The organism is Agromyces sp. Y558 (assembly GCF_059445415.1).
Genome location: NZ_JCAIUH010000001.1, coordinates 342988 through 398632, shown reverse-complemented (window position 1 = coordinate 398632; position 55645 = coordinate 342988). Strand labels below are relative to the sequence as shown.

Annotated in this window: 54 protein-coding genes and 1 pseudogene (2 of these 55 running past the window's edge); 28 read left to right on the top strand and 27 right to left on the bottom strand. The window is 69.7% G+C overall.

Going from position 1 to position 55645, the window contains the following annotated elements; all coding sequences use genetic code 11:
* Together AC1C2T_RS01785 and AC1C2T_RS01780 are read left to right on the top strand one after the other, a co-directional pair.
* Window positions 1-753: the 3' portion of a catalase gene (locus AC1C2T_RS01785; protein WP_495361917.1), read on the top strand. 732 nt of this gene lie to the left of the window's left edge; only the last 753 of its 1485 coding nucleotides appear in the window; its start codon lies beyond the left edge, outside the window; it ends in the stop codon at window positions 751-753.
* An 89-nt stretch (window positions 754-842) separates the two neighbouring features.
* Window positions 843-1109, top strand: a complete 267-nt coding sequence (locus tag AC1C2T_RS01780; protein WP_495361918.1) for a hypothetical protein — start codon at window positions 843-845, stop codon at window positions 1107-1109.
* Between the two features lie 269 nt (window positions 1110-1378).
* On the opposite strand, the gene purQ is transcribed toward AC1C2T_RS01780, so the two are convergent.
* The 3 genes from purQ to AC1C2T_RS01765 all read right to left on the bottom strand — a co-directional run bounded on the left by purQ (window position 1379) and on the right by AC1C2T_RS01765 (window position 2944).
* Complete coding sequence (purQ, locus tag AC1C2T_RS01775) at window positions 1379-2077, bottom strand: phosphoribosylformylglycinamidine synthase subunit PurQ (RefSeq protein WP_495384031.1); 699 nt, start codon at window positions 2075-2077, stop codon at window positions 1379-1381.
* 17 nt (window positions 2078-2094) lie between these two features.
* Window positions 2095-2427, bottom strand: coding sequence for a phosphoribosylformylglycinamidine synthase subunit PurS (purS, locus tag AC1C2T_RS01770; RefSeq protein ID WP_495384030.1), 333 nt, complete (start codon window positions 2425-2427; stop codon window positions 2095-2097).
* A 178-nt stretch (window positions 2428-2605) separates the two neighbouring features.
* A complete protein-coding gene (locus tag AC1C2T_RS01765) occupies window positions 2606-2944 on the bottom strand; it encodes a hypothetical protein (protein WP_495384029.1) in 339 nt (112 codons plus the stop codon).
* A gap of 202 nt (window positions 2945-3146) precedes the next feature.
* Between AC1C2T_RS01765 and AC1C2T_RS01760 the strand changes: the two genes are divergently transcribed.
* The gene (locus AC1C2T_RS01760; RefSeq protein WP_495384028.1) at window positions 3147-3758 is read left to right on the top strand and encodes a PadR family transcriptional regulator; all 612 of its coding nucleotides are present in this window, start codon (window positions 3147-3149) and stop codon (window positions 3756-3758) included.
* Window positions 3755-5341 (top strand): DHA2 family efflux MFS transporter permease subunit, encoded by a 1587-nt coding sequence (locus AC1C2T_RS01755; protein WP_495384027.1) that lies wholly within the window; start codon window positions 3755-3757, stop codon window positions 5339-5341. Before AC1C2T_RS01760 ends, AC1C2T_RS01755 begins: the two co-directional genes overlap by 4 nt.
* Window positions 5342-5451: 110 nt before the next feature.
* Here the strand turns inward: AC1C2T_RS01755 and AC1C2T_RS01750 are convergent, their stop codons facing one another.
* From AC1C2T_RS01750 to AC1C2T_RS01730, 5 genes are all read right to left on the bottom strand, one after another.
* Window positions 5452-6675 carry a kynureninase gene (locus AC1C2T_RS01750; RefSeq protein ID WP_495361990.1) on the bottom strand — a complete coding sequence of 408 codons (1224 nt, stop codon included), beginning with the start codon at window positions 6673-6675 and terminating at the stop codon, window positions 5452-5454.
* A gap of 32 nt (window positions 6676-6707) precedes the next feature.
* A complete protein-coding gene (locus AC1C2T_RS01745) occupies window positions 6708-7799 on the bottom strand; it encodes an amidohydrolase family protein (RefSeq protein ID WP_495361924.1) in 1092 nt (363 codons plus the stop codon).
* 35 nt (window positions 7800-7834) lie between these two features.
* Window positions 7835-8713: a tryptophan 2,3-dioxygenase gene (gene kynA, locus AC1C2T_RS01740; RefSeq protein WP_495361925.1), complete on the bottom strand. Its 879-nt coding sequence runs from the start codon at window positions 8711-8713 to the stop codon at window positions 7835-7837.
* 78 nt (window positions 8714-8791) lie between these two features.
* Window positions 8792-9634 (bottom strand): VOC family protein, encoded by an 843-nt coding sequence (locus AC1C2T_RS01735; RefSeq protein WP_495361991.1) that lies wholly within the window; start codon window positions 9632-9634, stop codon window positions 8792-8794.
* 222 nt (window positions 9635-9856) lie between these two features.
* Window positions 9857-11242, bottom strand: a complete 1386-nt coding sequence (locus AC1C2T_RS01730) for an MFS transporter (RefSeq protein WP_495384026.1) — start codon at window positions 11240-11242, stop codon at window positions 9857-9859.
* Window positions 11243-11341: 99 nt separating this feature from the next.
* Between AC1C2T_RS01730 and AC1C2T_RS01725 the strand changes: the two genes are divergently transcribed.
* On the top strand, window positions 11342-12025 hold the full coding sequence (locus AC1C2T_RS01725; RefSeq protein WP_495384025.1) for a TetR/AcrR family transcriptional regulator: 684 nt from the start codon (window positions 11342-11344) through the stop codon (window positions 12023-12025).
* Window positions 12026-12092: 67 nt separating this feature from the next.
* On the opposite strand, the gene AC1C2T_RS01720 is transcribed toward AC1C2T_RS01725, so the two are convergent.
* The 3 genes from AC1C2T_RS01720 to purD all read right to left on the bottom strand — a co-directional run bounded on the left by AC1C2T_RS01720 (window position 12093) and on the right by purD (window position 15015).
* Window positions 12093-12557: a YybH family protein gene (locus AC1C2T_RS01720; RefSeq protein WP_495384024.1), complete on the bottom strand. Its 465-nt coding sequence runs from the start codon at window positions 12555-12557 to the stop codon at window positions 12093-12095.
* 127 nt (window positions 12558-12684) lie between these two features.
* On the bottom strand, window positions 12685-13635 hold the full coding sequence (locus AC1C2T_RS01715; protein WP_495384023.1) for a phosphoribosylaminoimidazolesuccinocarboxamide synthase: 951 nt from the start codon (window positions 13633-13635) through the stop codon (window positions 12685-12687).
* 36 nt (window positions 13636-13671) lie between these two features.
* Complete coding sequence (purD, locus tag AC1C2T_RS01710) at window positions 13672-15015, bottom strand: phosphoribosylamine--glycine ligase (RefSeq protein ID WP_495384022.1); 1344 nt, start codon at window positions 15013-15015, stop codon at window positions 13672-13674.
* Window positions 15016-15139: 124 nt separating this feature from the next.
* Here purD and AC1C2T_RS01705 point away from each other — a divergent pair, with 124 nt between their 5' ends.
* Together AC1C2T_RS01705 and AC1C2T_RS01700 are read left to right on the top strand one after the other, a co-directional pair.
* Window positions 15140-15541 (top strand): sterol carrier family protein, encoded by a 402-nt coding sequence (locus tag AC1C2T_RS01705; protein WP_495361931.1) that lies wholly within the window; start codon window positions 15140-15142, stop codon window positions 15539-15541.
* Between the two features lie 148 nt (window positions 15542-15689).
* Window positions 15690-16067 (top strand): hypothetical protein, encoded by a 378-nt coding sequence (locus AC1C2T_RS01700; protein ID WP_495361932.1) that lies wholly within the window; start codon window positions 15690-15692, stop codon window positions 16065-16067.
* Between the two features lie 32 nt (window positions 16068-16099).
* Here AC1C2T_RS01700 and purF read toward each other — a convergent pair whose 3' ends face one another.
* From purF to AC1C2T_RS01685, 3 genes are all read right to left on the bottom strand, one after another.
* Entirely contained in the window at window positions 16100-17557 is a 1458-nt protein-coding gene (purF, locus tag AC1C2T_RS01695; protein ID WP_495384021.1) for an amidophosphoribosyltransferase, read from the bottom strand.
* Between the two features lie 99 nt (window positions 17558-17656).
* On the bottom strand, window positions 17657-18088 hold the full coding sequence (locus AC1C2T_RS01690; RefSeq protein WP_495384020.1) for a PaaI family thioesterase: 432 nt from the start codon (window positions 18086-18088) through the stop codon (window positions 17657-17659).
* A gap of 197 nt (window positions 18089-18285) precedes the next feature.
* Window positions 18286-18897, bottom strand: coding sequence for a zinc-binding alcohol dehydrogenase (locus AC1C2T_RS01685; protein ID WP_495361935.1), 612 nt, complete (start codon window positions 18895-18897; stop codon window positions 18286-18288).
* Window positions 18898-18966: 69 nt separating this feature from the next.
* Here AC1C2T_RS01685 and purM point away from each other — a divergent pair, with 69 nt between their 5' ends.
* On the top strand, window positions 18967-20112 hold the full coding sequence (gene purM, locus AC1C2T_RS01680) for a phosphoribosylformylglycinamidine cyclo-ligase (protein ID WP_495384019.1): 1146 nt from the start codon (window positions 18967-18969) through the stop codon (window positions 20110-20112).
* 18 nt (window positions 20113-20130) lie between these two features.
* The gene (locus AC1C2T_RS01675; RefSeq protein WP_495384018.1) at window positions 20131-20889 is read left to right on the top strand and encodes an LLM class oxidoreductase; all 759 of its coding nucleotides are present in this window, start codon (window positions 20131-20133) and stop codon (window positions 20887-20889) included.
* Here AC1C2T_RS01675 and AC1C2T_RS01670 read toward each other — a convergent pair.
* Together AC1C2T_RS01670 and AC1C2T_RS01665 are read right to left on the bottom strand one after the other, a co-directional pair.
* Window positions 20778-21455: a P-loop nucleotide/nucleoside kinase family protein gene (locus AC1C2T_RS01670; protein WP_495384017.1), complete on the bottom strand. Its 678-nt coding sequence runs from the start codon at window positions 21453-21455 to the stop codon at window positions 20778-20780. The two genes, AC1C2T_RS01675 and AC1C2T_RS01670, sit on opposite strands and share 112 nt — an antisense overlap.
* A 76-nt stretch (window positions 21456-21531) precedes the next feature.
* On the bottom strand, window positions 21532-21735 hold the full coding sequence (locus tag AC1C2T_RS01665; RefSeq protein ID WP_495352418.1) for a DUF3073 domain-containing protein: 204 nt from the start codon (window positions 21733-21735) through the stop codon (window positions 21532-21534).
* A gap of 200 nt (window positions 21736-21935) precedes the next feature.
* Here AC1C2T_RS01665 and AC1C2T_RS01660 point away from each other — a divergent pair, with 200 nt between their 5' ends.
* Window positions 21936-23117 (top strand): FAD-dependent oxidoreductase, encoded by a 1182-nt coding sequence (locus AC1C2T_RS01660; protein ID WP_495384016.1) that lies wholly within the window; start codon window positions 21936-21938, stop codon window positions 23115-23117.
* 245 nt (window positions 23118-23362) lie between these two features.
* Here AC1C2T_RS01660 and AC1C2T_RS01655 read toward each other — a convergent pair.
* A pseudogene (locus AC1C2T_RS01655) lies at window positions 23363-23653 on the bottom strand (hypothetical protein); the annotation flags it as partial.
* A gap of 287 nt (window positions 23654-23940) precedes the next feature.
* Between AC1C2T_RS01655 and AC1C2T_RS01650 the strand changes: the two are divergent.
* Both AC1C2T_RS01650 and AC1C2T_RS01645 read left to right on the top strand, forming a co-directional pair.
* Window positions 23941-24558: a hypothetical protein gene (locus AC1C2T_RS01650; protein ID WP_495384015.1), complete on the top strand. Its 618-nt coding sequence runs from the start codon at window positions 23941-23943 to the stop codon at window positions 24556-24558.
* A gap of 103 nt (window positions 24559-24661) precedes the next feature.
* Window positions 24662-25408 (top strand): copper resistance CopC family protein, encoded by a 747-nt coding sequence (locus AC1C2T_RS01645; protein ID WP_495384014.1) that lies wholly within the window; start codon window positions 24662-24664, stop codon window positions 25406-25408.
* A 51-nt stretch (window positions 25409-25459) separates the two neighbouring features.
* Here AC1C2T_RS01645 and AC1C2T_RS01640 read toward each other — a convergent pair whose 3' ends face one another.
* The 3 genes from AC1C2T_RS01640 to AC1C2T_RS01630 form a co-directional block, all read right to left on the bottom strand.
* On the bottom strand, window positions 25460-25975 hold the full coding sequence (locus AC1C2T_RS01640; protein WP_495384013.1) for a GNAT family N-acetyltransferase: 516 nt from the start codon (window positions 25973-25975) through the stop codon (window positions 25460-25462).
* 125 nt (window positions 25976-26100) lie between these two features.
* On the bottom strand, window positions 26101-26754 hold the full coding sequence (locus tag AC1C2T_RS01635) for a PadR family transcriptional regulator (RefSeq protein WP_495384012.1): 654 nt from the start codon (window positions 26752-26754) through the stop codon (window positions 26101-26103).
* Entirely contained in the window at window positions 26751-27665 is a 915-nt protein-coding gene (locus AC1C2T_RS01630) for a DUF4097 family beta strand repeat-containing protein (protein WP_495361945.1), read from the bottom strand. The genes AC1C2T_RS01635 and AC1C2T_RS01630 overlap by 4 nt, the downstream gene beginning before the upstream one ends.
* A 364-nt stretch (window positions 27666-28029) precedes the next feature.
* On the opposite strand from AC1C2T_RS01630, the gene AC1C2T_RS01625 reads away from it, so the two are divergent.
* A complete protein-coding gene (locus tag AC1C2T_RS01625; protein ID WP_495384011.1) occupies window positions 28030-28788 on the top strand; it encodes a MerR family transcriptional regulator in 759 nt (252 codons plus the stop codon).
* Window positions 28789-29067: 279 nt separating this feature from the next.
* Here AC1C2T_RS01625 and yczE read toward each other — a convergent pair whose 3' ends face one another.
* Window positions 29068-29919: a membrane protein YczE gene (gene yczE, locus AC1C2T_RS01620; RefSeq protein WP_495384010.1), complete on the bottom strand. Its 852-nt coding sequence runs from the start codon at window positions 29917-29919 to the stop codon at window positions 29068-29070.
* 62 nt (window positions 29920-29981) lie between these two features.
* Here yczE and yczR point away from each other — a divergent pair, with 62 nt between their 5' ends.
* Together yczR and AC1C2T_RS01610 are read left to right on the top strand one after the other, a co-directional pair.
* On the top strand, window positions 29982-31424 hold the full coding sequence (gene yczR, locus AC1C2T_RS01615; RefSeq protein ID WP_495384009.1) for a MocR-like transcription factor YczR: 1443 nt from the start codon (window positions 29982-29984) through the stop codon (window positions 31422-31424).
* 105 nt (window positions 31425-31529) lie between these two features.
* The gene (locus tag AC1C2T_RS01610) at window positions 31530-35045 is read left to right on the top strand and encodes an efflux RND transporter permease subunit (protein WP_495384008.1); all 3516 of its coding nucleotides are present in this window, start codon (window positions 31530-31532) and stop codon (window positions 35043-35045) included.
* Window positions 35046-35152: 107 nt separating this feature from the next.
* Here AC1C2T_RS01610 and AC1C2T_RS01605 read toward each other — a convergent pair whose 3' ends face one another.
* Entirely contained in the window at window positions 35153-36487 is a 1335-nt protein-coding gene (locus AC1C2T_RS01605; protein ID WP_495384007.1) for an RNA polymerase sigma factor, read from the bottom strand.
* Window positions 36484-36918, bottom strand: a complete 435-nt coding sequence (locus tag AC1C2T_RS01600) for a YciI family protein (RefSeq protein ID WP_495384006.1) — start codon at window positions 36916-36918, stop codon at window positions 36484-36486. The genes AC1C2T_RS01605 and AC1C2T_RS01600 overlap by 4 nt, the downstream gene beginning before the upstream one ends.
* Before the next feature lie 178 nt (window positions 36919-37096).
* Between AC1C2T_RS01600 and AC1C2T_RS01595 the strand changes: the two genes are divergently transcribed.
* The 4 genes from AC1C2T_RS01595 (at window position 37097) to AC1C2T_RS01580 (ending at window position 41030) form a co-directional block, all read left to right on the top strand.
* Window positions 37097-37510, top strand: a complete 414-nt coding sequence (locus AC1C2T_RS01595; RefSeq protein WP_495384005.1) for a heavy-metal-associated domain-containing protein — start codon at window positions 37097-37099, stop codon at window positions 37508-37510.
* A 176-nt stretch (window positions 37511-37686) separates the two neighbouring features.
* Window positions 37687-39570, top strand: a complete 1884-nt coding sequence (locus AC1C2T_RS01590) for a glycoside hydrolase family 15 protein (protein WP_495384004.1) — start codon at window positions 37687-37689, stop codon at window positions 39568-39570.
* 129 nt (window positions 39571-39699) lie between these two features.
* Window positions 39700-40443, top strand: coding sequence for a hypothetical protein (locus tag AC1C2T_RS01585; protein WP_495384003.1), 744 nt, complete (start codon window positions 39700-39702; stop codon window positions 40441-40443).
* Window positions 40440-41030 carry a DUF6226 family protein gene (locus AC1C2T_RS01580; protein ID WP_495384002.1) on the top strand — a complete coding sequence of 197 codons (591 nt, stop codon included), beginning with the start codon at window positions 40440-40442 and terminating at the stop codon, window positions 41028-41030. Before AC1C2T_RS01585 ends, AC1C2T_RS01580 begins: the two co-directional genes overlap by 4 nt.
* A gap of 67 nt (window positions 41031-41097) precedes the next feature.
* On the opposite strand, the gene AC1C2T_RS01575 is transcribed toward AC1C2T_RS01580, so the two are convergent.
* On the bottom strand, window positions 41098-43161 hold the full coding sequence (locus AC1C2T_RS01575; protein WP_495384001.1) for a heavy metal translocating P-type ATPase: 2064 nt from the start codon (window positions 43159-43161) through the stop codon (window positions 41098-41100).
* On the opposite strand from AC1C2T_RS01575, the gene AC1C2T_RS01570 reads away from it, so the two are divergent.
* The 8 genes from AC1C2T_RS01570 to AC1C2T_RS01535 all read left to right on the top strand — a co-directional run bounded on the left by AC1C2T_RS01570 (window position 43141) and on the right by AC1C2T_RS01535 (window position 50975).
* Entirely contained in the window at window positions 43141-43503 is a 363-nt protein-coding gene (locus AC1C2T_RS01570) for a hypothetical protein (RefSeq protein WP_495384000.1), read from the top strand. The two genes, AC1C2T_RS01575 and AC1C2T_RS01570, sit on opposite strands and share 21 nt — an antisense overlap.
* A gap of 118 nt (window positions 43504-43621) precedes the next feature.
* Window positions 43622-46477: a cation-translocating P-type ATPase gene (locus AC1C2T_RS01565; RefSeq protein ID WP_495383999.1), complete on the top strand. Its 2856-nt coding sequence runs from the start codon at window positions 43622-43624 to the stop codon at window positions 46475-46477.
* Between the two features lie 83 nt (window positions 46478-46560).
* Complete coding sequence (locus AC1C2T_RS01560; RefSeq protein ID WP_495383998.1) at window positions 46561-47562, top strand: NAD-dependent epimerase/dehydratase family protein; 1002 nt, start codon at window positions 46561-46563, stop codon at window positions 47560-47562.
* Between the two features lie 75 nt (window positions 47563-47637).
* Window positions 47638-48570: an arginase family protein gene (locus tag AC1C2T_RS01555; protein WP_495383997.1), complete on the top strand. Its 933-nt coding sequence runs from the start codon at window positions 47638-47640 to the stop codon at window positions 48568-48570.
* 81 nt (window positions 48571-48651) lie between these two features.
* Entirely contained in the window at window positions 48652-49182 is a 531-nt protein-coding gene (locus tag AC1C2T_RS01550; RefSeq protein WP_495363122.1) for a SixA phosphatase family protein, read from the top strand.
* Window positions 49183-49324: 142 nt separating this feature from the next.
* Complete coding sequence (locus AC1C2T_RS01545; RefSeq protein ID WP_495383996.1) at window positions 49325-49915, top strand: sulfite oxidase-like oxidoreductase; 591 nt, start codon at window positions 49325-49327, stop codon at window positions 49913-49915.
* Window positions 49912-50718, top strand: coding sequence for an FAD-binding oxidoreductase (locus AC1C2T_RS01540; protein WP_495383995.1), 807 nt, complete (start codon window positions 49912-49914; stop codon window positions 50716-50718). The genes AC1C2T_RS01545 and AC1C2T_RS01540 overlap by 4 nt, the downstream gene beginning before the upstream one ends.
* Complete coding sequence (locus AC1C2T_RS01535; protein ID WP_495363125.1) at window positions 50718-50975, top strand: DUF6510 family protein; 258 nt, start codon at window positions 50718-50720, stop codon at window positions 50973-50975. Before AC1C2T_RS01540 ends, AC1C2T_RS01535 begins: the two co-directional genes overlap by 1 nt.
* A 31-nt stretch (window positions 50976-51006) precedes the next feature.
* Here AC1C2T_RS01535 and hutI read toward each other — a convergent pair whose 3' ends face one another.
* The 3 genes from hutI to AC1C2T_RS01520 all read right to left on the bottom strand — a co-directional run bounded on the left by hutI (window position 51007) and on the right by AC1C2T_RS01520 (window position 55289).
* Window positions 51007-52305 carry an imidazolonepropionase gene (gene hutI, locus AC1C2T_RS01530; RefSeq protein WP_495383994.1) on the bottom strand — a complete coding sequence of 433 codons (1299 nt, stop codon included), beginning with the start codon at window positions 52303-52305 and terminating at the stop codon, window positions 51007-51009.
* A gap of 77 nt (window positions 52306-52382) precedes the next feature.
* Window positions 52383-54197, bottom strand: coding sequence for a urocanate hydratase (hutU, locus tag AC1C2T_RS01525; protein ID WP_495383993.1), 1815 nt, complete (start codon window positions 54195-54197; stop codon window positions 52383-52385).
* A 78-nt stretch (window positions 54198-54275) separates the two neighbouring features.
* Complete coding sequence (locus AC1C2T_RS01520) at window positions 54276-55289, bottom strand: M23 family metallopeptidase (RefSeq protein ID WP_495383992.1); 1014 nt, start codon at window positions 55287-55289, stop codon at window positions 54276-54278.
* Between AC1C2T_RS01520 and AC1C2T_RS01515 the strand changes: the two genes are divergently transcribed.
* A protein-coding gene (locus AC1C2T_RS01515; RefSeq protein ID WP_495383991.1) for a hypothetical protein crosses the window boundary here: on the top strand, window positions 55282-55645 show its 5' portion. Its footprint extends 50 nt past the window's final position; the window shows 364 of its 414 coding nt (coding positions 1-364); the start codon lies at window positions 55282-55284; its stop codon lies off the right edge, out of view. The two genes, AC1C2T_RS01520 and AC1C2T_RS01515, sit on opposite strands and share 8 nt — an antisense overlap.

The following is a 55645-nucleotide window of genomic DNA, read 5'->3' as shown; positions in this document are numbered from 1 at the left end:
TACTACCGGCGCGACCTGCACGACGCGATCGACGCGGGGAATCACCCGAAGTGGGACCTGCACGTGCAGATCATGCCCCACGACGACGCGAAGACCTACCGGTTCAACCCGTTCGACCTCACGAAGGTGTGGCCGCACGCCGACTACCCGCTCGTGAAGGTCGGCACGCTCACGCTCGACCGCAACCCGGCGAACTTCTTCGCCGAGATCGAGCAAGCCGCGTTCTCGCCGGCGAACACGGTGCCCGGCATCGCCATCAGCCCCGACAAGATGCTCATGGCGCGCGTGTTCAGCTACCCCGATGCGCAGCGCTACCGCGTGGGCACGAACTACAACCAGATTCCGGTGAACGCCCCGCACGCTGCATCCGTCGCCAACTACTCGCAAGACGGCGCCCAGCGTCACGGGTTCAACGCGCCGACCACCCCGGTCTACGCGCCGAACTCGTTCGGCGGCCCCGTGGCCGATGCCGAGCGCGCGGCCGAGGGCGGCTGGGAGTCCGACGGCGAGCTCGTGCGTTCGGCGTACACGCTGCGCTCCGACGACAGCGACTTCGGCCAGGCCGGCACCCTCTACCGCGAGGTCTACTCGGCCGAGGCGAAGGCTCGTCTGCTCGTGACCCTCACGGGTCAGGGCGAGTCGATCACGATCGACGAGATCCGCGAGCGGTTCTTCCAGTACTGGACGAACGTCGACGCCCAGCTCGGGGCAGCGCTCCGCGCGAGCGTCGGCAGCGAGGATGCCGCGGCGTAGCCGAGGCGATCGAAACGCGCGATGCCGGGGTTGCAGCCCCGGCATCGCCGATCCATCACGCACAACCCCTCCGACAGAAGGAACGCAACATGAACAACGGATCCCTCCCAGCCTACGTCGAGCCCTCGGCGCTCGCGCTCGACCCTCAGCAGATCGCGATGGGTTCGGCCGGGCAGCGCGCGGCGATGACGATGACGGATGCTCCGGCACCCGCGCTCGACCCTCAGCAGGTCGCGATGGGCTCGGCCTCACAGCGTGCCCAGATCGTGCACGTGCTCGGCGGCTCGTACGTCTCGGGCGCGCGCACTGTCGTGGCACCCGGCCGCTACACCGACACCGAGTTGTCGCGGCGCTGAGACGGGCGCGGCCAAGCGGCCGGAAGGTGCGGCCGTCGGCGGCGGGGCCGTCCATGCCCGTCGGTGGCGTGAGCCCACGAGTAGCATCGGCCGCATGGCCGAGCTGCCCGGGACGCGGGCGACCTCTCGGGCTTCGAGGCGAACCCCGAGTACCGCTGACCTCGCAGGCTCAGCCCGACCCGAGAACAGGACGACGCGCCGCATCGGAAACGAGAACAGCAACGAGCGACCCGTCCGGGTCGCTCGTTGCTGTTTCCGGAAATGTGTTGCTACGCCTCGACGAGGGCACGCTTGATGACGCTCGTGAAGAAGCCGAGCCCGTCGACGCCCGAGCGCATCGCAACCGCGGTGTCAGGGCCGAAGCCCGGCTCGACCGCGTGCTCGGGGTGCGGCATGAGGCCGACCACGTTGCCGCGTTCGTTCGAGATGCCCGCGATGTCGCGAAGTGAGCCGTTGGGGTTCACCCCGACGTAGCGGAACACCACGCGGCCTTCGCCCTCGAGCCGGTCGAGGGTCTCATCCGAGGCGATGAACCCGCCCTCGCCGTTCTTCAGCGGGATCGTGATCTCTTGGCCGGCCGAGAACTCGCTCGTCCATTCGGTCGACGCGTTCTCGACGCGCAGCACCTGGTCGCGGCAGATGAACGAGCCATGGTCGTTGCGGATGAGCCCGCCCTCGAGCAGGCCTGCCTCCGTGAGCATCTGGAATCCGTTGCAGATGCCGAGCACCGGAAGGCCGCGGTTCGCCGCGTCGACGACCTCGGTCATGATCGGGCTGAGCGAGGCGATCGCGCCGCAGCGCAGGTAGTCGCCGTAGCTGAAGCCGCCAGGAAGAATGAGTGCGTCGACGCCCTCGAGATCGTGCGAGCCGTGCCAGAGCGCGACGGGCTCACCGCCAGCGATGCGCACGGCGCGCTGGGCGTCGCGGTCGTCGAGCGAGCCGGGGAAGGTGATGACACCGATGCGCATGCGTTGTCTCCCGCGCCTCAGTGCGTCTCGCCGGCGGGGGCGAGGAAGCCGTCTTCGGCGGAGGCCGCGGCATCCGCTGCCTCTTCGGCGAGTTCGGCGTTGGTGACCTCGTAGTGGATGCCAACGACGTCTTCGATCACCTGGTTCGAGAAGATGTCTTCGGCGATCTGGCGGATGTTCGCCTTGAGCGCGTCGTCGACGGGTCCGTCGACGGTCACCTCGAATCGCTTGCCGATGCGCACCGCGCTGATGCCGGCGTGGCCGGTGCGGGCGAGAGCGCCGGCGACGGCCTTCCCCTGGGGGTCGAGCAGTTCGGCTTTGGGCATCACGTCGACGACGATGGTGGGCACCGCGGTTCTCCGTCCGGTGTCGAAAGTGTGGATGCGTCGATTCTACCGGGGAGCCGAGGCGTCGAGACATCCGTCGCCGTTCGCGCGCCCTGGGCGCCGGACGCGCACGCCGCGGCCCGGTCGCGCTGTCGGCGACCGGGCCGTCGTGCCGTGCCGCGGCGGATGGCCGATTCGTGCGTCAACGGCGAGTGATGGCCTTGATCACGAGGCCGATGCCGACGATCGCCGCCGCGCCCACGGCGATGACGAGTGCCGGATTCTCCCGGTACCGCGCCTTCACGTAGGCGACGCTGTCGTCGGCGACCTCCTTTGCGCTCGTCATGGCGGCGTTCGCCTGCTCGGCAATGGCGTCGGCCGCGTCGGTGGCGGTGTCGGTGACGTGTTCGGCGGTGTCGCGCATCGTCTCAGTCACCTGCTCGGTCGCGTCGTGCGCCGCGTCGGTCGCGTCGGTAACTCGGTTCGCTGCGTCCTTCGCGGCTGCCTCGGCGTCGTCGATGGTGCGGTCGGTGTCCGTCATCAGTGGCTCCCTTCGTCGGGTGATCGAGTCATCGTACGCTCGCTACCCCGGAGCGACTCGGATCGGCGGATGGGCTTGCCACGGGTTCGCCGGGCTGCTATCGCCAGTGCTCGTGCTCGTGCGGGAGTTTGCCATCCAATCGTTCCGTGCGTATTATTCCGAACGGAATAATTGAACTCGACCGATCGGTACAGGGGAGCGGATGTCACGACTCAACCCGCTCGCCGTCTCCACGCTCGCGCTGCTCGCCGAGCGCGAGATGCATCCGTACGAGATGTACCAGTTGATGCTGCAACGACGTGAGGACCGCGTCGTCAAGGTCAACGCCGGCTCGCTCTACCGGGCGGTCGAGCGGCTCGCCGCCGATGGCCTCATCGCCGAGTGCGGCGTCGAGCGCTCCGGCAACCGGCCAGAGCGCACCGTCTACGCGATCACGGACTCCGGTCGGCAGGCATTGCGCGCAACGCTCGCGGAGATGCTCAGCGAGTACGTCAACGAGTACCCGGAGTTCCCGGTCGCCATCGGCGAGGCGCACAACCTCCCCGTCGCCGAGGCGGCCCGGCTGCTCGGCGAACGACTCGAGGCGATCGCCGCGACCATCGGCTTCATCGACACCGGGCTCGAACACATCGCCGCCAAGGGCATCGCCCGGCATTACGTGCTCAACGTGCATTACACCCGGGCGATGCTCGAGGCCGAGTCGCGCTGGATCGCCCAGACCATCGGCGAACTCGACTCCGGTTCGCTCACCTGGCCAGACACGGACTCCGACGTGAACCCAGAACCGAACACAGACCTTCGAAGGACACAGTGAACCAGATCGCCAAGCCGTGGCCCGCCCTGTGGGCGCTCGTCATCGGCTTCTTCATGATCCTCGTCGACTCGACGATCGTCTCCATCGCGAACCCCGCGATCCTCACCGACCTCGACACCGATCTCACTGCGGTGATCTGGGTGACGAGCGCGTACCTGCTCGCCTACGCGGTGCCGCTGCTCATCACCGGGCGTCTCGGCGACCGGTTCGGGCCGAAGCGCGTCTATCTCGTGGGTCTCGTCGTCTTCACTCTCGCCTCGCTCTGGTGCGGCTTCTCGGGTGACATCACGATGCTCATCGCCGCCCGCGCGGTGCAGGGCATCGGAGCTGCGCTGATGACCCCGCAGACGATGGCGGTCATCACGCGCATCTTCCCGCCGGACAAGCGCGGTGCGGCGATGGGGCTCTGGGGTGCGGTCGCGGGCATCGCGACGCTCGTCGGCCCGATCCTCGGCGGCGTGCTCGTCGACTCGCTCGGCTGGGAGTGGATCTTCTTCGTGAACGTGCCCGTGGGCATCGTCGCGTTCGTGGCCGCTTGGCGGCTCGTGCCGAACCTCGAGACGCACTCGCACCGATTCGACTGGCTGGGCGTCGTGCTCAGCGCGGTCGGCATGTTCCTGCTCGTCTTCGGCATCCAGGAGGGCGCGACCTACGAGTGGGGCACGATCATCGGGCCGATCACGGTGTGGGGTCTCATCATCTCGGGCATCGTCGTGCTCGTGGCGTTCGTGGTCTGGCAGCGCTTCAACCGCGCCGAACCGCTGCTGCCGCTCGGCCTCTTCCGCGACCGCAACTTCTCGCTCTCCAACGCATCGATCACGCTCGTCGGCCTCGCGATCACGGCGATGCCGTTGCCCCTCGCCTTCTACTTCCAGATCGCGCGCGGTCTCGAACCCACCCAGGCGGCGCTCATGCTCGCGCCGATGGCCGTGACCACGGGCATCATGGCTCCGCTCATCGGCAGGCTCAGCGACCGCGTCGACCCGAAATGGGTCGCGTTGGCCGGCTTCTCGATCGTCGCGCTCGCGCTCGGCTGGTATGCGTCGCTGCTCACGCCCGATGCGGAGCTCTGGCTGCTGCTGCTGCCGTCGGCATTGCTCGGCGTCGGCCTGTCGGGCATCTGGGCCCCGCTCGCCTCGACGGCAACCCGCAATCTGCCGACGGCGATGGCCGGCGCAGGCTCGGGCGTCTACAACATGACCCGTCAGGTCGGGGCGGTACTCGGCTCTGCTGCGATCGCGGCGCTCCTGAACGCCCGCCTCGCCGCCGAGCTCCCCGGCTTCGACACCGAGGCGGCCGAACAGGCCGGCGGCGGTTCGGGAGGTGCGCTGCCCGCGCCGATCGCCGAGGGGTTCTCGGCGGCGATGTCGCAGTCGCTCTGGCTCTCGGTCGTGGCATTCGCGGTCGGTGCCGTCGTGGTGGCATTCTTCGCCAAGCCCAAGGTGACGGTGACGTGGGGGCAGAGCGCGCAGGCGCCGGATGCCGCCGACGAACGGCCGGCTGCGCCTCAGGCGACCGTGGGGGAGAGTCGCCCCAGCGCATCGCTGAACGCGCCGAGGTCGCGGCCGAGTCGGCCGAAGTAGTCGAGGTCGGTCGCCTCGACGGCGGTGTTCGCGCGGTTCGCGAGTTCGGCTCCGGCGTCGGTGCGAGCGCCTCGCGCTGGGCGGCCTGCCACGCGTTCGTCGCCTGCGCCTCAGGCGAGCCCGGCCCGCTCGAGCAGCACGGTCTTCAGGATGTCGCGCGTCGCCGCGAGTCCGCGGTGCACCTCTTCGAAGCTCGTCGACAGCGGAGAGAGGCCGATGCGCAGCCCGCCGGGGTCGCGGTAATCGGGAATGACGTCCTGCTGCCAGAGCCGGGCGGTCACCTCGCGCATCGCGGCATGGTGCAATGTCACGTGACCGCCGCGCTCCTCGGCATCGGCCGGGGAGGCGAGCGTCACGCCGAGCGGTGCGAGCCAGTCGTCGGCGAGGGTGATCGCGTACTCGGTGAGCGCGACCGATTTCGCGCGGAGCGCCGGCATGCCGGCCTCCTCGATCATCGCGAGGGTCTCCTCCATCGCGAGCATGCCCACGATCGGCGCCGTGCCTGAGAGGAACCGGCGGATGTCGGGCACCGGCTCGTAGTCGGGTCCCATCGCGAACATGTCGGTGGTGCCCCACCAGCCCTGGATCGGCTGGGTCAGCACCGCCTGCAGGTCGTCGCGAACATACGCGAAGGCGGGTGACCCGGGGCCGCCGTTCAAGTACTTGTAGGTGCATCCGACGGCCAGGTCGAAGCCCCAGAGATCGGCCCTCACCGGCACCGAGCCTGCCGAGTGGCAGAGGTCCCAGAGGATGAGGGCGCCTGCGTCGTGCGCGATGCGCGTGAGCTCGTGCGCATCCGCGAGATAGGACGATCGGTAGGCGACGTGCGAGACGACGACGAGCGCGGTCTCGGGGCCGACGGCTTCGGCGAGCTGCTCGGGGGTCACGCCCGCCGAGGTGTCGGCCTCGATCCACCGCAGGCGCGAGCCCGTCTCGCGAGCGATGCCGTCGAGCACGTAGCGGTCGGTCGGGAAGTTGTCGGTGTCGACGACGATCTCACGCCGCACGGGGTTGCGGGCGATCTGGGCGTCGACCGCCGCCCGGGCGAGCTTGTAGAGCAGCACGGTGGTCGAGTCGCCGATCACCGTCTGTCCGGCCTTCGCCTCGATGACGGCCCGCCCGATGCGGTCGCCGATCTCGGTCGGCAACTGCAACCACGCCTCATCCCAGCCGCGGATGAGGCGCCCGCCCCAGTCGTCGCGGAGGAACCGCTCGACCCGCGCGATCGCCGACACCGGCGGCCGGCCGAGCGAGTTGCCGTCGAAGTACACGAGGTCGGTCTCCGCACCCGCGAAGCGTTTGCGGTAGTGGGCGAGCCCGTCGGAACGATCCATGCGGCGGGCGAAGGCGAGATGCGGGTCGAGGGTCAACGTGACTCCAGATGGTTGGCGCGGGTGCGGTCTCGGTCGCGGGCGGGGCGGCCGTCGAGGGGCTCGAGGTCTTCGATGGGTGAGATTCGGGCGCTCGCGAGCCAGGCGGGAAGCTCGTCGAGGGTCACGGGCGCCGGGCCGGGCACGAACGTTGCGATGCCCTCGAGCGAGTGCGGCGCGTCGGCGGCGGGCCACGGGTCGGTGATGGCGGTCAGGATGTCGGCAGCCGTGAGACCGGCGCTCGCGAGCGCGGCGAGCTCACCGGGATTGACCCCGTCGGGCAGTGCGCCGTTTCCGAGATCGGTGCCGTAGAGCACACGCCCGCCGGCCGAACGGAACCTGCTGAGGTTCTCGACCGCTCGCTGGAGGTCGGGGGTCGCCTCACCGCGACCATGGATGTCGAGCGTCGAGATCCAGATCTGTCCATCGGATGCCGCGTGCTGCACGAGCTCGCTCGGAAGCCGTTCGGTCCACGGGGTGTGGACGAGCACGTCGGCACCGGCGTCGATCGCGCGCTCAGCCATTCCGGTGCCTTCGGCGTGCACCGCGACGAGGAGCCCGGCTGCGCGCGCCGCGCGCACGATCGCATCGAGCGTCGCCCGATCGAACACCGGCCCCGCGTCGGAGTTCATCACGAGCTTCACGAGCGACGCACCGAACGCCCGCTGCTCTTCGACGATGGTCTCGATCGCGGTCGAGAGCTCGCCGCGATACCGGCCGCGGATGTCGCCGACGAGCGGCACCTCGCGCAGGCTCCCGGGGAGCAGCCAGTCCCGATCGCTCGGGTATCCGCCCGGTGCGGTGAGGAACGCGCCCGCGTGATGCACGTGCGGCAATCCGTCGCGGGCGGCGAGCGAGGCGATGACGGCCGGGTTCGCCCCGAGATCGACGACGGCCGCGATGCCGCCCGTCACCGCGGCCTCGGGTTGCACCATCTCGAGGTGCACGTGATGGTCGATGAGCGGCGGCAGCATCGTGCCGGTCTCGCCGGCCCGGTCGCCGCCACCGCTGAGGGAACGGCGCGCGGGCCGGGCGAGCGGCCCGAGTTCGAGGCCGGTCAGGGCGAGTTCTCGGTCATCTTCGGCCACGTCAGCCAGCCTACGTCGACTCGTGCCCGATGGCGTCAGCCCGGGATCTCCGTGCGCACGGCGTACAGCTCGGGGAAGAAGGTGAGGTCGAGGGCGCGGCGCAGGAAGGACGCACCGCTCGAGCCGCCGGTGCCGGTCTTGTTGCCGATGATGCGCTCGACGGTCTTCAGGTGACGGAAGCGCCAGAGTTGGAAGTTGTCTTCGAGGTCGACGAGCTCTTCGCACGTCTCGTACGCGGCCCAGTGCTCATCGGTGTTCGCGTAGATCGTCGCGAAGACCGGCACGAGCTCGGGGGCGAAGGTCCACGCCTGCGTCACGTCGCGCTCGAGGATCTCTACGGGCACGGGGTACCCGGCGCGAGCGAGGAGCCGGAGGAACTCGTCGTAGAGGCTCGGGGACTCGAGCGCGTGCCGGAGGATCACGCTCGCCGCGGCATCCGATTCGAAGACCTGCATCATCTTCGCGTTCTTGTTGCCGAGCACGAACTCGACCGCGCGGTATTGGTACGACTGGAAGCCGCTCGCGTTGCCGAGCACTCCGCGGAACTGCGCGTACTCGGTCGGTGTGAGCGTCGCGAGCACCGACCACTGCTCGGTCAACGTCTTCTGGATGTGCTTGACGCGGGCGATGCACTTGAGCGCCCGGCCGAGCTCGTCGGCGCGCAGCAGGTCGCGCGCGGTCTCGAGCTCGTGCAGCACGAGCTTCAGCCACAGCTCGGTGGTCTGGTGCTGGATGATGAACAGCAGCTCGTCGTGGTGCTCAGGCCGCGAGATCGGCCGCTGCGCCGAGAGCAGCGTGGGCAGGTCGAGGTACCCGCCGTAGCTCATGCGATCACTGAAGTCGGTGACGACGGATGCCTCGATCGTGCGGGTGTTCGCTTCGACGCCGTCGACCGCGCTCTCGTGTTCAGTCACGGCTCCAGCCTAGCCACGGGGACGGGGCACTCCGCCGGCTGTGTCGCTCTTTGCCCGGCTGTCGCCTTCTGCCCCGCCTCAGTCGGCGGCGCGCACCTCGACGAGGTTCGCCCACGGGTCGTCGAACGCGAGCGTGCGACCGTCGTCGCGCGTGGCGACTCGAGCGTGCGACATCCGCTCGCCGAGTGCGCCGAGGTCGTCGGCGGTCGGCACCACGATCTCGACCTTGCCGAGTCCGAGGGCGAGGCTGCGGCGGCCGGCACCACGACTGTTCCAGGTGTTCATCGCCATGTGGTGGTGGTAGCCGCCGGCCGAGACGAACAGTGCCTGGTCGCCCATGCTCGCCGTGGTCTCGAAGCCGAGCCGCTCGACGTAGAACTCACGGGCGCTCGCGACGTCGCCGACCGAGAGGTGCACGTGGCCGACGACGGCGTCGCCGATGCCGATTCCGGATGCCGCGGCATCCGCTGCGCCCTCGGTGAGGTGCTCACGCAGATACTCGTTGGGGTCGAGATGCAGGGTCGCCATCTCGACGGTGCCGTGCACCCAGCTCCACTGCGAGCGGTCGCGGTCGAAGTACAGTTCGACGCCGTTGCCCTCTGGATCGGTGAAGTAGAAGGCCTCGCTCACGAGATGGTCGGCGCTGCCCGTGAAGGTGCCCGGGTACTTCGAGGCGACGGCGTAGATCGCGGTGGCGAGTGCCTCGCGCGTGTCGAAGACGATCGCCGTGTGGAAGAGGCCGGCGTCGCGGGGGCTCGCGTGCTTCAGCTCGGGTGCATGCTCGAGGATCACGATCGGCGTGGTGCCGCGTCCGAGTACGGCGACCGGGCCGTCGTGGCTGAGCAGCTCGAGGGTGACGCCGTCGCGGTAGTAGCGGATCATGGCGTCGAGGTCGCCGACGCGCAGCGTCACGGCGCCCATGCCGGTATCGGCGGCGAGGAGGCCGGTTCCGCCCGGATGGCCATTGGTTGTAATCACAACTAATAGTAACGGATGCAGCGGCGCCCGTATTCCAGAGGCACAAACTCCAGAGCGCAAACCCCAGAGCGCAAACTCCAGAGCGCAAACCCGCCCGGCATCCTCCGATGCGGCGGCGCGCCCGCCGACTCGCTCGATCGGCGGGCGCGCATGAGATGTGCCGGTTCAGCCCGCCGAGACGACGTTCGCCTTTGCCGGGTTGCGGCCTGGAATCAGGACCCCGGCGATGACCGCTGCAACCAACGCGGCCGCGGCTGCGACGATGAAGGCGGTCACGTATCCGCCGGTGGTCTGACTGACGAGGCTCGCTGCGGCCACGCTCGAGATGACCGCAGCGCCGACCGAGGCACCGAACTCGTGGAACGTGCTCACGATGCCGGACGCCACGCCGGCCTCATGCGGTGCGACCTGACCGAGCGCAGTGGCCGCTGCCACCACGAACAACGCGCCGATCCCGGCCGAGCCGAGGCTCACTCCGATCACGACGCCTGCGACGCTGGGGAAGACGACCGGGATGGACAGTCCGATGGCGGCGATGACCAGGCCGATGATCGCGAGCGCGCGGCCGCCCGTGCGACCGAGTACCCGGCCGCCGAGGTTCGCACCGAGCATGGTCGCCAGCGCGACCGGCAGGAACAGGAGACCCGTCACGAGCGGTCCGAGGCCAGCGTGGCCCTGGAGGAAGAACGATCCGAGGAAGAACACCGCGACCATGAGCGCGGTGGCGATGGCGATCACGAACGTGCCGGCGACGACGGGGCGGCGGAACAGCAGCCCGAGGTCGAGCAGCGGAGAGGCCGCCGTCTTCTGCCGCCAGCCGAACAAGAGGTAGAGCACCGCGCCGGTTGCCAACAGGATCCAGGTCTGCGGGGCGAGCCATCCGATCTCGCCTGCACCGATGAGTGCGTAGATCACCGATCCGGTTGCGGCGGTCACGAGCAGCGCGCCGAGCACGTCGGCGCGACGGTCGGCCCCGATCGCTGCCGCAGGGAGGGCGGGAAGGAGCCGGGTGAGCACGATGAACACGATGATGCCGACCGGCACGTTGATGAAGAACACCCACGGCCACCCGGGGCCCGCGGCGAGGAGCCCGCCGACGAGTACGCCGGCTGCCGCGCCACCGCCGCCGAGGGCGGACCAGATGCCGAGAGCCCGGTTCCGCTCGTCGCCCTCGAACATCCGCACCACCATCGAGAGGGCGGCGGGCGAGAGCATCGCGGCGCCGAGGCCTTGGCCGACACGGCCGGCCAGCAGCATGACGGGGTCTTGCGCAGCGCCGGCGGCGAACGATGCGACCGTGAACACGGCCAGGCCGACGAGCACGAGCCGGCGCGGCCCGATGAGGTCTGCGACTCGGCCGCCGAGCAGCATCAGTCCGCCGAACGTGAGCGTGTAGGCGCTGACCACCCATGTCAACGCCTCCCTGCTGAGGTCGAGATCGGCGCCCATCAACGGGAGGGAGATCGCCACCACGGTCACATCGAGGATGAGCATGAATTGTGCGATGCCGAGCAATGCGAGCACTCGCCAGCGCTTGGGGTAGCCGTCCATGATTCTTCCAATCTGTAAGTCAAGCACGGGTGTACGAGTTGTAACCGATAGACTAACTCATACATTCCCGTACGAGTTGTAAACCGAGGAGGCGACGCGATGGCATCGACCACAAGCGTTCCCGCAGCGGTGGATCGACGGGGCGCCAACGTGCGCGCCGATGCCCAGCGAAACCGCGCGGCCATCCTGCAGGCAACGGTCGACGAACTGCGCAGGAATCCGGATGCCTCGGTGGGCGACATCGCCGCTGCTGCCGGCGTCGGAAGGATGACGCTGTACGGGCACTTCAGGACCCGCGCCGAACTGCTCGAGGCCGCTCTCGTCGAGGTGCTCGCCCGTGGCGAAGGCATTCTGAGCAACGTCGACCTCGACGGCGATGCGACCGCCGTGTTCCGTCAGCTCATCGAGACCAGTTGGACGCTCGTGGATCAATCACGCGCGCTGCTCGCTGCAGCGCAGAAGGAACTGCCACCCGCCAGAATCCGTGAGCTCCACGAGAATGCGGAGTCGCGCCTGCGCGGACTGCTCGAGCGCGGGCAGCGTGAAGGTGCGTTCCGCACCGATCTTCCGGTCGCCTGGCTCCTGGCGACCACCCATGTCGTGATGCACGGTGCGGCCGACGAGATCGCCGCCGGCCGACTCGAGCCCGGTGACGCCGCACGGTTCATCTCGGCAACGCTCCTGGCCGCATTCGCTGCGGGTGCCGCGGGTGCCGCCGGTGCCGCGGATGCCGCAGAAGACACGGCCCCCGCGGCATCTGCCGGCGGCGGCGAACACGGCTGATCGAGCGCCGGACTCGGCCGAATCCCGGGAAGGCCGCGCACTGCGAGGCTGCCGTGCGAGGCCGCACTCATGCGCGCCTGCGTCTCTTCCCGCCCGACGAGCGCCCGGCATCCTGCCCGATGCGAAGGTGCTCGGTCGCGACGCGCCAAACTCCGTTCACCCTTTGTAGTCCGAGCGTCGTCGTGAAGCGCACGGTCTCGCGCCGTCGACCGCTCGAGCGCGCCGTGAACTCGTCGCGGCTGACGCAGAACGCGACCTCGCCTGCGACGCTCACGGTGAGATCGCGCACCTCGTAACCGATGCGACCGCGGAACTGGGCGAACCAGAGGTGCAGCCAGGCGACGTGCGGGGCTTCTCCGCCGCGGGCGTCGAGCGGCGGAGCGACGCCGAAGGTCACCGCGCCGTCGGTGTAGCGCGACGCGAGGTACTCCGTATCGCGTGAACGGATCGCCACTGCCCGTTGGCTGACGAGCCAGCGCACCGCGATCGCGTCGATCGCCGCCATATCGGTGAGTTGCTCGAACGTGGACATGCTGCCTCCTCGGTGCCGGGAGCAGCACCCTCAAGGGAGCGACGAACGGGCGGGCGGCGATTCGACACCCGACGGTGCGAGCGGAGCGGAGCGCGGGACGGCGAGCGCCCGTGCGAAGCGCCGGAGGTCAGACGCCGGACGTCAAGCGGTCGAGCAGTTCGCGGTAGCGCGCGGCGGTCTGCTCGACGATCTCGTGGGGGAGCGTCGGGGGCTGCTCCGAGACATCCTCGTCCCAGTTCGCGGCGAGCCAATCGCGCACGGGCTGCTTATCGAAGCTCGCCATGCGCAGCTCGGGGCTCGCAGCGGTGGCGTACGTCGCGGCATCCCAGTAGCGGCTCGAGTCGCTCGTGAGCACCTCATCGGCGAGTGTCACGATGCCGGTGGCGCGATCGGCACCGAACTCGAATTTCGTATCGGCGAGGATGAGGCCGCGCGCCTCGGCGATCACCGAAGCGCGGGCGAAGATATCGAGCGACAGTGAGCGCAGTTGTGCGGCCACGACGTCGCCGACGAGTTCGACGGTGCGCTCGTACGAGACGTTCACGTCGTGCTCGCCGACCGGCGCCTTCCACGCGGGAGTGTAGATCGGCTCGGGCAGGCGATCGCCGTTCTCGAGTCCTTCGGGCAGAGGGAAGCCGCCGATCGCACCCGTCGCCTGGTACTCCTTGAAGCCCGCGCCCGTGAGGTAGCCGCGCACGACGCACTCGACGGGAAACATGTCGAGCGTGCGGCACAGCGCCGCCCGCTCGGCGAGTTCAGCCGGAACCTCGGGTAGTTCGAGCGACTGGAGTCGATCGTCGAGGGGGTGCGCGAGATGATTCGGTACCTCGGGCAGTTGATTGAACCACCAGTGCGTGAGGGTCGTGAGCATCGCACCCTTGCCCGGGATCGCGGGCGAGAGCACCCGGTCGAGGGCGCTGACGCGGTCGGTCGCGACGACGAGCACGACGGGCGAGAGGCTCAGCGGATCGCCCGTCCAGGTGTCGTCGTCGTCGAGCACCTTGGTCGGCACGTACAGGTCGCGCACCTTGCCCGAGTAGACGTGGGTCCAGCCGGGGTATTCCTGCGAATCGCTCACCGCCCCAGTTTACGAGCGTGCGCGAATTCGGTCGAGCTACTCGGTGACGCGAGCGGCGATGTCGGTGCGGTATTGGCCGCCCTCGAGGCGCAGATGCCCGAGCGCTTCGTACGCGCGACGGCGCGCCTCGGCGAAACCGTCGCCGACGGCCACGACATTGAGCACGCGGCCGCCTGTGGCGATGAGCGGCAGATCGCCGGAGTCGGAGGCCCTGTCGGTCGCCGCACCGATCGCGGTCGCCGCGTGCGCGAGGTGCACCCCGGGCACGGCTGTCGCGCCCTCGATGCCCTCGATCGGGCGCCCGGTCTCTGGGGCCTCTGGGTACCCCTCGCTCGCGAGCACGACCGTCACCGCGGCATCCGCTCGGAAGACCGGACGCGGCAGTGAGCCGAGCCCGCCGGTTGCCGCGGCGTAGAGCAGGCCCGAGAGCGGGGTGTCGAGGCGGGGGAGCACGACCTGCGTCTCGGGGTCGCCGAAACGGGCGTTGAACTCGATCACGCGAATGCCGCGCGAAGTGAGGATGAGCCCCGCGTAGAGCAGTCCGATGAACGGAGTCTGCTCGGCGGCGAGCTGGCGCACGGTCGGCAGCGCGATCGTCTCGATGACCTCGTCGACGAAGGCGTGCTCGCTGCCGAAGCGGCCGCCGCGGCCGTCGTCGGCGTCGTCGAGCCACGGCAGCGGCGAGTACGCGCCCATGCCGCCGGTGTTGGGGCCGGCGTCGCCGTCGCGCAGACGCTTGTAGTCCTGTGCGGGCGAGAGCGGCAACACGTTGGTGCCGTCGGAGAGGAGGAAGAGCGAGACCTCTTGACCATCGAGGAACTCCTCGATGAGCACGGGGCCCTGCTGCAGGTAATGAGCCGCATGTGCGACGGCGGCTACGCGGTCGTCGGTGACGAGCACACCCTTTCCGGCGGCGAGCCCGTCGGCTTTCACGACGTACGGGGCGCCGAACTCGTCGAGTGTCGCCTGGACGTCGTCGAGGGTTTCGGCGAGGTTCGCCCGGCCGGTCGGAACGTCGGCCGCCTCCATGACGCGCTTGGCGAAGGTCTTCGATCCTTCGAGGGCGGCGGCCGCCTTGCCCGGCCCGAACACGGCGATGCCGCGGGTGCGCAGTGCGTCGGCGACGCCGGCGACGAGCGGTGCCTCGGGGCCGATGATGACGAACTCGATGTCGTTGTCGAGGGCGTAGTCGGTGACGAGCCCGGGGTCGGTCGGGTCGAGCGCGATCGTGGTCACGCTGCCGCGTGCCGAGGAGGTGTGGGATGCCGCGATGCCCGCGTTGCCCGGTGCCGCGATGATCTCGTGCCCGGCCTCCTCGTCGAGGAGCGCGAGGATGATGGCGTGCTCGCGCGCGCCCGAGCCGAGGACCAGGATTCTCACCGGTTCAGGCTACCCGATCCGCCCAATCACCCTTTTTCAGGAGATTTTGGTCCCGCATGCGGATGTCGGCCGGAAAACGGCCGGTTTCGTGCAGAAACTCCTGAAAACAGTTCAGGATGGAGGCATGGCACGGGCGAGGATCGGCGACGAGATCGGACAGGCGGCGGTTGCGACCGTGCAGGCGTTGACGGTCGAGGGCACGGATGCCGCGGCATCCGTCGACCGCTCGACCCTTGCACTTGCGGTGCGCTACTCGCTGCAGCTGCTCGCCGAGCAGGCGCCGGGCGGCACCGTCGAGGTGCGGGTGCCGCCGTTCGGCGCGGTGCAGTGCGTCGCGGGCCCGAAGCACACGCGCGGCACTCCGCCGAACGTCGTCGAGACGGATGCCTCGACGTGGCTCGCCCTCGCGACGGGCGCGCTCTCGTGGGTCGACGCTCGGGCGGCGGGGCGGGTGCACGCCTCTGGCCAGCGTGCCGACCTCACCGAGGTGCTGCCGGTCTTCCGCAACCCGGCGCCCTCCAAGTGAACGGCGCCGATCTGCTCGGCGACCCCGTCGTCGACGTGCTCTCAGCGCTCTCAGCGCTCTCAGCGCTCTCAGCGGTCGTGGCCCTCAGCTGAGCGGGGCTGAACAGGTACCGGGTGCCACTTCCAGCGAGGTGCGGGACAATAGAGGGGTGAGCGACACGCAGAACTCTCCCGAGACGCCCGAGCACTACCGCGTGGTGAGCGTCGGCGGAGTCCCCGTCGAGCCCGAACCGCTCGAGACCGACGTCACACGCGACACGGTCGCCGTGCGGCGCGCACCGCGCTACCCGCGGTTCCTCGCGCTGGGCGCACTGGTCGGGATCGTCGTCGCGATCATCCTCACCGTCGTCTTCCCCGACAACGACGAGTTCGACAAGGGCCAGGTGTTCGGCTTCCTGCTGCTCCTCTGCGCCACAGTCGGCGTCGCACTCGGGGCGGTCGTCGCACTCGTCATCGACCGGGTCTCCTCGCGGCGCGCGGCATCCGTCGCCGTCGAACACGAAACCACGCACCGCGTCGACGAGTGAACGGGTGACGGATGCCGCGGCATCCGCTCGACTCAGGAGAGCTGCGTGCGCTCCACCCAGCCGAGGTATTCGTCGGTGACGGTGCCCGTGACGTAGTCGCCCGTGAAGCACGACAGGTCGAGCTGCTCGATGGACGTGCCCTGGGTGATCGCGGCCTGCAGGTCGGCGACCTCCTGGTAGATCATGTGGTCGGCGCCGAGTTCGGTGGCGATCTCGGGGATCTTGCGGCCGTAGGCGATGAGCTCTTGACGCGAGGGCATGTTGATGCCGTAGACGTGCGGGTGCCGCACCGGCGGCGCAGCCGAGGTGAACGTCACCTTGTTGGCGCCGGCTTGGCGGGCCATGTCGACGATCTCCTTCGACGTCGTGCCGCGAATGATCGAGTCGTCGACGATGAGGATGTTCTTGCCCTTGAACTCGGTGCCCATGGCGTTGAGCTTCTGGCGCACCGAGCGCTTGCGCTCGGCCTGGCCCGGCATGATGAAGGTGCGGCCGACGTACCGGTTCTTGTAGAAGCCCTCGCGGTATTCGATGCCGAGCTTCTGCGCGACCTGCATCGCGGCGGGGCGCGACGAGTCGGGAATGGGCATGACGACGTCGATGTCGCCCTTGCTCATGTGGGTCGCGATCGTGGTCGCGAGCCGGTCGCCCATGCGAAGTCGCGCCTCGTAGACCGAGATGCCGTTCATGATCGAGTCGGGGCGGGCGAGGTAGACGTACTCGAACGAGCACGGCACGAGCACGGGGTTGGCTGCGCACTGCTTCGAGATCATCGCGCCGTCGAGGCCGATGAAGATCGCCTCGCCGGGCTCGACATCACGCACGATCTCGTAGTCGCCGTTCTCGAGCACGAGAGATTCGGATGCCACGATCCACTCGTCGGTGCCGTTGGCGGCGCTGCGCCGACCGAGGATCAGCGGGCGGATGCCGAACGGGTCGCGGAAGGCGAGCAGCCCGTAGCCGGCGATCATCGCGATCACCGCGTAAGAGCCCTCGACGCGTTGGTGCACGTGCTCGACCGCGGCGAACACCTGGTCGGGGTCGAGGTCGAGACCCGTGATCTGGCTCTGCAGCTCGGTCGCGAGCACGTTCAGGAGCATCTCGGTGTCGCTCGTCGAGTTCACGTGACGACGGTCGATGGAGAACAGGTCGCTCGAGAGCTCGCGGGTGTTCGTGAGGTTGCCGTTGTGCACGAGGGTGATGCCGTACGGCGCGTTCACATAGAACGGCTGCGCCTCCTCTTCGCGCTCGGCTGCGCCCTTCGTCGTGTAGCGAACGTGCCCGAGCCCCATGTTGCCGATGAGCGAACGCATGTCGCGGGTGCGGAAGGCCTCGCGCACCTGGCCGCGTGCCTTCGTCATGTGGAAGACGGGGCCGTCGGCGGTCGCGATGCCGGTCGAATCCTGGCCGCGGTGCTGCAGGAGGAGCAGGCTGTTGTAGATCTGCTGGTTGACGGGCTCAGTGGAGACGATGCCGACAATGCCGCACATGCGAGCGATGGCTCCTCGAAGGTGGGGGAAGCGTCCGAGCAGGACGCCTCAATCCTCCCATACGTGCGCGTGGGAGCTGCCTGAGCAACGAACGAACGCTCAGTACTCAGAGGGCTTCGCGAGCACGGCCATCGTGCAGCGTGAGATGCACACGAGCTTGCCAGCGGCATCCGTGATCTTGATCTCCCATACCTGGGTGGTGCGACCGCGCGTGAGCGGCGTCGCCTCGCCGTAGACCCAGCCGTCGGCCACCGGGCGCGTGTGGTTCGCGTTGATCTCCATGCCGACGCAATAGTGCTTCTCGGGGTCGACGGTGAAGCTCGCGCCCCAGCTCGCGAGCGTCTCCGCGAAGGCGACGGATGCCCCGCCGTGCAGTACTCCGCCAGGTTGGCGCGTGCGGTGGTCGACGGGCATGCGACCCTTCAGCGAATGCTCCGTGACCTCGGTCATCTCGATGCCGATCGCCCGGATCATGGTGTCGTCTCGTGAGTTCGCCCACTCCAGTGAAGGCTCGCCGAACCAGATGCTCATGCCCTCGAGTCTGGCACCACTCTGTGGGTTGAGGAGCGAGCGCAGCGAGCGTCTCACTCTGTGGGTTGAGGAGCGAGCGCAGCGAGCGTCTCATTCTGTGGGTTGAGGAGCGAGCGCAGCGAGCGTCTCGAAACCGCTCGACATCCGTCTCGCGGTTTCGAGACGGCCCTGGCGGGGTTTCCTCAACCCGCGTGACTCTATGCGAGCTCGGCGATGATCGGGTGCATGGCGTCGTCGAACGCCGAGGCATCCGACCGCAGCGAATCGGTGACTGCGACGGTCATCGCGCCGATCCACCACACGCCGGCCGTCGCGAAGGGCACGACCTCGACGTTCAGCTCGAAGGAGTGGGCGCGACGCCCGACCTCCCGCTCGTGCTCGGCGATCGTGCCGGCGTAGGCGCGGTACGAATCGCCGCGGCGCGAAGCTGAAGCGGTGCGGTAGCCCTCGTGCGCCCAATCCGCCCACGCCCGTGCGGCCTCGGCGTGCGGCACGATCGCGGCGGCGAGCACTTCGGCCTCGGAGAGCGGCAGCGCGACGTCCGCACCGAACTCATCGACGAGTTCGAGGGGCACGGGCGACGGATGCGCCTCAGGCTCGACGGTCATCGCCCACCAGGCGCGCCATTGGCGCTCGAGCAGGTCGTGCTGGTCGATCTCGAGGCGGTCGCCGACCGCGCCGACGTCGCGCAACCGCGGGAGCTCGACGGGCGAGGCGATCGAGAGCACTTCGCGCAGATAGAGGGCGAGGAGTACCGGACGACCCGCGTTCTCACGGATCACCCACGATGGTGTGCCCCCCGGCTGCATGGCAGCATTTTAGTCCTCGCCTCGATCGGCGGCACGGATCGGCGCGCGGTGCGCGGGTACGCTTGACGGGTGACCTCGAACTCGTCCTATGCCGCTGCCGGAGTCGACACGCGCGCGGGTGATCTCGCTGTCGAGCTCATGAAAGAGGCGGTGTCCGCCACGCATGGGCCGAACGTGGTCGGCGGCTTCGGCGGTTTCGCGGGGCTCTTCGACCTCTCGTTCGCCAAGGACTACACGCGGCCGCTGCTCGCGACCTCGACCGACGGCGTCGGCACGAAGATCGCGATCGCCCAGGCGCTCGACAAGCACGACACCATCGGGCAAGACCTCGTGGGCATGGTCGTCGACGACATCGTCGTGGTCGGCGCGAAGCCGCTCTTCATGACCGACTACATCGCGTGCGGCAAGGTCGTACCCGAGCGCATCGCCGCGATCGTCACGGGCATCGCCCGGGCGTGCGCCGAGACGGGCACTGCGCTCGTCGGCGGCGAGACCGCCGAGCACCCCGGGCTCATGGGCGAAGACGACTACGACGTCGCAGGCGCTGCGGTCGGGGTGGTCGAGGCCGACAAGCTGCTCGGCGCCGAACGAGTCGAGTCAGGCGACGTCGTGCTCGCGATCGCCTCGAGCGGCCTGCACTCCAACGGCTTCTCACTCGTGCGCCGTGTGCTTCGACAGGCTGAGATCGACTTCGCCGATCGCTCTGACGATCTCGGCTCGACTTGGGGCGAGGCCCTGCTCGAGCCCACACGCCTCTACTCGGGCCCGCTCGTCGAGTTGCTCGCCGGCCCGCACGGCGATGCGGTGCACTCGCTCTCGCACGTCACCGGCGGTGGCATCGCCGCGAACCTCGCACGCGTGCTGCCCCTCGGTTCGTGGGTCGAACTCGACCGCTCGACGTGGTCACCTGCGCCCGTGTTCCGCGTGCTCAACGACCTCGCGGGCACCACGCTCGAGTCGACCGAAGGCACCTGGAACCTCGGCATCGGCTTCTTCGCCGTCGTGCGAGCGGATGCCGCGGCATCCGTCATCTCGGCACTCGGCGCCCTCGGCCTGCCGGCCTGGCAGGCGGGCACCGTGACGATCGGCGCCCTTCGACCCTTCGACGGGCTCAGGGCAGGCCAAGCTCAGGAAGCGGATGTCGATGGCTGGGAGCAGGGCGCCAAGGGCGTCGACGGCGGCGCCGTGCGCCTCGTCGGCTCCTACGCGAGCTGACCGGGGTTGACGATCATCATGCGCACCTCCGTCTCGATCGGGCTCACCGGCACCACCGATGCGTCGATCGTCCGGGCGCTGGCACCGCGCATCGAGCGTCTCGGGTTCTCCGGGCTGTGGCTCAACGACATCCCCGGCGGCGACTCGCTTGCCGGGCTTCGCGTCGCGGCCGGCGTCACCGACTCGCTCCGGCTCGCGACGGGGGTGATTCCGCTCGACCGGCGGCCAGCCGACTCGCTCGACCTCGCCGGCCTTCCGGCCGAGCGCACGGTGATCGGCGTCGGCTCAGGTGGAGCCGCCCGCTCGCTCGCGCTCGTCGAGCGGGGCATCGCCTCGCTTCGCGAAGCGAGTGACGTCTCGATCATGGTCGGCGCACTCGGCCCCCGCATGCGCCGACTCGCGGCTGAGCAGGCCGACGGGGTCGTCCTCAACTGGCTCACGCCGTCGGTGGCCGCCGACGCGACGCGAGAGCTCCGCGCCGCGGCCGGATCGCGGCAGGTGAGCAGCGTGCTCTACGTGCGCACCATCACCGACGCCGATGCGCGCCCGGCGCTCGAAGTCGAGGCCGAACGCTACGAGACCGTGCCCTCGTACGCGGCGAACTTCGCCCGCCTCGGCATTCGCGCGATCGACGCGACGATCACCGACGCGGCGGGTCTCTCGGCTTATGACGGCGCGGTCGACGAGATCGTGCTGCGCGCGATCAACCCGACGGGCTCACTCGCGGAACTCGAGCGCTTCGTCGAGACGGCGGCCGGGTGGCGCGGCGCCTCCTGAGGCGCAGCGACTTCTGTGGGCGTGTGTGTCGCCGCTCGCGTTGAGGCGGGCGAGAGCAGCCCCGTGATCTCGCCCGTCACGGCGCCGACGTCGACGGCATGCTCGGTCTCGACATCGAGGATCGGCAAGTCCGAGATCGGTCGAGCCGTCGCGCTCCATTCGTCCCACTCGGCCAGGCGCCCCGCATCGGTGTGGCCCGCATGCCTCTGTCGTGACGTGAAGCGACGACGCATCACGTCGGCAGGAGCGTGGCACCACACTTCCAGGCCCGGCGGGTTGCCGACGGTTCGGAGCCCGTCGCGGAGGAAGGCCTCGTCGCGCCCGGTCGCCCAGAACGAGTCGATCATGACGGTGCCTTCGAGCATCGCCGCGATCGACCACATCGCGTCGGACGCGAGGGCGCCCAGCCGCGAGGTGGGCAGTCGCGCGTCGACCGCATCGGCGAGGGCCTCCTTGATCGCGTCCTTCGACACGAGCGGCACACCGAGTTCGTGCGCCAACGGAGCGGCGAGGGTCGACTTTCCGGCACCAGGAACACCGTTCACGAGGATGACGAACTCGGCCATGTCGCGAGCCTACGCATGCCGCCCTCGGGCCGGTGTGACGAAGACCGTGAGGGAAGGTCGGTGATGACAGCGCCTGTCAGGCGCGTTGTTCGTCGCCCGCGACGTAGGTGTCGTCGTCGTCGGCGGAGTAATCCGCCCACTTCGCCGCTTCTTCGGTGTAATCGTCATGCGGCGAGCTGGTGAGCTCGCGCTCAAGCGCGTTGTAGTCGGTGTTCGGGCTGAAATACTTCAGCTCCCGAGCGACCTTGGTGTGCTTGGCTTTCTGACGGCCGCGCCCCATGCGTGACCCCCTTACGGCATCTGGCCGGGTGGGATGTCTTCGTCACCCGGCGCTCATCTGATAAATGAAATCGTCCGGCCGCCAGTTTAGCACCGGACTCGGGGCGCTCGGCGTCCTCCACAGGCGTGCTGTCGGTCGGATGCCGGCGTTCAGCGCGTGTGCTGCGAGCACACAGCAACCCGTGCTGAGATTGTCAGGTGATGACGAGCCCTGAACGCGTGAAGGTCGTAGTGATCGGCGCCGGCCAGGCCGGCTTGTCGGTCGCGTTCTACCTACGCCGGTTCCAGCTCGTCGCCGACCAAGACTTCGTGATGCTCGACCGGGCGCCTGGCGCAGGCGGGGCTTGGCAGCACCGCTGGTCATCGCTCAGGCTCGGAACCGCGCACCGGGTGAACGACCTGCCCGGCATGGCCGAACTGGACCTCAGTTTCGAGACCGCCGACCGCAACCTGCCCGCCAAAGACGTCGTCGCCGACTACTACGGGCGGTTCGAAGAACACTTCGACCTCCGTGTGCGACGGCCCATGAACGTACGGCAGGTCTCCAACGACGGCGTCGATCTGCTCGTGCGCTACGAAGACATCACCCCGCAACCATTCGCGCTCGAAGAGCAGAAGGCCGCGCGCGGTCTCTTCGGGCGGCGGCGCAAGACCTTCGAAGAGCCCGAAGCCCCGTCAGCGCCGCAGCATCAACTCGCGACGCAGTTCCTCGTGAACGCCACCGGTACATGGGGCTCGCCGTTCGTGCCGTACTACCCCGGCATGACCGAGTTCGCCGGCCGGCACGTGCACACCTCCGATTACACCGCGGCCGAGGACTTCCGCGACAAGCACGTCGTCGTGGTCGGCGGCGGCACCTCCGCGATCGGCTTCATGCTCGAACTCGAGGATGTCGCAGCAGGGCTCACGTGGGTCTCGCGCCGGCCGATCGACTGGCTCGATCGCCAAGAGCTCGACCTCGACGGGGCATCCGCTGCGGTGGCCATGCAAGACGAGGCCGCGCGCTCGGGTCGTGCGCTGCCGTCGATCGTCAGCGGCACCGGGGTGCCCCGAAGCCGGCGCATCGCCGCGGGCATCGAGCGCGGTCTGCTCGTCGCGCGACCAGTGTTCGACCGCATCGAGGGCGACCGGGTCGTCTGGGAGGGCGAAGAGTCGGGCATGGCCCGTGCCGACGTCATCATCTGGGCGACCGGCTTCCGGCCCGAGCTGCGCCACCTCTCGCCGCTGAAGCTCCGCGAGAAGGCCGGAGGCGTCACGGTCGGCCAGGGCGCGGCGTGGAGCGACCCGCGGATCTTCCTCGCGGGCTACGGTCCGCAGGCCTCGACGATCGGTGCGAGCCGCGCGGGGCGCATGATCGCCCGGCAGATCATGGCGATGCTCTAATCGGCCGAACTGTTGGTTGAGCCTGTCGAGACTCGGGGCTGAGGGGTTTCGACGAGCTCAACCCGCAGAGGTCAGTCGGCCTGTCGAGACTCGGGGCTGAGGGGTTTCGACAAGCTCAACCCGCAGAGGTCGGTGGGCCTGTCGATACCCGGGGCTGAGGGGTTTCGACAAGCTCAACCCGCAGAGGTCAGTGGGCCTGTCGAAACTCGGGGCTGAGGGGTTTCGACGAGCTCAACCCGCAGAGGTCAGGCGGATGTCGCGCCGTCGCACGGCGTGCGTGACACGGTCGATGAACTCGCACACCGAGGCATCCATCGCGTCCGTAGCCGTAGTCCGACGCTACTTCTCGGCTTCTTGCCGCTCTCGGCATTCGCTCGTCTTGGCACCGGCCGCACGGGCTCGCCACGACGATCCTGTCCGGGCAGCGGGCGCGAGCGCCGACCGTAGAGCAGGTCGGAGGCGTCGAGCAGCCACGGCACGAGCGCGACCGTGACACCGCGTACCAGGAGCAGCTTCTGGCTGATGCGCCGCGCCTTCAGCGTCGGCTTCTGCATGCGGCGACCCTCGAGGTACTCAGTGGGAGCGGGTCGCCGACGATCCAGTTCTTCGGCGACTTCAATTCAGCCGGCGGTGTATCCGCCTTCTCCGTCACGGCGGTCGAGACTACACCCGCGGCGTTCCGTGTCAAGGGTCGATCGACGCCGGGTGACGGACGCCTCGCGCCGCAGCCGCGCGTGGCCTGAAACGCGCCCGATCAGCACCGGGAACGCCTTGTAGAGTTGTGTGACGATTCTTCGATCATTCGAGCCACCCGGGAGCGGACGTGAACCGTGCGATGCAACTCGCGCGTGGCTCCGCCACCGCTGCGGTCGCCCTGCTCCTCGCAGCGTTCTCGCACGCCGCGGCCGGTGGTGAGGCGCCCGGAGGGGTCGGGCTCGTGCTCGCCGGCATCGTCGCGCTCGCGGCATCCGTCGCCTTCGTCGGCCGCCGTTCGACGCCGCTGCGCACCGCGCTGGCCGTGATCGCGAGCCAGGGCACATTCCACCTGCTCTTCGCCGTCGGCGCGGGCGAGCCGACCGGGTCGTTCGTCATCGACGGCGCCGGCCACCACCAGACCGTCGCGTTCGTCGACGGCGCGGGTGCCGCCGGTGCCGCGGCGGCCGCACACACTCACGCCGATGCTGCGATGCTCGTCGGTCACTCCGTCGCTGCGGCCCTCACCATCGTGTACCTGCTCGCATTCGAACAGGCGGCATGGCACGCGGTCGGTGCCGCCGCCCGCCGATTCGTACTGCGGCTCACCATGCCGATGCAACCCGTCGCCGTCACGGCGCCGGTCGCACTCCGGGTCGTCGAGTCGCCGGCGCCCCAGCTTCGCTCGCGGCTGCGCTTCACCGCGTTCGGCTATCGCGGGCCGCCCCTCCTCCTCGCCTCCGCATAATCGCCGCCGTTCGGCGTACCAGAGAATTCCGGATGTTCCGAGTGACCCACGCGCGCGTGGCCGTCATCGGTCCCGGACCTGAGGAGAAGGACTCCCAACCGCAATGACCATCGCAACCAGCGTCGACCAGTCGACGACCCGCACCACCCGCGTGCGCGCCTTCGTGCTCACCGCCGCCGCGCTCACCGTCGCCGCCGGCATCACGCTCGCCGGTGCATCGCCCGCCTTCGCCCACGACGAACTCGTCGCATCGAGCCCCGAGCCGGGCCAGGTGTTCGACACCGCCCCGACCGAGGTCGCGCTCGACTTCTCGAACGACATCATCGAGCTCGGTACCGCCGTGATCGTGGTCGACCACCACGGCGAAGAGGTCGCCGTGGGCGAGCCCGTCGTCGCCGGGCCACGCGTCACGGCCTCGCTGCCCGCCGGCCTCGAGGGCGAGTACCAGGTGCGCTGGCGTGCCGTTTCGAGCGACGGGCACCCCATCGAGGGAACCATCGACTTCGGTGTCGGCGCCGACGCGACCGGCGTCTGGACCGAGGAGCCGCCGCACGACGGCGCGGCCACCGGCGACGACGAGGGTGAGCACGCCGAGGACGGCGACGCGCACGACGATGCGCACAGTGACGCCGCCGCGAGCGGCCCCGACGGATGGGCGATCGCCGGCTTCGTCGTCGGCGGGCTCGGAATTCTCGCGCTCATCGCCGCCGTCATCGTGAACGCGAGACGTCAGAGTGCAGGTCCCGGTGCTGGCGACGGCTCGGGATCGTCGGGAACGAACTCGACCGGCACCGATGGCACCGATGGCACAGGTTCGTCTGGCGACGATTCGTCGGGCGACGCCGTCTGATCGAAACGAGCGGATGTCGCGGGTGACGCGGCATCCGCTCGCGCGGCCGCCCTATGCCTGCGGCGGTGCGCTGAGGTCGAAGACCCAGTCATTCGTGTGCAGCACGAGGCCGGGCTTCACCTCGAACGGCTCCTCGCCGAGCAACCGGAAGCCGGCCTTGCGGCACACGGCGTTCGACGGCGGGTTGTCGACGCGCGGGTACGCGTGCACCGGCAGGGTCTCGCCTTCGGCGCGTGCCGCCTCGAGCATCGCAACGACCGCGGCAGGAGCGATGCCCTGGCCGCGATACTCGGCCTCGACCGACCATCCGCTCTCGAGGGCGGGCTCGCCGTGCCACTCATGCTGCCAGTAGCCGACCATGCCGACCCCCTCGGGATGCCCCGGGATCACGACACGGAACTGGTGGGCCGCGCCCTCCCGCTGCAGTCGGAGATAGCGCTCGTGGCGGGCGAGCACCTGCTCGTCGTTCTCGGGGCCGCCGAGCTGGTCCATGAGCTCGGGCGTGTTCGCACGGTGGAGGAGTTCGAGGTCGTCTTCGGACCACGGGCGCAGTTCGATGTCGGGCATTTCGTCATCGAAGCACGCACGACTGACAAACCCACGGCTGACATACGGCTGACATGCGACTGACATGCGGGACGGAGCGGGGGCATCCGTCCCGCATGACCTGGGACTGAGCGGCGGGTGCCTGCTCAGTGGTCGGTGAGGGTCGCCAGCACGTCGGCGCGCACTTGCGCGAGTCGCGCCTTCAGGAGTGTGACCGACTCGGGCGTGACGCGACCGCGACTCGCGTGGGTGCGCAGATCGGTGCGCAGCTGCTGCCGGAACTCGCTCAGCACGAGATCGGCCTCGTGCACGGCACGGCTCGTCTCGGCGCGAGCGTCGCCGCCCCAACCGGTGGTCGAGGTGCTGCCCGACGTCGATGCCGCGGATGCCGGCATCTTGGTCGCCGATCGCGTGGCCTCGCGGGCCGCGCTCGCGAGTTCGGCGCGGAGCGAGCGCATCGCATCGTTGACCTCGGCACGTACGCCGTTGGCGAGGCGTCGCACGGAGTCGGTCACCTCGTTCTCGATGCCGTCGAGCTCGTCGCGGCGTGCCTCGAGTTCGGCGCGACCGGCATCCGTGATCTCGTAGACGGTCTTGCGGCCGTCGGTCGACTTCGAGACGAGGCCCTCCTCCTCGAGCTTCGAGAGGCGGGGGTAGATCGTGCCGGCGCTCGGGCTGTACGTGCCGCCGAAGCGCTCCGAGAGCGCCTGGATCAACTCGTAACCGTGACGCGGCTGCTCGTCGAGCAGCGCCAACAGGTAGAGGCGCAGACTGCCGTGGGCGAAGACGGGCGGGGTCATGCGGCGCCGCCCTGAGCCTGTCGAGGGGATGCCTCGTCGTCGCTCGAGCCCGAAGCGCTCGACGCGTCGCCGTGGCTCGCGCCCGCGGCATCCGTCGCCGTGCTGTTCGCCTCGCGGCGCATGACGGAGATCGACCCGGAGACGCTGTTCGCGCCGAGGTCGAGCCACCGGCCCGACAGCTCGCCGGTGACGCGCTCGAAGCCCTTGCCGAGCATGCCCCTGATGGTCGTATCGTCGATCAGCACCGTGCCGCCGACCGTGTTGATGCGGTAGCGAGCGCCGGCGCCCGGCGCGAAGCGCACGGTCAGGTTGCCCGAGACGGTGTTCGTGTCGACCCGGTCGGGCGTGCCGAACGCATCGAGGATCATGTTGCCCGACACCGTATCGGCGTTGAACGAGCGCACGTCGCCGGTGGCGACGACGTCGCCCGACACCGAGTGCGCGGTGATGCGGCCGGTGTGATTGCCGGCGGACACTTCGCCCGAGACCGTCGAGAGCTCGACGTCGCCCTCGTGGTTGTCGAGCACGAGGTCGCCCGAGACGGTGCTGAGCTTCGCATCGGTCGTGAATCCGGAGACGAGCGCATCGCCCGAGACCATGCCGAGCTTCATGACCACATGGCGCGGAGCGAGGATGGACACGTCGGCCTTCGCGTTGCCGGCCCAGCCCTTGAAGACGTCGATGAAGTTGTCCCACCGCAGTTGCGGGTGGTCGATCTCGAGGGAATCGCCGTCGATCTCGATCTTCAGGTCTTTGCCGGTGACGTTGGCGACCTCGATGCGGGCGCCGGGTTCGTCGTGGGCGATCACGTCGACCTTGCCGCCGATGAGGCTCACCTTGAGCTTGCGAACCAGTTCGAGGTCGATGACCCGCGTTTCGCCGGGGTTGATGACCCATTTCTCGATGGACATGCGGTGCTCCTTCTGTTGCCGTAACGCCGTTGAGGCCTGTTGCGAGGTTCGGATGCCGCGGCATCCGCTGACCTCGAAGTCTGTATCGCGATATATCGCGTGTGCTGACGTAAACACGATATATCGCGTCTCCGCGAATCGCAAGTGCGTGTTTCGGCGGCCCGCATTCGCCGAGTTGCACGATGATCTGCATGGCACGCCGTTTGCGCGCGGCGCGTCGTGCAGATCGTCGTGCAACTCAGCGCCCATGGGGGCTTCAACCCGTCCGGGCGAGCGGATGCCGCAGCTTGACATTGACGCAGCGTCAACCTTTATCGTCAGTGACGTGGGGCAGACGCCCCGCTGATCACGAGAGGAGCACGCCGTGGACTGGTCGATCCAGGAGATCGCGAAGCTCGCCGGCACGACGAGCCGCACGCTGCGTCACTACGACGACATCGGGCTGCTCGCCCCGGCGCGCATCGGGTCGAACGGGTATCGCTACTACGACGACGCCGCGCTCGTGCGCTTGCAGCGCATCCTGCTGCTGCGCGAACTCGGCATCGGGCTCCCGGCGATCAGCGAGGTGCTCGACCGCGAGGAGAGCGCCCCGCATGCGCTCCGCAGTCACCTCGAGTGGCTGCGCGGCGAGCAGGAGCGGCTGGCGCGGCAGATCGCGTCGGTCGTGAGCACCATCGGAGCATTGGAAGGAGGTGAACAACTCATGGCAGAAAACATGTTCGACGGATTCGACCACACCCAGTACAAGGAGGAGGTCGAGGAGCGTTGGGGCAAGGAGGCATACGCGAAGAGCGACGCGTGGTGGCGCTCGCTGAGCGCTGAAGAGAAGGCTGCGGGGCAGCAGCGCGTCTTGCAGCTGAGCAGCGACTGGATCTCGGCGTTCGAGCGGGGCGTCGACCCCGCGGGCGACGAGGCGCAGGCGCTCGGGCAGCGGCAATTCGAGTGGCTGCGCGGCGTGCCCGGTACGCCGGGTGGCGGCGGTGCCGGCCCGAGCAAGGCCTACTTTCTCGGCCTCGCCGAGATGTACGTGGCCGACGAGCGCTTCGGCGCGAACTACGGCGGCCAGGCGGGTGCCGAGTTCGTGCGCGACGCGATGACGGCCTACGCCGAGCGCGAGCTGTAGCGCGAGCTGTAACGCGAGCCCGTGCAGTCGCCCCCGAGGTGTCCCGGCCTCGGGGGCGACTGCGGTCTCGGCGCCCGGTCGGCTTCAGTAATTCAGGAGCGGAGGTGTGTCGCCCGGCGTGTCGCCACGGTTGCGCGTGAGACACGCCATCGTCGTCCTGAATTGCTGGGAGTCGATGTGACGGTCATGGTGGCGAGGGTCGCGGTCAGGCGGCGGATGTCGCGGGGTCGGCCGATGTCACGGGGTCGGCGGATGTCGCGGATGCGGCGAGGGTCGGGGTCAGGCGGCGGATGTCGCGGATGTGGCGGGGTCGGCGGATGTGGCGGGGTCGGCAGATGTGGCGGGGTCGGCGGGTGTGGCGGATGTCGCGGGGTCGGCAGATGTGGCAGATGTGGCGGGGGACCCGGGCGCAGCGGCATCCGCTCGCTCGATGCCCGTTGTGTCTGGCGCGTCCGGCGCGCTTTCGAAGCTCGGTGTGTCTGGCGCGACTGGCGCGACCGGCGCGATCGGCGTGCGCTTGATCGCGAACAGCGGGATCGTGTACCCGCAGAGCGGCCCGATGAGCACCGCGAAGGCGACGGTGCCGATGCCGACATTGCCGCCGAGCAGCCAGCCTGCGGCGAGCACGATGAGCTCGATGCCGGTGCGCACGATCCAGATCTTCCAGCCGGTGACGCGGTGCAGGCCCGTCATCAGGCCGTCGCGCGGGCCGGGGCCGAAGTGCGCGCCGATGTAGAGGCCCGTCGCCACGGCGAGCAGGAGGATGCCTGCGGGGAGCAAGAGCACGCGCACCCAGAGGTCGAGCCCCGGAGGGATGAGCCAGAGGCCGACGTCGGCGGCTGGGCCGATGAGCAGGGCGTTCATGACGGTGCCGAACCCGAGTCGCTGGCGGATCGGGATCCAGAGCAGCAGCACCACGCCGCTCATGAGCACCGTGATGAGGCCGAAGCCGGCGCCGGTGTGCTTCGCGATGCCCTGCGTCAGCACGTCCCATGGGCCGACGCCGAGCTCGCCGCGCACGATGAATGCGATGGCGATGCCGTAGAGGAACAGCCCGACGAAGAGCTGCACGAACCGGCGTACGAGTACCGGGGTCGAATCGGCAGACTGAAAGAGGGGCGAGCGGGGCATTCTGCAATCCAATTGCATGATTGGCCTTTTCGCAAAGAGCCAATTCGTCTAAAGTGGCTCGAATGGCGGAGTCCACACTGAGCGCGCGATCGCTCGAGAACCTGCTCGGCGACTGGCGAACGGGCGCAGGCAGCGCGTATCACGCGCTCGCCGAACGCATCCGGTTGCTCGTGCTCGACGGCCGCATCCCCGTCGACACCCGGCTGCCGGCCGAGCGCGATCTCGCCGAGCGACTCGGGCTCAGTCGCACCACGGTGACCGCTGCCTACCGTCATCTTCGTGAGCAGGGGCTCGTGCTGAGCCTGCGCGGCTCGGGCAGCGTCGCGAGACTGCCCGGAGCGCCGACGATCCTGCCGGCGCCACCCGCCTCCGACTACATCGACTTCTCCAAGGCGGCGCCCACGGCGCTTCCCTGGCTTCCGGATGTCGCGCGGCAGGCGATCGACGATCTGCCAGAGCACCTCGGCGACGCCGGGTTCGATCCGATCGGCACGCCCGCGTTGCGTGCGGCGATCGCCGATCGCTACACGGCGCGCGGACTCCCGACAGCTCCCGAGCAGATCATGGTCACGATCGGTGCGCAGCACGCGATCGCGTTGCTCTCCCGTGCGATCGTCGGGCGCGGTGACCGGGCCATCATCGAGGCGCCGACGTACCCGCACGCGTATGAGGCGCTGCGCGCGGCGGGTGCCCGGCTCGTGCCCGTGAGCGTCGCGTCGCGCGATGACCCCGCCTGGACCGGGCAGGCCGAGACCGAGGCGCTCACTCGAGCGATCGGGCATTCGAACCCGGTTGCCGCGTATCTCATGCCCGACTTCCAGAACCCGACGGGGCGATCGATGAGCGTCGACGCCCGTGAGCGCGTGCTCGACGCCGCCGCCCGACAGGGCACGGTGATCGTGGCCGACGAGACGACCGGCGAACTCGATATCGATCGCGCAGGATCCTTCCTGCCGATGGCCGCGTACGGTCCGGCGATCATGGTCGGCTCGGTCGGCAAGACGGTCTGGGGCGGCGTGCGCGTCGGCTGGATCCGCGCCGACCAGCCGCTCATCCGGCGCCTGCTCGCCGTGCGATCACCCGGCGATCTCGGCACGCCGATCATCGAGCAGTTGCTCGTCACCCGACTGCTTCCGCGCATGGATGACATCCTCGACCTGCGCCGCGAGCAGCTCCGAGCCGGGCGCGACCGGCTCGAGGGGTTGCTCGCCGAGGCGTTCCCCGAATGGCAGGTGCCGCACGTCGACGGCGGTATCGTCACGTGGGTCGGGCTCGGCGCCGCCGTGAGTTCGCAGCTCGCGCTCGCCGCCCGTTCGCAGGGGCTGATCATCGCGGCGGGGCCGAGGTTCGGCATCGACGGCGCGTTCGAACGATTCCTCAGGCTGCCCATCTGCTATCCGGCCGAGACGACGGATGCCGCGGTGCAGGCGCTCGCCCGCGCGTGGCGCTCGCTCTCGGGGGCGGCGCCGGCGCCCGACCAGAGCCTGCTCGCGTCGGTGATCTGAGCTCGCCCGGAGGCTGCCCGACTCGAGGCGATCGGAATTCACCGAATGTCACTCGGATTTCATCGGTTCGAGATATCGCTCGCTCGTGCCTGCGAGAATTGAGCAATGCACCTGCTCGCAGCGCTCAGCATGAAGAACCGCGCGCTCATCGCGCTCATCACCGTCGTCGTCGCGATCTTCGGCGGTATCTCGCTCACGAGCCTCAAGCAGGAGCTGGCACCGTCGATCGAGTTCCCGCAGCTGTCGATCGTGACGAGCTACCCGGGGGCGTCACCCGACATCGTCAACACGGATGTCTCGACGCCGATCGAGACCGCGATCCAGGGCATCACCGGACTCGAGTCGACCTCGACGACGAGCTCGACCGGTCTCTCGCGGGTGACCGCGAGCTTCACCTACGGCACCGACCTCGCGTTCGTCGAGCAGAAGTTGCTCTCGGCGGTGAACCGCATCTCGAGCCAGTTGCCCGAGGATGTCGACCCCCAGGTGCTCGCCCTCAGTCTCGACGACTTCCCCGTGCTGCAGATCGCAGTCACCGGCGCCGACGACATCAGCGCGCTCTCCGACGAGATCGAGCGCACTACTCTGCCCGAGATCACCGACGTCGACGGCGTGCGTGAAGCGAGCCTCATCGGCGAGGTCGGCCAGCGGGTCACCATCACACCCGACCCCGAGAAGCTCGCGGCGCTCGGGCTGACCCAGCAGGCGATTCGCGACGCGTTGCAGCAGAACGGCTTGCTCGTACCCGCCGGCAGCATCACCGAGGGCGACTCCACCTTCGCCGTGCAGACCGGCACGCGTATCGGCAGCATCGAGGAGATCGCCGCGCTACCCGTGCTGGGAGCGACCGAGCAAGTGCTGCCGGCCCCGCCCCCCGAGACCCCGGCCGGCGACCAGCCGGCGACCGAAGAGCAACCGTCGGCAGAGCAGGAGCCGACGGGCTCGGTTGCACCAGACTCGGTTGCGCCAGGCTCGGTTTCGACAGGCTCAACCAACAGCGTTCCCGTCGCGGCGACGATCGCCGACGTGGCATCCGTCGAGCTCACCGACAACCCCGTCTCGAGCATCTCGCGCGTCAACGGCGAGCCCGCACTCACCATCTCGGTCACGAAGCTGCCCGCGGCCAACACCGTCGAGGTGTCGAACGCGGTGACCGCGCTGCTGCCCGACCTCGAGTCCTCGCTCGACACCACGAATCCGGGAGCGACCTTCACGGTCGTCTTCGACCAGGCTCCTTACATCGAGCAGTCGATCGAGTCGCTCGCGACCGAGGGCCTGCTCGGCCTCCTGTTCGCGGTGATCGTGATCCTCGTCTTCCTGCTCTCGATCCGGGCGACGCTCGTGACCGCGATCTCGATTCCGACCTCGGTGCTCATCACCTTCATCGGGTTGCAGGCGGCCGACTACACGCTCAACATCCTCACGCTCGGTGCGCTCACGATCGCCATCGGCCGTGTCGTCGACGACTCCATCGTCGTCATCGAGAACATCAAGCGCCACCTCATCGAAGGCGTCGACAAGGCCTCGACGATCGTGCACGCCGTGCGCGAGGTCGCCGGCGCCATCACGGCGTCCACCATCACGACCGTCGCGGTCTTCCTGCCGCTCGCACTCGTCGAGGGCGTCACAGGAGAACTGTTCCGGCCGTTCGCACTCACCGTGACCATCGCGCTCGTCGCCTCACTGCTCGTCTCGCTCACGATCGTGCCGGTGCTCGCGTACTGGTTCCTGAAGCCCGCGACCCTTCGACAGGCTCAGGGACCGGGTGATTCCGGGGCCGATGCAGGGGTCGCGGCGGCGGCGTTCGTCGACGAAACGCCGGTGCCGGCGACCGGCACCAGCGCCGCAGCAGCCGTCGACGAACTCGAGCACCCGTCGCGCCTGCAGCGCGGCTACCTGCCGATCATCGAGTGGACCTTGAAGCATGGCGTCGTGACGATCGTCGTCGCGCTGCTCGTGCTCGGCGGCACCGTCGCGCTCACCCCGCTCATGAAGACGAACTTCCTCGGATCCTCGGGCCAGAACACGTTCCAGGTGTCGCAGGAGCTGCCGCTCGGTACGAGCCTCGGCGCGCTGGAAGCGGCGTCCGAGCCGGTCGAGCGGGTGATCCGCGACACCGAGGGCGTCGAGACCGTGCAGACCTCGATCGGCGGCGGCAGCGGACTCGCCGCCGCGTTCGGTGGTGGCGGTGCGACCGTGACGTACTCGGTCACGACCGACGAGAGCGCCGATCAAGATGCACTGCAGGCGAGCGTGCGCGACGAACTGGCCGCCCTCGACGACGTCGGCGACGTCACCCTCGCCGCGTCGAGCGGGTTCGGCGCCTCGAACGACATCGAAGTCGACATCACCGCGTCGAACGCCGAAGACCTGCAAGCCGCGACGGATGCCGTGGTCGAAGAGCTCGACGGCATCGATTCCATCGCGCAGGTGTCGTCGAACCTGTCGGAGTCCCAGCCCTACGTCGCCGTCGAGGTGAACCGAGCGGATGCCGCTGCCGCGGGCTACTCCGAGGTCGCCCTCGGTGCGGTCGTGTCCGCCGCGATGCAACCGCAGAGCGCGGGCTCCGTCGTGATCGACGAGAAGACGCTCACGATCTACCTCGCCGCCGCGAACCCGCCGAGGACCGTCGAGGAGCTGTCGGCGCTCGAGGTGCCGACTCCCGCCGGCCTCGTGCGGCTCGATTCGCTCGCGACAGTCGAGAACGTCGAGGGGCCGGCATCCGTCACCACCGTGCAGGGCCTCCGCAGCGCGACGGTGTCTGCGACGCCCTCGGGAGACGACCTCGGCACGGCGAGCGGCGCCGTCTCGGCGGCGGTCGCGGCGGTCGAGCTGCCCGCCGGCACGACGGCATCGATCGGCGGCGTCAGCGCCGACCAGACCGAGTCGTTCTCGCAGCTCGGGCTCGCACTGCTCGCCGCGATCCTGATCGTCTACATCGTGATGGTGGCGACGTTCCGTTCATTGCTGCAGCCGTTGCTGCTGCTCGTGTCGGTGCCGTTCGCGGCGACCGGTGCGATCGCGCTGCAGGTGATCACGGGCATCCCCCTCGGCGTCGCCTCGCTCGTCGGTGTGCTGATGCTCGTCGGCATCGTCGTGACGAACGCGATCGTGCTCGTCGACCTCGTGAACCAGTATCGAGATCGCGGAATGACCGTGCGTGAAGCTCTCGTGCACGGTTCGTCGAGGCGACTGCGCCCGATCCTGATGACCGCGCTCGCGACGATCTTCGCGTTGCTGCCCATGGCGCTCGGCATCACCGGTCATGGCGGCTTCATCTCGCAGCCGCTCGCGCTCGTCGTGATCGGCGGACTCGTGTCGTCGACGGCGCTCACCCTCGTGGTGCTGCCGGTGCTCTACGACCTCGTCGAGGGCGGGCGCGAGCGTCGCCGGGCGAAGCGGGCGGCGAAGGCGGCGGGCGGCGGATCGGATGCCTCGGTGTCGCCGGCGCTCGCCGTCGCGGGTGGCGCTGCGGCGTCTGCAGCGGCGGCGTCCGTCGAGCCAGACACTGAGTCGGCCGCGCCCGCTGCGGTCGACGCCGACGCCGACCCCGACGCCCACGCCGACCCCGACGCCCACCGGGGAGACGTCGACGACGTCTCCCCGGGCGACGGTATCTGACCCCGGCGACCGATCGACGGGGCGTCCAAACGTCGCAGATGGCGGGCATCGGCCCGCTGAGGTCGCCATCTGCGACGTTTCGGTGACTTCAGTTGTGTATTGGCGCGCTACTCGGAGGGCGGTGCGGGTGGTGCAGGCGGTGCAGGCGGCGCGAGCGCGGCGATCTTCGCGAGGAGCGAGGCGCGCTCGCGTTCGTTGCCGGTGAGTCGGGCTGCGGTCGCGAGCTCGCCGCGTGCCTCGCCGGTGCGGCCGAGCCGACGCAGCAGCTCTCCGCGCACGGCAGGCAGTGGGGCGTAGCCGGCGAGCTTGCCCCCGGCCACGAGTTCGTCGACGATCAGCAGCGCTGACGCCGGACCCGTCGACATCGCGACGGCGACTGCACGGTTCAGCTCGACGACGGGCGACGGGGCGAGGCGCCCGAGCGCTTCGTAGAGCACCACGATGCGCGCCCAGTCGGTGTCGTCGACGGATGCCGCGACCGCATGGCACTCGGCGATCGCCGCCTGCAGGCCGTATGCGGCACGTCCGCGGCCGATCTGGTCGGCGCGGGCGAGCGCTGCGCTGCCGCGCGCGATCTGCGACCGGTCCCAGCGCGAGCGGTCCTGTTCGTCGAGGGGGATCGGCGTGCCGTCGCGTTTCGTGCGCGCCGCGAAGCGCGAGGCGGTGAACTCCATCAGGGCGACGAGCGACTGCGCCTCGGGCTCGCGGGGCATGAGCCCCGCGACCATGCGGGCGAGGCGGATGGCCTCGGCCGAGACATCCGGTCGCACCCAGGCCTCGCCCGTTGCGGGCAGATAGCCCTCGTTGAAGATGAGGTAGAGCACGGAGAGCACCGAGCCGAGCCGCTCGGCGTATTCGTTCGGCTCGGGCACCTCGAACGGCACCTTGGCCGCTGCGAGGGTCTTCTTCGCGCGCACGATGCGCTGCTGGATCGTGGCCGTCGGCACGAGGAAGGCCCGGGCGATCTCATCCGAGCCGAGGCCGCCGACGATGCGGAGTGTCAGGGCGATCTGCGCCTCGCGCGAGAGCACTGGGTGGCACGACACGAAGATGAGCCGCAAGATGTCGTCGTCGATCGTGTCGGGGTCCCAGAAGGTGTCGGATGCCGCGGCGCGATCGCGCTCGAGGTCGTGGGCCATCGAGGCGTACCGCTCGTCGAGCCGCTCGCGACGACGCCAGCCGTCGATCGCGCGGCGCTTGGCCACCGCGGTGAGCCACGCGCCCGGGTTGTTCGGCACGCCCTCGGCCGGCCACTGCCGCAGCGCCTCGACGAGCGCCTCCTGCGCGAGATCCTCCGCCTGGCCGACGTCGCCGACGAAGCGGGTCAGGGTCGCGACGATGCGCGCCGACTCGATGCGCCAGACGGCGGCGACGGCGCGCCGGGCGCGGTCGGCGGGCTCATTCGCCTCGCCGACCGTGCCCGGGGCATCCGTCTCGCTCATTCGGCTGCGGTGCCGAGACGGCCCTCGGCCTCTTCGCGCCAGCCGGCTTCCTTCTGGATCCACTCGTTGTCTTGAGGGAAGTCCTCGAGCTCATTGATCCGGCGCACCTCGAGCTTCGAGCCCGGGCCGAGGGGGCACCGCTTGGCCCATTCGGCAGCCTCTTCAGCGCTCGAGGCCTGGATGATCCAGAAGCCGTTGAAGAGCTCCTTCGTCTCGCCGTAGGGGCCGTCGGTGACGACCGGCGGGGTGGAGTCGAAGTCGACGACGAAGCCCTCCTTCGCGTCGGAGAGGCCCTCGCCCGCGAGCAGCACGCCGGCCTTGATCAGCGACTCGTTGTAGGCGCCCATCGCCGCGATGACTTCGGCGAAGTCGAAGTTCTCGTACGCCTCGACGGCTGCGTCGTTGGACCGCATGATCAGCATGTACTTCATGGTTCTCTCCTTTGTGGGGAGGGGGCCGAAGTGCCCGCCTCACTCTGGCGTCGAACGGGCGGACGCCGAATCGACATCGCTCGCGAACTTCTTTTCCTCATGCTGCCATGCGTGGTCTGTTTGCGTCGTGCATACCCTAGGGGGGTATATTGAGTCGCAACGACGAAAGGACCCCGAGATGACCCTCGCGCCCGAAGGCAGAACCGAGATCGAACTCACCGACGACAGCTGCGCGTGCTGCGCAGTCGACACGGTCACGGATGCCGCGGCTCCCGCCGAGGCGCACGCGCATGTCCCCGAGGCGCACGCGCCCGCCGACGGTGCCTCGCTCGTCGAGGCGAACTTCGGCGTCGCGGGCATGACGTGCGGCAATTGCGTGCGCCACGTGACCGAAGAGCTCGTCGGGATCGACGGCGTCGACGCGGTCGAGATCGAGCTCGTCGCGGGCGGCGTCTCGAGCGTGACGGTGCGCAGCGCGGCCCCGGTCTCCGCGGCTGCGATCAGCGCGGCCGTCGCCGAAGCCGGCTACGAGGCGATCGTCGAGACCCAGACCGCCGAGATCGAGCGCATGCAGGGCCTGCTCGGTCGGTGACCGGCCGGTCGGCCGGTCGGCCGACGGATCGGCGGCGACGCGCGACGCGCGCGCTACAGGGCGCGGCAGCGTGCGGGCGTTCCGATTGCGCGCCTCTCGCCGCAGGCTCCGATGCTGTGCTGTCATGAGTGGGTGACTGACTCGACGTGGGAACCGGTAATCGCAGGGGCGAACTCGTGAACGCGAGTCGGGCACCGCAATTGGCAGGCGCGGTCCGTCGCTCGCCGTTCCCGCCGATCGCCCAGTTCGCGTTCCTCTCCGACTGCCACACCGGTGCACTCGTCGCACCCGACGGATCGGTCGGATGGCTCTGCCCGCCGAGGTTCGACGCGCCCAGCGTCTTCGCGACGATCCTCGACCGGCAGGCCGGCTATTTCCGCTTCGGGCCGTTCGACGTCAACGCACCGTCTGCGCGCGCCTACGACCCGGGCACCAACGTGCTCGTCACCACGTGGAAGACCCCGACCGGCTGGGCCGAGGTGCGCGACGCGCTCACGATCGTTCCGCGGACGGCGCCCGATACGACGACCCCGCATACCCGGGCACCCGCCGACGACGACGCGGCGCATTGCCTCGTTCGCACCGTGACGTGCCTCGACGGACACGTCGAGATGGAGCTCGTCTGCGAGCCGGTCTTCGACTACGGGCGCGTGGACGCCGAGTGGGCGGCGACCGACGAGCACAGTGCGACCGCGAGCGGCGGCGGCGTCTCGCTGCGGCTGCGCTCCGATCTGTCCCTCGGCATCCAGGGCGGACACGTTCGCGCGCGCCACACTCTAAGCGCGGGCGATCAGGCGTTCTGTTCGCTGTCGTGGGCTGACGACCTCGCCGGACCGGCGACGTTCGAAGAGGCGACCGCCGAACTCGACGTCACGGTCGCGTTCTGGCGTGACTGGCTGAGCGACGCGAGAATCCCCGACCACCCGTGGCGCGAAGCGCTCGAGCGCTCGGCCCTGACGATCAAGGGACTCACGTACATGCCGACGGGCGCGACGGTTGCCGCCCTCACGACCTCGCTGCCCGAGACGCCGGGCGGGGAACGCAACTGGGACTACCGCTTCAACTGGATTCGGGACTCGTCGTTCACCGTGCAGGCGCTGCACTATCTCGACCTCGATTGGGAGGCCGACGAGTTCGTGGAGTTCCTCTCCGGGCTCGAGGCGAACGGCGACGGTTCGCTGCAGATCATGTACGGCATCGACGGCCGGCGAGACCTCACGGAGTCGACGCTCGATCACCTCACGGGATACCTGGGTTCGCGGCCCGTCAGGATCGGCAACGGGGCGTTCGCCCAGCGGCAGAACGACCTGTACGGGGCGGTGCTCGATGCAATCCTGATGCACTCGCGTCGCAGCCAGCGGGTGCCGCGATCACTCTGGCCGCTCATCCGGTCGCAGGCCGAATGCGCAACCGCGGTCTGGCGCGAGCCCGACCAGGGTATCTGGGAGGCCCGCGGCGAACCCCAGCACTACGTGTCGTCGAAGATCATGTGCTGGGTCGCGCTCGACCGGGCCTCGAAGCTCGGCGACATCGTCGGCGACGCGGAGCTTTCGAAGCAGTGGCGCGGCGTCGCCGACGAGATCGCCGCCGACATCTTGGGCAACGGCGTGAGCGATCGTGGCGTGCTGCGCCAGCACTACGGCACCGATGCTCTGGATGCATCCGCCCTGCTCGCGGCGATCTACGGCTTCCTCCCCGTCGACGACGAGCGGTTGCGGAATACGGTGCTGGCGATCGCCGACGAACTCACCGAGAGCGGGTTCGCGCTTCGCTACCGCACTGAGGAGACCGATGACGGCCTGTCGGGGCGCGAGGGCACCTTCCTCATCTGCTCGTTCTGGCTGGTCTCGGCGCTCACGATCATCGGCGAGGGCAAGCGCGCCCACGCGCTCATGGAGAAGCTGCTCCGAATCGTCTCCCCGCTCGGCCTGCTCGCCGAGGAGCTCGACACGGAGACGGGCCAGCACCTCGGCAACTTCCCGCAGGCGTTCTCGCACCTCGCCCTCATCGAGGCCGCCCGACGCATCATCGTGATCGAGCGCCTGATCGAGTTCATCTGATCGGCGTCTGCGGGTTGAGCCTGTCGAAACCGCTCGGGTCGAGTCTGGACGAGCTCACCCGCAGGGGCGGGCTCTGGTGCAACCTCGCAGGGCGCTGTTATGTTCGCCGCGGAGGTGCGCGTGCGCAGAATGACGAGTTCGATGGGTGCGGCTGCGGCATTGATGGCGCTGGCGGCGCTCGCCGGGTGCTCTGACAGCGCGGCATCCGGCGACGCGAAGGCGACAATCGAGGCGACGGATGCCGCGGCGCAGGTCGTGTCCATCCCGATGCCCGAGTTCGCACCGTGGCCCGAGAGCGATCCGTTCACCGAGGCCGACATCGAGGCCGCGCGCATCGCCGAGTCCGACAGCAACTGGCAGGCCGTGCTGGCGACGTATCCCGATGCGGTGCGACCAGAGGTCGCGTTCGAGGCCTACGTGACCGACGAGAACCGCGTCGACGTGACGCGTGCCTGCTTCGAGGCAGCCAGCCTGCCGATCGACGAGGGTCGCACCGGCCCGAACCCCGACGACCCCGTCGTCTCGGTCGGCACGTCGACGACGACGGTCGAGGAGGCGATCGCCCTGTTCTCCTGCCGGGTCGCGCATCCGGAGCGGCGCACCTCGGGCCCGCCGAACGCCGAGCAGCTCGGCTGGATCTACGACTATCTCACCGAGTACTACGTGCCCTGTTACGAGGCGAACGACATCGTCGTGCCGCCCGCTCCGCCGCGCGAGGAGTTCGTCGCGAACTGGCCGAACCAGGGCTGGTTCCCGATGGTCGGCGACCACCCGATGGCGATGGACGCCGAGTGGGACGCTGCGCTCTCGGAGGCCTGCATCGACCCCGACACGGCGATCATGACGGGCCTCGTCGAGCGGGCGGGCGGATGACCGGCGCCGTCGGCTTGCCACCCGCCCTACCGCGGCGCGGCGCGTCGTCGGGCGTCGACGAGCTCCCGGCCGAGCCGTACCGGTGGGGCGATGACGGCCCGCCGACGGAGGCCTACAGCCGCGTCGGCGACGCCAAGCGCTACCGCTCGCTGCATGCGTTCGCCCTCGCGCTCGCCGCCGACCTCGAGGCGGAGTTCGACGTCGAGCGCGACGGCGAGCCGTCGCTCGACGCGTGGCTCGCCGAGGGCGTCGAGATCGTACGCGCGGTTCGACTGCGCCCGCGAGCGGATGCCTCGGCGCCGATCACGATCGGCCTCACCTCCTTCCCCGGCCTCGTCATCGGGTTCGGCGAGTTCACGAGGCTGACGCTGCCGGCGTGCGGATGCGACGCGTGCGACGAGCATGTCGCGTATCTGGTCGCATCGGCACGCGAGCACGTCGACGCCGTCGTGTCGGGCGGCTCCGCCGAGGCATCCGGCGGCTGGGTCTCGTTCCGCACCGCGCGCTGGTCGAGCGTGGGCGGCGGGCAGCCGCCATTCGGGCCGCGGCGCGCGTGGGCGGCATGGCCGCGGAGGACAGGCGCTTGAAGCTCCGCGAGGTGACCCTGTCGAGCCTCGGGCGGGGGTTTCGACACGCTCAACCCGCAGGTATGCCTCAGCTCGCGCGGTCGAGCACCGCTCGCGTCGAAGCCTCGGGCCGCAGGTCGAGGCGGCGCAACAGTTGCGCGTTGGCCGCGACGATGATCGTCGAGAGCGACATCAGGATCGCACCGATCGACATCGGCAGTATGAACCCGATGGGGGCCAGCACACCCGCGGCGAGCGGCACCGAGATCAGGTTGTACCCGGCAGCCCACCAGAGGTTCTGCGACATCTTTCGGTAGCTCGCTCGCGACAGTTCGATGACCGAGATCACCGATCGCGGGTCGGATGACGCGAGGATGACGCCGGCCGAGGCGATCGCGACATCCGTGCCGGCGCCGATCGCGATGCCCACGCTCGCCTGCGCGAGCGCGGGCGCGTCGTTCACGCCGTCGCCGACCATCGCGACCGAGAGTCCCTCGTGCTGCAGCTCCTGCACCTTCGCGGCCTTGTCCTCGGGGCGCACGCCCGCGTAGACCCGGTCGATGCCGAGTTGCGCGGCGACGGTGCGGGCGACGGGTTCGGCGTCCCCCGTGATCATCACGACCTGCACGCCGAGGGCGTGCAGCGCGTCGACGGCCTCCTTCGACTCGGGCCGGATCTCGTCGGCCAGTGCGATGGCACCGGCCACCTCGCCATCGACGAGCACGTGCAGCACCGTCTGCCCGGCCTCGCTCCAGCCGGTGGATGCCGCGAGAGGCCGCTGCCCCTCGCGGGCGAGCAGCCCGGGGCCGCCGACCTGCACGATGCGTCCGTCGACCGTCGCGTGCACGCCGATCGCGGCGGACGCGGTGAAGCCCGACGCCGACGCGACGAGGAGGCCGCGGCGCGCGGCATCCGTCACGATGGCCTTCGCGAGCGGATGCTCCGAGTCCCGCTCTGCCGCTGCAGCGAGCGCCATGACCTCGTCGGGGTTGAACCCGGATGCCGCGACGGCATCGGTGACCGCGGGCTCGCCCTTCGTGAGGGTGCCGGTCTTGTCGAAGAGCACCGCGCCGACCGTGCGCATCGTCTCGAGCGCGAGGCGGTCGGTGACGAGCACGCCGCCCTTCGCCGCCCGCTCGGTCGCGATCGAGACGACGAGCGGGATGGCGAGGCCGAGGGCGTGCGGGCAGGCGATCACGAGCACGGTGATGGTGCGCACGACGGCGTCGTCGGGGTCGCCGAGCAGGGTCCAGGCGATCGCCGTGATGACGGCGGCGCCGAGCGCGAACCAGAAGAGCCAGCCGGCGGCCGTGTCGGCGAGGCGCTGGGCGCGCGAGGTCGAGGCCTGCGCCTGCGCGACCAGTCGCTGGATGCCCGCGAGCGCGGTGTCGTCGCCGACGGCGCCGACCCGCACCCGGATCGCCGTGTCGGTGGCGACGGTACCGGCGACGACGTGGTCGCCGGGGCCGCGCGCGACCGTGATGGATTCGCCTGTGATCATCGACTCGTCCATCGCGGCGGTGCCGTCGATCACCTCGCCGTCGGCGGGCACGCGCCCGCCGGGGCGCACGATCACGACGTCGCCGACCGCGAGCTCCGACGGCGAGACCACCTCGGTCGCTGAGCTGGTCGGAGGGGCGCCCGCTTCGACGGGCTCAGCGAGCGGAACCACCCGCTCGGCCTCGTCGGGCAGCAGCGCCGCGAGTGCGTCGAGCGCGCTCGACGCCTGCATGATCGAGCGCATCTCGATCCAGTGGCCGAGCAGCATGATCACGATGAGGAGTGCGAGCTCCCACCAGAAGTCGAGGTGGTGGCTGAGCAGGCCGAGGCTCGCGCCGAGCGACGCGAAGTAGGCCACCGTGATCGCGAGGCCGATGAGCAGCATCATGCCGGGCTTGCGCGACTTCAGCTCCGACCAGGCGCCGGTGAGGAACGGCTTGCCGCCCCAGAAGTACATGACCGTGCCGAGGATGGGGGAGATCCAGGCGATCACGGCGTTGTCGGGCAGCTGGTAGCCGAGGATCGACGCGAACATCGGGCTGAATGCGATGGTCGGCACGGCGATGACGAGCATGATCCAGAACAGGCGGCGGAACTGGCCGACATGGTCGCCGTGACCCGCGTGGCCGTCGTGGCCCGCGTGGCCGCTCATGTCGTGGCCTGTGTGGCCGCTCATGTCGTGCCCGGCGTGCGGATCGTGTCCGGCGTGCGCGTCGTGCCCGGCGTGCGGATCGTGTCCGGCGTGCGCGTCGTGCCCGGCGTGCGGATCGTGTCCGGCGTGCGCGTCGTGCCCGGCGTGCGGATCGTGTCCGGCGTGCGGATCGTGTCCGGCGTGCGGATCGTGTCCGGCGTGCGCGTCGTGTCTGCTCATCTCGTGTGCAGCCTGCCTCGTCTGCGGATGCCCCGCGCCATCGGTGTGGTGCTCGTGCATGTCGTCGCGGGTCGCGCCCATCATCTTCCTCCGTCGTCTGCTCGTGCTCCAATACCCCCATAGGGTATCGCTCCCTCAGCAGAACACCACCCCTCGCCGTTCTGTTCCCTCACCCGGCGCATCGATCGAGCCGCGTCGTCCCGCTCTTGCGGTGGTCGTGACACGCCCGGAGGATGGGGGCATGACGAGCCCCGGCGAGATCTCGACCGACGCGTTCGACCCGGTGCGAACGGATGCCGCAGAGGTGGCACGCCTGCTGGGTGTCGACCTCGACAACGGACTCTCGGGAGCCGAAGCCGCTGCGCGGCTTGCCGTCCACGGGCCCAACGAGCTGCGAGGCACGCGCCGCACCCCGCTCTGGCGACGCATCCTCGCCCAGTTCACCGACCCACTCATCGTGCTCCTGCTCGCTGCCGTGGTGATCTCTCTCATCGCGTGGATCGTCGAGGGCGCCGACGGGCTGCCGATCGATGCCATCGTGATCGTCGCCATCATCGTGCTGAACGCCGTGCTCGGCTTCGTGCAGGAGTCGCGCGCCGAGCAGGCGGTGGCGGCGCTCGCCGTGATGACCGCGGCGCACTCGACCGTGTTGCGTGATGGCGAGCTGCGCACGGTGCCGAGCGCCGAACTCGTGCCGGGCGACGTATTGGTGCTCGGTGAGGGAGACCAGGTCGGCGCAGACGGCCGGCTGTTCCGTGCGCACACGTTGCGCGTCGCCGAGGCCTCGCTCACCGGCGAGAGCGAGGCCGTCGAGAAGCACTCGGAGACGATCGAGGCCACCGTGCCGCTCGGCGACCGCCTCGACATGGTCTACAAGGGCACGGCGGTCAACCGCGGCACAGGCAGGGCGATCGTCACCGCGACCGGCATGTCGACGGAGGTGGGCTCGATCGCCACGATGCTCGACGAGACCGTCGAGGAGCCCACTCCGCTGCAGGTGGAGGTCGCGCACCTCGGGCGCCTGCTCGGCCGCATCGTCGTCGTCATCGCGATCGTCGTGATGGTCACGATCGTGCTCGTCGAGGGCGTCAGCACCCCCGCCGAGTTCGTGACGGTGCTGCTGCTCGGCGTCTCGCTCGCCGTCGCCGCCGTACCCGAAGGCCTTCCGGCGATCCTCTCCGTCGTACTCGCGCTCGGCGTGCAGCGCATGGCGAAGCGGAACGCGGTCGTGAAGAACCTCTCGAGCGTCGAGACGTTGGGGTCGGCATCCGTCATCTGCACCGACAAGACCGGCACGCTCACCACCAACCAGATGACCATCGAGCGGGTCGTCACGGCGTCGGGCGCCGTCGACCTCGGTGGCGTCGGGTACACGCCCATCGGCGCGGCGACGACCAAGGGCCTCGAGCTCGGAGAGGGCTCGCTGCGTGCCGAGGTGCAGCTCGTGCTCGGTGTGGGTTCGCTCGCGAACGACGCGCAGCTCGCTGAGCGCGACGGCAAATGGGAGATCGAGGGAGACCCGACCGAGGCGGCCTTCCTCGTGGCTGCCCGGAAGGTGGAGGGCACCGCCGAGGAGGCGGCCCGATACGGGCGCGTGGGCGAGGTTCCGTTCAGCTCCGAACGCAAGATGATGTCGACCGCGCACCGCAGGGACGACGGCGAGGTCGTCGTGCTCAGTAAAGGCGCCCCCGACGTTCTGCTCGAGCACTGCACCCGCATACAGCTGGGCTCCGAGACGGTGCCGCTCGATGCGAATCGGCGGGAGCAAGCCCTCGCCGACACGGAGGCGCTCTCCGAGGCGGCCTTCCGCACCCTCGGGGTCGCATACCGCGCCGCACCCGAGTTCGAAGGCGGCGACGACGCGGCGAGGGATGCAGCAGCCATCGACGAGTCCGCTGAACACGACCTCGTCTACGCCGGTGTCGTGGGCATCATCGACCCGCCGCGCCCCGAGGTGCGCCCGGCGATCGCCGAGGCGCATGCCGCCGGCATCCGCGTGATCATGATCACGGGCGACCACCCCGCGACGGCCGGGCGCATCGCGCGTGACCTCGGCATCATCCCCGACGACGGCATCGCCCTGCCGGGTGCTCGCCTCGACGGCATGGACGAGCAGCAGCTGCGCGATGCCGTTCGCACCGTCTCAGTGTTCGCGCGTGTCGCGCCGCAGCACAAGCTGCGCATCGTCGATGCGCTGCAGGCCGATGGCCAGATCGTCGCGATGACGGGCGACGGCGTGAACGACGCGCCGGCGTTGAAGTCGGCCGACATCGGCATCGCCATGGGCATCACGGGCACCGAGGTCACGAAGGAGGCGGCGAAGATGGTGCTCGCCGACGACGACTTCGCCACGATCGTGCACGCCGTGCGCGAGGGGCGGGTGATCTTCGACAACATCCGCAAGTTCCTGCGCTACCTGCTGTACTCCAACATGGGCGAGGTGCTGACGGTCTTCTTCGGCGTCGTGTTCGGCGGTGTGCTCGGCCTCACCGGCGCCGGCGACGATGGGCTCGTGCTGCCCCTGCTCGCGACGCAGATCCTGTGGATCAACCTCGTCACCGACTCGGGACCCGCGCTCGCGATGGGCGTCGATCCCGAGATCGACGACGTCATGGCGAGGCCGCCGCGAGGCATCCACGATCGAGCGATCGATACGGGTATGTGGATCGGGATCGCGACTACCGGGCTCGTCATCTCGGTGATCACGCTGCTCACCATCGACATCTTCCTGCCGGGTGGGCTCATTCCCGGCGGCACGGATTCGCTCGAGGTCGCGCGCACCGCGGGCTTCACGACGCTCGTCTTCGCCGCGTTGTTCACCGCGTTCAACGCGCGTTCGGCCGCGTCGAGCGCGTTCCGCGGTCTCTTCGCCAACCGGTGGCTCTGGGGCTCGGTGGTACTGGCCGTGGTGCTGCAGGTCGCGGTCGTCTCGTTGCCGCCGCTGCAGGTGGCGTTCGGCACGCGGGGGCTCGACGGCGAGCACTGGCTCGTCTGCGCGGTGATGGCGTCGGCCGTGCTCTGGGTCGAGGAGCTCAGGAAGGTCGGTATCCGGGCGATCGAGCGTCGCCGAGCGGATGCCCCCGCGCCCACCGTCTGAGGCGATGCGCCCTCGTCGCCGCGGGAGTTCGCGTTGCGAGAACACGGCTGCGCGCGGCATCCGTCACGTGCTCGAATGGGCGCATGGACCTTCTCGTGCTCGGTGGAACGCAGTGGCTCGGTCGCGAACTCGCGCGGGAGGCGATTCGGCGCGGGCATGAGGTGACGTCGCTCGCCCGTGGTGAAGCCGGTGCCGCAGCAGAGGGCTCGGCGTTCGTCGTCGCCGACCGGTCGCAACCCGGTGCCTACGATGCCGTCACCGACCGCGAATGGGATGCCGTCATCGACGTGACCCGCCAGCCTGGCTTCGCCCGCCGCGCCGCGGCGGATCTCGCCGCGCACGCTGCGCACTGGACGTTCATCTCCTCGTGCAACGTCTACGCGGCGCACAACGAGCCGGGCGCCGACGAATCGGCCGCGCTCATGCCACCGCTCGCCGACGACGAGTCGACGCCGGAGACCTACGGCGAGGCGAAATCGGCGATCGAGCAGGCCTATCGGGACGCGCTGGACGACCGCCTGCTCGTGATCCGGCCCGGACTCATCACCGGCCACGGCGACGCCTCGGGCCGCGGCGGGTACTGGTCGGCGCGCGCGGCCCGCAGCGACGAGCTGATGCTCGTGCCAGACATCCTCGACTTCTCGGTGCAGGCGATCCACGTCGACGACCTCGTGCAATTCACGATCGACGCCGTGGAGCAGCGGCTCACCGGCGCCTTCAATGCGGTGGGCGAGCACACGACGTTCGGCGACTGGATCGAGCGGTCGCGGGCCCTCGCCGGGCACCGGGGCGAAGTCGTCGCCGTCTCATCCGAGTGGCTCGTCGAGCAGGGCGTCAACGAATGGTCGGGTCCCGAATCGCTGCCGCTGTGGATCGTCGACCCCGAGTGGAACGCGTTCCTCGACCGTTCGAACGCCGCTGCCGTCGCCGCGGGGCTGCGCTTGCGCCCCCTCGACCAGTTGCTCGGCGAACTGCTCGAGTGGGAGCGCAGCGAAGGACTCGATCGCGACCGCGGTGCCGGTCTCAGCGCTGCGCGAGAGCGTGAACTGCTCGCGGCGCTTCGCGGCCCTGCCCCGGTGGAGTGAGCCCCGTCTGGAATCGCAGACGCCATCGGTTTGGATGCCTCGGCTCGCGGCATCCGTCGTTGCTAACGTCAGGCCATGGGCACCGCTGCGCTTCCGAACGATCCACTCTGGCCACGGGCAGGTGACTGGCCGCCGCTCGGCGAGTTGCCCGCGGACGCGCGCGCCGATCTCGCGCTGCTCGGGGTGCCGGTCTTCGCCACCTCGCTCTCGCCGACCGGTGCGCACGAGACGCCCGCGGCGATCCGTGAGGCGCTTCGGCGGTGCAGCCCTGCAATCATGGCCGATCGTGGCCGACGCGACCACGCAACGTCGCTCGACGGACTCACCCTCGTCGACGCGGGCGATGTCCCCGAGCCCGACGGCCCCGCGGGCGAGCGGCGTGTGCGCGCCGCGGTCGCCGCGGCCGCCGAGCGCGCCCGCGTCGTGGTTGCGCTCGGCGGCGACAACTCGCTCACCTCACCCGTGGCGCTCGGCGTCTGGGGCGAGCGGCTCGGCTCGGCCGGCCTGATCACGCTCGACGCCCACTACGACCTGCGCGACGGCGTGAGCAACGGCTCGCCCGTGCGGCGTCTCGTCGAAGCCGGGCTCGATGGGCGGCGCATCGTGCAGATCGGCATCGCCGACTTCGTGAACTCGCGCGAGTACGCTGAGCGCGCCCGCGACTACGGCATCACGGTCGTGCACCGCGACGAACTGCACCGCCGCCCCATGAGCGACGTGTTCGCCGAAGCGCTCGAGATCGCGGGCGCAGGGGGCGGGCCGATCCACGTCGACCTCGACCTTGACGTCTGCGATCGCGCCGTGGCGCCGGGGTGCCCGGCATCGGTGCCGGGCGGAATCTCGGCGTACGAGTTGCGGCAGGCCGCGCGGGCCGCCGGCGCCGATTCGCGAGTCGAATCGGTCGACCTCGCCGAGGTGGATGCCACGGCCGATGCCCCCGATGGGCGTACGGTTCGATTGGCGGCCCTCTGCGTGCTGGAGGTCGCGGCGGGCATCGCGCTCCGCTGAACACTCGAGTACTCGAGTGTTCAGCGGAGCACTCGCCGCGTTCGTCGAGTACGGTCGAATTCCGTCGTCGAAAGGACCACCGTGAAGACGCTCGTGCTCATGCGCCACGCGAAGTCGAGCTGGGACACCCCGGGGCTGATCGACCACGACCGCCCGTTGAACGAGCGGGGCCGGCATGATGCGCCGCGCATGGGCCGGCGCCTCGTGGATCGCGGGATCACCCCGGACGTGATCCTCGCGAGCACCGCGGTGCGGGCACGATCGACGGCCGAACTCGTCGCCGGCCCGCTCGGCCTCGATGCCCGGCGGATCATCACGGACGAACGACTCTACGGAGCATCCGTCGAGGCCCTGCTCCGAGTCATCCGCTCATTCGACGCGCGCGTGACGACTGCGATGCTCGTCGGCCACAATCCCGAGATGACCGACCTCGCCTCCCGGTTCTCGCCCGACATCGAATCGATGCCGACGGCGGCGGTCGCCGTCTTCCACTTCGACGTCGCGTCATGGCCGGAGTTGCGCGTCGCGGCATCCGTCGGTCGCAGCACAGCCTCGCCCGTCAGCGTCACGTTCGATGCGCCGCACAGCGTGCCGGAGCCGGGCGGCCGGTGACCGGGCGGCCCGTGAGGAGTCACGTGGCCCATGGCCGCGGCGTACTCCTCCCGCGAAGGCGGCAGGCGAGCGGGAACTGGCGAGAACCCGGTGACAAGCGGGCCGACCGTCACTAGGGTCGAACCCAACGGGAGGGGTCGCCATGTCGTTCATCACCAGAGGGTTCAGCGGGCGAAGCCGTGAACGCGACGACCGGCTCCCACCAGGGCAGACGCTCGTGCACGATTTTCCAGTGCTGTCGGCGGGCCCCACACCCGAGGTCGAGACCGCCGAGTGGGAGTTCACGATCCGCACCGACGCCGGCGTGCACCGCTGGAACTGGGACGAGTTCATGGCGCTGAAGATCGACCAGGTCGACACCGACATCCACTGCGTGACGCACTGGTCGAAGCTCGGCACCAGCTGGCGTGGGGTCTCGCTCGACACGCTCTTCGAGCACATCGAGACCGAGCAGGGTTTCGTCATGGCGCACAGCTACGGCGGCTACACGACGAACGTGCCGCTCGACGAGTTGCTCGACGGCAAGGCGTGGGTCGCGTTCGAGTTCGACGGCGAACCGCTCGACCCCGAGCATGGCGGGCCTGCACGGCTCCTCGTGCCGCACCTCTATTTCTGGAAGAGCGCGAAGTGGGTGCGCGGCCTCGTGATGATGGATCAAGACGAGCCCGGCTTCTGGGAACAGAACGGTTACCACATCCACGGCGACCCGTGGAAGGAAGAACGCTACTGGTGAGCGAGGCCCCGACGGCGTCATCGACCACGCAGGCCAACGGGCTCAGCGAGGCGCTGCGTGCGGTGCCGCGGTCGGGATGGCACGTCGCGACGGTCACGACGGCGCACCGGGAGACGCCGAATGCCTCGCGACTCGAACTCGATGTCGACGGATGGCCCGGCAACGCCGCAGGCCAGCACCTCGATGTGCGGCTCACCGCCCCCGACGGCTACACCGCGACCCGTTCGTACTCGATCGCCTCGTCTGGGTCGTCGAAGCGGATCACCCTCGCCGTCGACAAGCTGCCCGACGGCGAGGTGTCGCCCTACCTCGTCGACGACGTGCGCGCAGGCGACATGCTCGAGGTGCACGGGCCCCTCGGTGCGTTCTTCGTGTGGGCGCCTGCTGCGGAGTCCGGCGACTCTCGCCCGGTGCAGCTCATCGCCGGTGGATCCGGCGTCGTTCCCCTCTTCGCGATGGCGACAGCGCACGCCCGCACCGATGATCCGACGCCATTCAGGTTGCTCTACTCGGTGCGCACGCCCGACGACGTGTACTTCACCGACGAGCTGCAGGCGCTCGCCGCGGCATCCGCACCGCTTCGACTCGATCTTGTCTACACGCGCCGCGCACCCGAAGGCTGGCCGACGCAGCCGGGGCGCATCACACGTGAGGTGCTCGAGGCAGCCGTGCTCCCCGCGGCCGAGCGGCCGCGCGTCTACGTCTGCGGCTCGACCGGCTTCGTCGAACTCGTCGCCGACTGGCTCGTCGAACTCGGGCACGACCCCCGATCGATCCGCACCGAGCGATACGGAGGCACGTGATGCAGCACGTCGACGGCAATTCTCTGGCCGGTCCGCTCGCCGAACTCTTCACCTTCGACGTGACGATGGCCACGGCCCGTTGCAACGGGTGCGGTGCGATCGGCGAGCTCGCCCGGGCGATGGTCTACCGGAGCGGCGCGGGCACGGTCGTGCGCTGCGCCACGTGCGATCACGTGCTCGCGACCCTGGTCGAGACGGAAGATCGCGCGTGGATCGGGTTCAGCGGGGTGAGCGCGATCGAGGTGCGGCGCGGCTGAGCCGGCCGATGGTCGAGCGGATGCCCCGGCATCACGCGCCAGCGACGACCTCGCCGCCCTTCCACACACGCGCGACGAGCGGCACCCCGGGGCGGTAGGCGAGGTGCACGTGGCTCGGCGCATGGAGCAGCACGAGGTCGGCGCGTGCGCCGGGCGTGATCGTGCCGACATCCGTTCGCCTGAGCGCGGCCGCACCGCCCGCAGTGGCCGCCCACAGTGCCTCGGCCGGCGTCATGCCCATGTCGCGCACGGCGACGGCGATGCAGAACGGCATCGAGCTCGTGAAGCTCGAACCCGGGTTGCAGTCGCTCGCGAGGGCGACGGTGACCCCGGCGTCGATCAGGCGTCGCGCATCGGGGTAGGGCTGGCGCGTCGAGAACTCCACGCCCGGCAGCAGGGTGGCGACGGTGCCCCCTGCCGCGAGCGCCGAGACATCCGCATCGCTCAGGTAGGTGCAGTGGTCGACGGAGGCGGCGCCGAGTTCGACCGCGAGGCGCACGCCCTCGCCCGGCCCGAGCTGGTTGCCGTGCACGCGCACGCCGAGTCCGGCAGCGGCACCTGCTTCGAGCACCCGCCGGGACTGCTCGGCCGTGAAGGCGCCGCGCTCGCAGAAGGCGTCGACCCAGCGCGAGTGCCGCGCACACGCGGCGAGCATCTCACCGATGACGAGGTCGACGTAGGCATCTGCGCCGGTGCCGGGCGCTTGCGACGGATCGGCGTACTCGGCGGGCACCACGTGCGCACCGAGGAAGGTGACTTCCTCGGTGACCTCGCGGGCGAGACGCACGAGACGCTCCTCGGCCTCGACCGAGAGACCGTAGCCCGACTTGATCTCGAAGGTGGTCGTGCCCTGGCCGTGCAGTTCGTCGACGAAGCCCGCAAGGCGCGCCCGCAATTCGTCGTCGGTCGCCGCGCGCGTTGCTGCGACGGTCGAGCGGATGCCGCCGGCCTCGTACCTGCGTCCGGCCATGCGCGCAGCGAACTCCTCGGCGCGGTCGCCACCGAAGACGAGGTGGGTATGGCTGTCGACGAAGCCGGGGATGACGGACCGGCCGCCGGCGTCGACCACCTCGACGTCGGCGTCCCACAGCGTTCGGTGTTCGTCGCCTTCGCGTCGGTTGTCGCGTTCCGCGCGCGCGGAGACGCCCTCGGCGGCATGCGCGGCCGGCCCGACCCAGGTCACGCAGCCGTCTTCGACGAGTACGGCCGCGTCGCGGAGGACGCCGAGCAGGCCTCCCTCGCGACCATCAGCCGGGTCGTTCGTGATGAGCTCCCCGATGTTCGTCAGGAGCATCCGCTGCACTGCGCCGCCGTCGCTCACGTGACCCATTCCATCATCGAGTTGCCCGACTTTGTACACAGTCGGGCAAGTCGACAGATCGCGGCTCGCCCGTGCCGTGACATCCGTCAGCCTTCCATCATCGGCACGCGCAGGCCGCGCTCGCGGGCGACCTCGACGGCGCGGTCGTAGCCGGCGTCGACGTGCCGCATGACGCCGGTACCCGGGTCGTTCACGAGCACGCGCGCGATCTTCTCGGCGGCGAGCGGCGTGCCGTCGGCGACGATCACCTGCCCGGCGTGGATCGAGCGGCCGATGCCGACGCCGCCGCCGTGGTGGATCGAAACCCAGGTCGCGCCCGATGCCGTGTTGAGCAGCGCGTTGAGCAGCGGCCAGTCGGCGATCGCATCCGAGCCGTCGGCCATCGCCTCGGTCTCGCGGTATGGGCTCGCCACCGAGCCCGAGTCGAGGTGGTCGCGACCGATCACGACGGGTGCGCTCAGCTCGCCCGAAGCGACCATCTCGTTGAACTTCAGACCCGCGAGGTGGCGTTCCTGGTAGCCGAGCCAGCAGATGCGGGCGGGCAGGCCCTCGAAGCGCACCTTCTCGCCGGCCTTCGTGATCCAGCGTCGCAAGTGCTCGTCGTCGGGGAACAGCTCGAGAATCGCGCGGTCGGTCGCCGCGATGTCGGCCGGGTCACCCGAGAGCGCCGCCCAGCGGAACGGACCCTTGCCCTCGGCGAAGAGGGGACGGATGTAGGCGGGTACGAAGCCCGGGAACGCGAACGCGCGCTCGTGCGCGAGCCCGCCGAGCTCAGCCTCGCGCCGGATCGAGTTGCCGTAGTCGAAGACCTCCGCGCCGGCATCGAGGAAGCCGACCATCGCCTCGACCTGCTTGGCCATCGAGGCGCGGGCGCGGTCGGTGAAGGCTTCGGGGTCGGATGCCGCGAGCTCGTGCCACTCCGCAACGCTCACGCCCTCTGGCAGGTACGACAGCGGGTCGTGGGCGCTCGTCTGGTCGGTGACGATGTCGATCGTTACGCCGCGGGCGAGGAGTTCAGGGAAGACGGATGCCGCGTTGCCGACGACGCCGACCGAGAGCGGGCGACGTTCGGCCTTCGCCGCGAGCACTCGTTCGACGGCGTCATCGAGGTCGCCGGCGAGCTCGTCGAGGTAACCGTGCTCGACGCGGCGCGCGAGCCGCGTCTCGTCGACGTCGACGATGAGCACGACGCCCTCGTTCATGGTGACCGCGAGCGGCTGCGCGCCGCCCATGCCGCCGCAACCGCCGGTCAGCGTGAGCGTGCCCGCCAGTGATGCTCCGCCCGCTGAGCCAGCGGCGTCCGGAGCCTGTCGAAGGGTCGAAACGCCCCGCGGGGCGTTGTCTTCGACGAGCTCAGGGAGCGTTCTGCGCGTCGCCGCGAGCTTGCGGGCGATCGCGCCGAACGTCTCGTACGTGCCCTGCAGGATGCCCTGCGTGCCGATGTAGATCCACGAGCCCGCGGTCATCTGGCCGTACATCGTGAGCCCGAGCTGCTCGAGCCGCCGGAACTCGGGCCACGTGGCCCAGTCGCCCACGAGGTTGGAGTTCGCGATGAGCACGCGCGGGGCCCACTCGTGCGTGCGGAACACGCCCACCGGCTTGCCCGACTGCACGAGCAGCGTCTCGTCGGCCTCGAGGCCCTCGAGCGTGCGCACGATCGCGTCGAACGACTCCCAGTTGCGCGCCGCCTTGCCCGTGCCGCCGTAGACGATGAGGTCTTCCGGGCGCTCGGCGACCTCGGGATCGAGGTTGTTCATGAGCATGCGCAGCGGCGCCTCGGTCTGCCAGCTCTTCGCGGTGAGGGTGGTGCCGCGGGCGGCGCGCACTGTGCGCACTGAGCGCCCACCCGCTGTTGCTGCCGCAGACAGGGGGATCGGGGCTTCGATGGGTGCATCGGTCATGCTTCGATGCTCGCTCACGCGTTGGGCGGCGACAACGGATGTCGCGAGCGATTCGTCTGGGATTCCAGACGAACGAGCTCAGTCGAGCGCGATGCCGCGGGCCGTCATGAACGGCACCGAGTCGATGGCGACTCCATCGATGCGCACCTCGAAGTGCAGGTGGCAGCCGGTCGAGGCGCCGGTCGAGCCGACGGCGCCGATCAGCTGGCCGGCTGTCACCGTCTCGCCGGGCTCGACGAGGATGCCACCGTCGACCAGGTGCGCGTAGCCGGTCGAGACCCCAGCGCCGTGCTCGACGAGGATCCAGTTGCCGTAGCTGCCGTTCGTGCGGGCTTCGACGACCACACCGCCCGTCGCGGCGAAGACGGGCGAGCCGCAGCCGGCCGCGACATCCGTGCCTCGATGGAATTCGTTCACTCCTGCGAGCGGCTTGTCGGGCCGCGGGCCGAACCCGTCGGTCTGGCGGCCCGTCACCGGTGACGCCCAGCCCTGTTCGCTCAACTGACCCGCATCGCGCGGAAGCGAGTCGAGGAGAGCGACACTCGAGGCGGCCACACGCGACTGCAACCCTGACATCTCGTCGCGAGCGGATGCCACGGCACCCTCGGCCGCGGCGACCGAGGCCTGGGCCGACTCGACCGGTACGGCGTCGACGTCGCTCCAAGCGGTCGCGGCCCGCTCTTCTGCGAGCTCGGCCTCATCGGCGCGCCTCTCGGCGATGTTCTGCAGCTTCTCGACGTCGCCGGCGATCTGGTCGACGCGTGCGACTCCGCCGAGGCCGGCGAGCAGGTCTTTACCCGATCCGAACGCCGCGGCCATCGAGGTCAGGGAGGCGTCTCCGCCCCGTGCTGCTGCAACGTAGGTGCTCGCGGCGGCGACGGCCCCGGCATTCGCCTCGTCGGCGCTCTCCTGCAGTTGCTCGGCGAGTGACCGAGCCACCTCGCGCGTCGATCGTGCTGTCTCGAGCTCAGCCTCGGCGGTACGCAGATCGGTCGTGGCCCCGGTGATCGCCGTGCGGGCGGAGAGCAGTGCACCGAGCTGGGGATCGACGCCGGTCGAGATGCGCGCGTACGGGCCGTTGCCGATGAGCACCGGGCCGCGAGGAGCGGCGACGGGTGCGGTCGGTGCCGGTGGCGTCGTCGGAGCTGGGGTTGGGGTCGGCGTGGGGGTCGGAGTCGGCGTCTCAGTCGGCTCCGGAGGCTCGGTCGGCTCTGGCGTCTCGGTCGGCTCCGGAGGCTCGGTCGGCTCCGGCTCCGGCTTCGGCGTCTCGGTCGGCTTCGGCGTCTCGGTCGGCTCCGGAGGCTCAGTCGTGGGGGGTGGTGTCGACGGCGCGGTCGTGGGGGGTGGTGTCGTCGGCGCGGCCGGCGACCCAGCGCCGTCAGCAGGCGCGGGGGCAGTCGACGTCGGTGCCGGCGCTGGCTCCTCCGCGAAAGCGGGGCTCACCGACA

What these genes read in the sequence shown, in the direction of transcription:
- AC1C2T_RS01705 (WP_495361931.1), top strand. Translation starts at nt 15,140, where the DNA reads ATGGCACGGGCGAGGATCGGCGACGAGATCGGACAGGCGGCGGTTGCG.
- AC1C2T_RS01645 (WP_495384014.1), top strand. Translation starts at nt 24,662, where the DNA reads ATGACCATCGCAACCAGCGTCGACCAGTCGACGACCCGCACCACCCGC.
- yczR (WP_495384009.1), top strand. Translation starts at nt 29,982, where the DNA reads ATGGCGGAGTCCACACTGAGCGCGCGATCGCTCGAGAACCTGCTCGGC.
- AC1C2T_RS01760 (WP_495384028.1), top strand. Translation starts at nt 3,147, where the DNA reads ATGTCACGACTCAACCCGCTCGCCGTCTCCACGCTCGCGCTGCTCGCC.
- AC1C2T_RS01685 (WP_495361935.1), bottom strand. Translation starts at nt 18,897, where the DNA reads ATGCAGCCGGGGGGCACACCATCGTGGGTGATCCGTGAGAACGCGGGT.
- AC1C2T_RS01545 (WP_495383996.1), top strand. Translation starts at nt 49,325, where the DNA reads ATGTCGTTCATCACCAGAGGGTTCAGCGGGCGAAGCCGTGAACGCGAC.
- AC1C2T_RS01725 (WP_495384025.1), top strand. Translation starts at nt 11,342, where the DNA reads ATGGCATCGACCACAAGCGTTCCCGCAGCGGTGGATCGACGGGGCGCC.
- AC1C2T_RS01635 (WP_495384012.1), bottom strand. Translation starts at nt 26,754, where the DNA reads ATGACCCCGCCCGTCTTCGCCCACGGCAGTCTGCGCCTCTACCTGTTG.
- AC1C2T_RS01605 (WP_495384007.1), bottom strand. Translation starts at nt 36,487, where the DNA reads ATGAGCGAGACGGATGCCCCGGGCACGGTCGGCGAGGCGAATGAGCCC.
- AC1C2T_RS01675 (WP_495384018.1), top strand. Translation starts at nt 20,131, where the DNA reads ATGCGCACCTCCGTCTCGATCGGGCTCACCGGCACCACCGATGCGTCG.
- purF (WP_495384021.1), bottom strand. Translation starts at nt 17,557, where the DNA reads ATGTGCGGCATTGTCGGCATCGTCTCCACTGAGCCCGTCAACCAGCAG.
- AC1C2T_RS01780 (WP_495361918.1), top strand. Translation starts at nt 843, where the DNA reads ATGAACAACGGATCCCTCCCAGCCTACGTCGAGCCCTCGGCGCTCGCG.
- AC1C2T_RS01535 (WP_495363125.1), top strand. Translation starts at nt 50,718, where the DNA reads ATGCAGCACGTCGACGGCAATTCTCTGGCCGGTCCGCTCGCCGAACTC.
- AC1C2T_RS01595 (WP_495384005.1), top strand. Translation starts at nt 37,097, where the DNA reads ATGACCCTCGCGCCCGAAGGCAGAACCGAGATCGAACTCACCGACGAC.
- yczE (WP_495384010.1), bottom strand. Translation starts at nt 29,919, where the DNA reads ATGCCCCGCTCGCCCCTCTTTCAGTCTGCCGATTCGACCCCGGTACTC.
- AC1C2T_RS01690 (WP_495384020.1), bottom strand. Translation starts at nt 18,088, where the DNA reads ATGAGCATCTGGTTCGGCGAGCCTTCACTGGAGTGGGCGAACTCACGA.
- AC1C2T_RS01665 (WP_495352418.1), bottom strand. Translation starts at nt 21,735, where the DNA reads ATGGGGCGCGGCCGTCAGAAAGCCAAGCACACCAAGGTCGCTCGGGAG.
- AC1C2T_RS01765 (WP_495384029.1), bottom strand. Translation starts at nt 2,944, where the DNA reads ATGACGGACACCGACCGCACCATCGACGACGCCGAGGCAGCCGCGAAG.
- AC1C2T_RS01660 (WP_495384016.1), top strand. Translation starts at nt 21,936, where the DNA reads ATGACGAGCCCTGAACGCGTGAAGGTCGTAGTGATCGGCGCCGGCCAG.
- hutI (WP_495383994.1), bottom strand. Translation starts at nt 52,305, where the DNA reads ATGGGTCACGTGAGCGACGGCGGCGCAGTGCAGCGGATGCTCCTGACG.
- AC1C2T_RS01670 (WP_495384017.1), bottom strand. Translation starts at nt 21,455, where the DNA reads ATGGCCGAGTTCGTCATCCTCGTGAACGGTGTTCCTGGTGCCGGAAAG.
- AC1C2T_RS01720 (WP_495384024.1), bottom strand. Translation starts at nt 12,557, where the DNA reads ATGTCCACGTTCGAGCAACTCACCGATATGGCGGCGATCGACGCGATC.
- AC1C2T_RS01610 (WP_495384008.1), top strand. Translation starts at nt 31,530, where the DNA reads ATGCACCTGCTCGCAGCGCTCAGCATGAAGAACCGCGCGCTCATCGCG.
- AC1C2T_RS01735 (WP_495361991.1), bottom strand. Translation starts at nt 9,634, where the DNA reads ATGGGCGCCGTGACGCTGCGCGTCGGCGACCTCGACGCCATGATCCGC.
- AC1C2T_RS01575 (WP_495384001.1), bottom strand. Translation starts at nt 43,161, where the DNA reads ATGAGCGGCCACGCGGGCCACGACGGCCACGCGGGTCACGGCGACCAT.
- AC1C2T_RS01555 (WP_495383997.1), top strand. Translation starts at nt 47,638, where the DNA reads ATGGGCACCGCTGCGCTTCCGAACGATCCACTCTGGCCACGGGCAGGT.
- AC1C2T_RS01580 (WP_495384002.1), top strand. Translation starts at nt 40,440, where the DNA reads ATGACCGGCGCCGTCGGCTTGCCACCCGCCCTACCGCGGCGCGGCGCG.
- hutU (WP_495383993.1), bottom strand. Translation starts at nt 54,197, where the DNA reads ATGACCGATGCACCCATCGAAGCCCCGATCCCCCTGTCTGCGGCAGCA.
- AC1C2T_RS01630 (WP_495361945.1), bottom strand. Translation starts at nt 27,665, where the DNA reads ATGTCCATCGAGAAATGGGTCATCAACCCCGGCGAAACGCGGGTCATC.
- AC1C2T_RS01600 (WP_495384006.1), bottom strand. Translation starts at nt 36,918, where the DNA reads ATGAAGTACATGCTGATCATGCGGTCCAACGACGCAGCCGTCGAGGCG.
- purQ (WP_495384031.1), bottom strand. Translation starts at nt 2,077, where the DNA reads ATGCGCATCGGTGTCATCACCTTCCCCGGCTCGCTCGACGACCGCGAC.
- AC1C2T_RS01750 (WP_495361990.1), bottom strand. Translation starts at nt 6,675, where the DNA reads ATGGATCGTTCCGACGGGCTCGCCCACTACCGCAAACGCTTCGCGGGT.
- AC1C2T_RS01565 (WP_495383999.1), top strand. Translation starts at nt 43,622, where the DNA reads ATGACGAGCCCCGGCGAGATCTCGACCGACGCGTTCGACCCGGTGCGA.
- AC1C2T_RS01560 (WP_495383998.1), top strand. Translation starts at nt 46,561, where the DNA reads ATGGACCTTCTCGTGCTCGGTGGAACGCAGTGGCTCGGTCGCGAACTC.
- AC1C2T_RS01640 (WP_495384013.1), bottom strand. Translation starts at nt 25,975, where the DNA reads ATGCCCGACATCGAACTGCGCCCGTGGTCCGAAGACGACCTCGAACTC.
- AC1C2T_RS01730 (WP_495384026.1), bottom strand. Translation starts at nt 11,242, where the DNA reads ATGGACGGCTACCCCAAGCGCTGGCGAGTGCTCGCATTGCTCGGCATC.
- AC1C2T_RS01585 (WP_495384003.1), top strand. Translation starts at nt 39,700, where the DNA reads ATGACGAGTTCGATGGGTGCGGCTGCGGCATTGATGGCGCTGGCGGCG.